Genomic DNA, 57,671 nt, shown 5'->3' on the forward strand with positions numbered 1-57,671 from the left:
AAATATCTGCAATGTGTACAGTATCCGAACTTTCTGCGTAGTAATATATCAGTTTAAAACGCTTTATGATATGTCGAGCTCTGTATAGCTTCTTCCTTTCCATAAGTAATGGCTCAGGGAAACCTGTTTCGGGATATTTGCCAAGATCTTCGTTTAGTTTTGCAACTTTTTTAGCGAAATTGTTAGCTGTGCCTTCTCCAAATTCCAAGAAACCATTGACAAGAAGCTTGTAAAGTTCACGCTCGGCTCGCTTCTGCCACTTTACTTTAGCCATAAGAGTTCTTTCTTAAAACCATTCATCATTTCTTCGAACGACTTGCCTTCGCCTCGATCTATTTCAGCTTCTGTTTCGTCGATACGTGCATTTAATTCTGCCATTGTATATGGTTGTTCGCCATGTGCCAGTTCGTTATAAAATTCTGCATTTGGTTCCTCTGTTCCATAAATATAGCGAATCAGGCAAACCTTGTCTTCATGGCTCAATTTCCTGACCATGTTTAAAAGTTCGCTTTCGCGCAATTCTGCACTCATACCATAGGTAAGAGCTGCAGCGGGTTCGCTGGCAGTTTGGCATTTAGTTTCTATGTCTTTTATGTCTTCACTCATTTTTTTATGCTGTTGAGTTATCTTTCGTGTGCAAATATACGATTAAGTATGCAAACTACAAAATAAATCACGATTTTTTTTAGTTTCTGCCGAAACTAGCACCCCCGCTTTAGGGGGATGGGTAAAGCGGGGGCGATGGTATTGGGTGGGCCATCTTGATGGGGGATGGCTGGGGGTTAGGGCGCTGTGGGGTGAGAAAGCGTCCAGGTATTGGTGCCTGCACCGGTGAGAGTGAGACCAGTACCAGACAGGCCTGTGCCATCCCAATCTTTGCTGGTTACGGTTACCCCAGCAATGCTTACTGCGCCACTGTCATTGTCACTATATCCTTTTCCTATTGGCCAAGCATCAGTGTAGTTTGTTGTAGCCTGAACTTTGGTAATGCCTGATGTGATGGTTACACTGCCGAAGGAGCTATTTTGTCCGCTACCGATGCCAGCACCATCACTACAAGAATTGGCATTAACCGTGCCGCCACTGATGGTGATATTGCCGCATGAGGAGCCATTGAAACCGCTGCCGATGCCGGCACCTGCATCACCAGAACTGGCAATAACCGTGCCGCCACTGATGGTGATGTTTTTGCATGAGGAATTTTTGTAACCGCTGCCGATGCCGGCACCATATCGGGTATTGGCATTAACCGTGCCGCCACTGATGGTGATAGCGCCGCATGAGGAGCAATCGCACCCGCTGCCGATGCCAGCACCATCACTACTAGAACTGGCATTAACCGTGCCGCCACTGATGGTGATATTGCCGCATGAGGAATTAGCATAACCGCTGCCAATGCCAGCACCATATTGCGCAGAACTGGCATTAACCGTGCCGCCACTGATGGTGATAGCGCCGCATGAAGAGCCTTTGAAACCGCTGCCGATGCTGGCACCATTCATACTAGAACTGGCATTAACCGTGCCGCCACTGATGGTGATATGGCCACATGAGGCGCCATCGTAACCGCTGCCGATACCGGCTGCAAAATCGCCACCGGTGGCAGTGAGAGTGCCTGTGCCATTAATGGTGAGTGTGGTGCCTGTTTTGCCTGCCTGGATGCCTGGATATTTATAGTAGAATTCCTTAACAGTGTTGGTGCCTGAGATGGTGATGGTGGCATTGCCATCGCAGGTAAGGCCTGCCCATTTGGTGCTGGAGTTGTTACCGCCATTGATGGTGACATCCTTTAGCTCTACGTTGGCGTTTTCGGCAATGGTTATCTTGTAATTGCCGGCGAGGGTGCCTGTGAGGATATAATTATCTTTAGCGGTGAAATCGGATGTAAGCGTTGATAGATCTATGGTTCGATATACCTTTAGCGTGTATTCTACTGTCTTTTTTTCGTATGCGTAATCGTCGGTATCGGCGGTAGTGGCGGTAATGATTGCTGTACCACCATCGATGATGCTTACATTACCATTGGCATCAACAGTTGCCACATCAGTATTACTTGATGAATATATAACCGTTCCATCGCCTACGATGGTGAGTGGGTTGGTAAAGGCGTCATCACCAAAACTCTTTATAACGTTGCTGGTGGCAAAGCTGATACTACCATCCTTCTTAGTCACTGTAACCTCCACCGTGGTGGTGTTTTCGCTGAAGATTTCGGTGCGGTAGTAGTCGTCCTCGCCCTGGGCCTTGATGGTGATGCGGGCGGTGCCGGGGCTGACGGCGGTGATGAGGCCGGTGGCGTCGACGGTGGCCACTGCGGGGTTATCGGATGAGTAGAGCAACACTACATGAGCCTGTGTAGAAGCCTGTATGGGCTTGCTCTCACCTACTTTCAGCGTTAACTGGGCTCTTAATACCTGCAAGGCAGGGGTAATGGGATTGTCGAGCATGTCGAACAGCTCGCCACAACTGGTCATCACAAGGGGCAACGAAAGCATCAGGCTCCACCCCAAAATCTGTCGGATAATACGTTTCATGTTGAAATTTAGTAATATCTTAATAAGTTAATTAATTTTGCCTGCAAATTTACGAAATAGTTGATAATCAGCCAAATAAAATCGGGAAAAATTTGGTAGTCTGGCAATTTTTTTGTATCTTTGCAATGGTAATAATACCACAAAACACATTTAATAAAAACACACAATTATGGCAACAAACGAAATTAAGTTGGGCATCAACTTGCGCCAGAACAAGAATGCCCGCAACTCGGGGTACGGTAAGTACTATCCCGAAATCGACACGCAGACCACTCTCTCGCTGCGAGGCTTTGCCAAGCACATGAGTGATCATGGTTCAATCTATTCGCTCGACATCATCGAGGGCGTGTTGAAGAAAATCACCCAGTGCCTGCCCGAACTCATCAGTCAGGGCGTGCCAGTACGCATGGAGCCCCTGGGCACATTCCTGCCCACCTGCGATGTTGAAAAGCCCATCCTGAACATCGCGGCCATGGAGAATGCCGATCCTAACGAGGTGGTAAAGGGTGTGCACATCCGATTCCTGCCCTACGGCGTGGAAGACGACAACATCACCTCGCGCCGTTTCAAGCAGGAGTTCTGTTCGCTCGAGTTCCGCAACATTGTGGATACGGTTAAGGTTACCGTGGATGGCAAGGAGAAGAAGGTTACCACGCTGAAGCCTATCGCCACGGCCATAGCCGAGTATAAGTCGGGGCACGAGGCCAGCGCGCCATCAACCGGCGGTGGTAGTCAGCCATCAACCGGCGGCGGTAACACCGGCGGCAATACCGGTGGCGGCAGCAGCCATGAGCCTATCGGTGATTAAAAAAAGAAGGCCGGGAGCTTATATAGCTCTCGGCCTTCGGAAATAAATACTTAAACAATTAGAAGAACAGGTAGCGGTTGTCTACCACACCAGCCTTCTGATACAATTCCTGCATGAAGATGCGAGCAGCCTGAGTGGCCTGCATCTGGAGCTGAGCCTCGGTCTGAGCAGCGTCGAACTTAGCGCCGGCGCGGTTGCTCTTCTTAACTACCTTGAACAGGTAAGCACCACCGTTACCCTTAACCACGTGCTTGCTGAACTCGCCAGCCTTAGCAGCTGCAACGGCACCAGCCAGAGCGGGCTCTGAAGCACCTGTGGCCTGTACGAATACAGGAGCCGAGAATGTAATCTGGTTAACTGAGTCGATGCGAGCACCCTTAGCCTTAGCAGCAGCCAGGTCGTTAACACCGGCCAGCTTAGCCTTGATCTGCTCGAACTTCTTATCGCGGATAACCTCGGCCTTAAGAACCTCCTTCAGGCTGCTCATGTCGCGGTAGCCTACAGGGTTGATCTTAGTGAGGGCTACAACCAGCAGGTGATCGTTGTTACCGCACTCGTACAGTGGGCTAACCTCGCCTGGCTTAGCGTCGAAGATCCACTTCATAGTCTCACGGGTAGAACGCAGGTTGGCTACGTTGTGCTCGTAGTTGAACAGATCCTGACGTGGAGTAACCTTGAAGCCGAACTTAGCAGCGTTCTTCTCCATATCCTCGATAGTCTTGTTCTCGCTTACAAACTGGCTGAACTTGTTGTAAGCCTCAGAGTATGTCTGCTTAGAGAAATCGATAGTGTGCTTGATAACAGCTGCATCGTACTTGTCAACCATAGCCTTGCGAGCGGTAACCTGCAGGATGATGTTGCCCTGAGTAAACTCGAGGTTCTTAACATCGTTTACAGCCAGGTTGTTGATAGCTGCGAGGTAGGTCTTCGACTCCTCGTCGATAGAGCTGCTGTTCTCGTACATAGCTGATGTGAGCCACTGCTTGGTGCCTGGCTGACCGTACTTCTGAGCCAGCTGCTCGAAATCAGCACCAGCCTTCAGAGCTGTGTAGATGCTGTCGGCAGTCTTCTTAGCGGCCTCTACGGTAGCACCGCCAACCTGAATCTGGCGATACTCGATAGAGTCAGGAGCCTGAGTCTTGGCAATCAGCTTAACAACGTTGAGAGTGTTATCGAAAGCGGTCTCGAATACAGCTGAAGTCTGACCTACAGCCATTGAATCGAGCTTAGCAGCGATGTCAGAAGGATAAGCGCGCTTGGTAGCAGCCATGCCAGTGTAGGCAAACTGCGACTGGGCCTTGCGAGCCACCTCGGCAGCGTTAGCACCGCTCTGCAGCTTCTGGGCTGCGTCGGTCATAGTCTTCATCAGCTCCTTGCGGTCGGCTGCTGAAGCTACTACCTGGAAATCAACATACTTAATATCGCGGCTCTCAACGTCCTGCTTAAACATCTCCTTCTCCTCGTCGTACTTAGCCTTCAGATCCTTGTCGTCAACCTTTACATCGTTGTCGTTGATTGAAGAGTAAGCGATAGAAGCCAGCTGGATGTCGCTCTCGGTGTTCTGACCCTCGAAAGCCATCTTAGCTGAGATGGGGTTAGAGAGCAAGCAGTTGCTGAGCAGAGCCTGGTACTTCTGAGCCAGGGTGTTGGTGCGCAGCTGCTTCTCGATGAACTGCCAGTACTTGTAGATGGTCTGGTAGCTCTCAGCCAGCTGAGGATTTGAGCCTGCCTTCTTGTAATCGTCCAGGAACTTGGTGAGCATGGTAACGTCGAAACGACCAGTCTGCTGGTTTACGAATGGGCTCTGCATCAACATGGGGTTTGTACCCTCCTTCATGATGTTCTGCAGCTCCTCGTCGGTAACTGTCAAACCAAGCTTCTCTGCCTCGTTGGCAATGATCTGCTCGTTAACGTACTGACTCCAAACCTGATCCTTAATCTGGTTCAGCTCCTCCTCAGAGAAGTTCTCGCGGTTCTGAGTAATCTTCAGAACGTCCTGATACTCATCAACCAGGGCCTGGAAGTCCTGAACATTGATTTTGTTTCCTAACACTTCGCCAATCTGCTGTCGCTGCTGGTTCTTGGTTGCTTCGCAAGAACGGAAAGCTTCCTCAGCAATGAAGGCGAAAAGGCCTAAGCCGATAATGCAAACGAGGGCTACGCCTCTTTTACGGATTTTTCCTAATGCTGCCATAATGTATTTAAATTTTTAATTATTATTCATAAAACGGGTGCAAAATTAATAAATTTGTTCGAAACGACCTAATTTTTTCGTATAAATTTTGGCTATTCGGTAATGTTTAATCGCACCAATTCGATTTTTGTTGCCGTATTCTTGATGATTTTAAACTCGTAGCGGCCCATTTTTACTACCTCGTTCAGTTTTGGGAACGACTGATACTCGTGCAGAATCAGGCCTCCAAGGGTCATGTATTCATCGCTTTCGGGCAGGTCGAGATCAAACATCTCGTTAATCTTGGCTATCTCCAGTCGGGCTGATAGCATGTATTCGTGGTCGCTCAGTTGTTTGGCCACGTGGTTAGTATTGTCGTGCTCGTCTTCAATCTCGCCTGTAATCTCCTCCATGATATCCTCGAGCGATACCAGTCCGCTGGTGCCGCCAAACTCATCTACCACCACGGCCAGCGAGCGTTTCTGCTGCATCAGCTGGGTCATCAGCTTCGATGCCAGCATGGTCTCGGGTACGAAAGAAATCTCACGTACCAATTGGCAATTTACAATGGACGATTGATATTTGTTTTTGTCCAGTCGGAACATGTCGCTGGAGTGTACATAACCGATGATATGGTCGATATCCTCGTGATACACCAGAATCTTTGAGTGGCCGCTCTCGATAAACACCTGTCGCAGCTGTTCGATGGTGTCGGTATCCTCTACCGCATCAATCTCGGTACGGGGCACCATACAGTCGCGAATCTTGGTCTCCGAGAAGTCGAGCGCATTCTGGAAAATCTTTACTTCTTCCTCGATTTCATCGTCGTTATCGGCGTTATCGATACTGGTCTGAACCAGGTAGTCGAGGTCTACTTTCGTAAACTCCTTTTCCTCGCCGGCACTCTTCATGCGGATGCCTATCAGGCGCAACAGTCCCTTCGACAGCAGCGTGGCAAAGCGCGATATGGGGTAAAGCACCACATAGCATATCCACGCAGGCACGGCAAACACCGTGAGCAATGTGTTAGGATTGTTCTTAAAGATAGATTTGGGCAGGAACTCGCCTGTAAACAGCACTACCAGTGTGGATAGCAGCGTATCGGCCGTAACCCTCACCCCGTCGCTTAGTGGCGCAAACAGTGTGGCGTCGAACAGCTGGGCAAACAGGATACCGTAGATTACCAGTGCGATGTTGTTGCCCACCAGCATGGTTGACACAAAGTTGTTTGGATGCTGGTAGAACACATGGATGATGCGCTGCGAAAAACGGTTTTTTTCGCGATCCATCTCGGCACGCAGGCGGTTGGACGAAATAAAGGCTATCTCCATACCCGAAAAGAAGGCCGAGAACAGCATCGAAACCAGTAGCCAGATAATCGTTGTAGTCATATCATCCGTTCTTTCTATGTTTCTGCAGCTGTGGGCGCAGCGATGGCTGTACCTGTGCGGTATCGGGCTGAGCGCCTGGTTTCTGCGTGGTGGTATCGTTCTGCTCGCCGGTCATATCCTCGCGCTGGAACGATCCCTTCGAGTTGCTGACGGTATAGTGCGTCATATGCTCGTCCGACAGGAAATAGGTGCCCTCCATGCTGCGTTCGGGGGTGGTAACCTTCGAGTATACGTTCGAGTACAGTTCGTGGCGCATACCGTCCCAAAACAGCTCCTCGCTCTCGAACAGCAGGCCGTTAATGTTACGTATGCGTACGCGACCGCGCAGATGCCACAGCTTCTTCTGATCGTAATACTTGGCTGAGTCGGCCTGGATATAGGCTTCTACGTGGAATTTCTCGTCGAACTGCTCGAAGAAAACACCCTTTTCGAACAGCCAGTACGAGGGATTCTTAACCACGTTCACATCCCAGCGCTCGGTTACAATCTTGTATTTGATCACGCCGCTGTCGCTAATCAGCGTATTAACGCCATACGACGTCATCACCGACACCGAATCGCGGTCGTGTATAGCAGCTGCCGTGTGCTCGTGCACCTCGGTACAACCGCCTAATATCATTGCTGCAAACGCGGCTACGGCTATTATTCTACCTTCCACTTTGCAAACCATCTCTCGTTGAATGTCAGACCGATGTTCAGGCGGAACATCGTTTCCTTAATCATATTATCAGCCGAACGGTTTACAACCTGTCCGCTGATATTCAGATACGAACGGCCATTGTAACCATTCATGATGGGGATACCGAAACCAATGCTGGCCGAGAGCTCTTTGGGGCCCTCTTTACCGTTAATATAATAATAAGGTGTGGCCATACCTACACCCGCACGATAGCGCACGCGCTGCAGGAACTTACGACCCATGGGGCGTGGTGTCCACTCGGCACCCAGGTTAAAGCGATAGCTGTCTTTCAGCAGGCCCGACTTCATGGTATAGGTCTTTGCCTGTGAGTCGAACGAAGGATAATCTACGCTACCCCACTTCTGCATGGTAAAGTCGGCACCCATACGGAACTGCTGTCCGTGGTTGTAAGCCAAACCAAAACCAAAGCTGGTAGGAATGCTCAGTGCATCGGCAAGCTTATAGGCAGTGGTATCGGCCTTGCTGATAGTAGAGTTGCTGTTGATGACCGAGCACTTGGCATCGGCCTTCAGTGAGTGGCCTGGTGTCCAGGTAGCACCCAGGGTGATGTTATCCAGCTTGCTCAGGGGCAGTTCCAGCTGCATACCAAAGTCGAGCTTGTAGCTGCTGATATCTGATGTGTACAGCATCTGCAGGGCGCTTACGTTGCTGGCACTGCTACTGCTGGTAATGCTGCGGTTGTAGTCGCCCCAAAGGTACGACAGGTTGGCACCGATGCTCAGGGGCTTGAACAGGCGGATACCGGTACCGATAAACAGCTGGTGCATACCGCCATCACCCTTGTTGGTGGTAGTCATCTTGGTGATGCTGGCATCGTTCAGATATTCGCTCTGTGAGTAGTTATAGCCGATGTTAGAGTAAGGCAGTACGCCGAAGGTAACACCCACGCCCTTAAAGGCACGGAACTGACCTACCACGTAGTCGAAACCGCCACTCTTACCATTCATTTTCTTGCCGTTTTCCTTATAGTTGGTAATCTGACCCGACAATCCGGCATCGAACAGCATGGTAAGTGAGTCGACAGCCGAATACGAAGCGGGGTTCATGGTGTTAACCTCGTTACCGCGACGCATGGCCAGGCCCACGCCGTTCATACCTTTATTAAAACCTACACTCTGATCAGTCAGATCACCTAAGCCGAACTGGCTATAGGGAGAATTAGTGTTGCTCTGGGCAAAAGCCGATGTCGTCATGGTTGCTAAGACGAAACTGGCGAGAATTTTATTCATATTTAATCTTTTAATTCAGTTGAAAATCTTTTCAGCGTGCAAAATTATCAAAAAAAAACGAAGAAATGGCTTTTTCTTCGAAAATATAAGTTATTTTTGCATCGTGAAACATTTAAAAATGAAAATTAAGAGCCTGCTAACCGCAGCTATCCTGCTGAGTGTCAGCTATATAACGCCAATTTATGCGCAATCGGCACCAAATGCCGAAAATGGCGCTTTTGTGGCCGTTGAGTCGAATATCGACCCGATGGACTCGGTTGAAGTGAGTTTACTGACCTGTTCGCCCCACGAAGAGATTTACAGTTTGTATGGTCATGCAGCCATCCGTTGGCATCAGGGCGACACCGATCTGGTGTTTAACTGGGGTATGTTCAGTTTCAGTAAGCCATACTTTGCCCTGCGCTTTGTGTTCGGACTAACCGATTACGAGCTGGCCGCCTACCCCTTTGAGCGTTTCTGGCCCTACTACCAGCAATGGGGCAGCAGCATTACCGAGCAGGTGCTGAACCTGACCAACGACGAGAAGCGTACCCTGCAGCGCCTGCTGGGCGAAAACCTGCAGGAAGAGAACCGCGTGTATCGCTATAATTTCTTCTACAACAACTGTTCAACCAAACCTAGAGATGTAATCGAGAAAAGTATTGAGGGACAGGTGGTTTACGAAGAGCGAAGTGACTATCAGCCAACCTTCCGCGAGATGGTGCGCGAGTGCAATCGCAACCACCTGTGGTCGAAGTTTGGAAACGATATGCTGCTGGGTGTAAAAGCCGACCTGGCTACCACCCGCGAGGAGCAGGAATTCCTGCCTATGAATCTGATGACCGACTTTGCGCATGCGCAGATATATAAGGATGGCGAATACCGCCCCTTGGTAAAGCAGCAGCGCCTGCTGGTAGCACCGGGCGTACAGGTGATCGAACAGGACTTTTTCCTCACACCCACCGAAATAGCCGTACTGCTGCTCATCATATCCGTATGTATTGCCCTCTACGAGTGGAAAAGTAGTCGCGTCGTGAAATGGTGGGATGTAGCGCTGATGACCGTTCAGGGACTTGTTGGTATCGTGCTTACGGTGATGATATTCTCGCAGCACCCCACTACATCGCTTAATCTGAACCTGCTGCTGTTCAATCCTCTGGCGCTGGTGTTTATACCCGCCGTTATCAAAGGCAAGCGCAACCTGTGGACCAAACTGCTGCTGGTAATGCTGATACTGTACGGACTGGGTGGCATACTGCAGAGCTATTCGGAGGGTATGTGGATTGTGGCACTATGTTTGCTGATACGTTGTAAGAAATGAAGAATAGATATCTATACGTCACGCTGCTTACGATGCTGGCACTCAGCTCGCAAGCGCAGCAACAGAAGGGAGCAAGCCCCCGGCTGGTGGTAAATATTACCATCGACCAGCTGCTTACCGACTATCCCGCTCTGTTCGACGATGGATTAATCTATGAGCAAGGTTTCTATCCCTACAGTCAAGTTGACCTGTCGTCTGCCATTTCGTCAGTCGTAACAGGCACATCGCCATTCTATCACACCATTACGGCCGATAGATGGCTCGACCGTCAGTCGTTGCAAACCGTAGCGGCTACCCCCGATGAAATCGCCGTTTCTACCCTGGCCGATGAGCTGAAGATAGCTACCAAGGGTGCCGGTAAGGTATGCGCCGTGGCTGCAAAAAAAGAGACAGCAGCGCTGCTTGCAGGGCATAACGTGGACCGCCTGGCATGGAACGATGACAAGCGTAGAAAACAGGATGCTACCAGTCTGACGGTTAAGGCTTTACAACTGGTTGTTGAAGAAAGGCTTGGGCAAGATTCTATCCCCGATCTGCTATTCCTGCAGTACGAGAAAGAAGATTACCAATCGGCCCTGCAAAAGCTGGCGGTTGAGATACAGCGCATGGTGGGCAAGCAGCACGCCCTGTTTGTGCTCACCTCTACCGGCTATCGCGATCTGAATACCGATGAATACGCCAAATATCACATCCCCACGGGTGTATATTATACCAACCGCACTGCCAACCTGCTGAACATGTACCTGGGTGCCCTGTGGGGCCAAGGCAAGTACGTTGAGGGCAGCTACCGTAACCAGCTGTACCTGAACCATCAGCTGTTGGAACAGAAGCGCATCGCCCTGTCCGACGCCACACAGAAGGCTAAGGAGTTCCTGCTGCAGATGGCAGGCGTAAAGCGTGTAAACATCCATCTGTACGAGGCCCACATGGGCGATCTGCAGGTAGAGTTGGCACCTGGCTGGCAGATGCAGAACGACGACACTCACGAGCAACTTAAAACCAAGCAGCCACTGGCCTGCTTCCCCATTATATTCTATGGTGCTGATATACCCGCACAGAAGGTGCAGGCACCCGTTAGCATAGAGCGTATTGCCCCCACAATTTCGAAGGCAATCCGCATTCGTGCCCCCAATGCATGTATGGCTACACCTCTTTTTTAATAAAAAGGCTTGGTGGTTAAAAATTTTTTTTGTAATTTTGCCGCCGTTTTATAACGACATACATCAACAATAAGTAAAAAATAAAAATTAAATATGAATTTCAACAAGTTATTGAAGTCGCTGTTTGGTGACAAATCCAGCCGCGACATGAAGCTTATCCAGCCACTCGTTGAGCAGGTAAAGGCTGTTTACCCCGAGGTACAGAAGCTGGATAACGACGCACTGCGCCAGCGCACTAAGACACTGCAGCTGCAAGTACAGAACTCTGCCCAGGAGCAGAAAGCCCGTATCGAAGAACTGAAGGCTACAATCGAAAACACCCCTATCGATGAGCGTGCCGATATCTTCGCTCAGATCGATAAGATCGAGAAGGAAGTATTGGAGATTTACGAGCAGGCCCTGAACGAGGTAATGCCCGAGGTATTCGCTATCGTAAAGGAAACCGCACGCCGCTTTGCCGAGAACGAGGAGGTGGTTGTTACAGCTACCGATTTCGACCGCGAGCTGGCTGGCGATCCTAAGAAGGACTTTATTACCATCGATGGCGACAAGGCTATCTACCACAACCACTGGACTGCTGGTGGTAACGACCTGAAGTGGGAAATGGTACACTACGACGTACAGTTGTTTGGTGGTGTTGTACTGCATCAGGGAAAGATTGCCGAGATGGCTACTGGTGAGGGTAAGACCCTGGTGGCTACCCTGCCTGTATTCCTGAACGCACTCACCGGTAACGGTGTACACGTAGTAACCGTGAACGACTATCTGGCTAAGCGTGACTCAGAGTGGATGGGTCCTCTCTATATGTTCCATGGCTTGAGCGTGGATTGTATCGATAAGCATCAGCCTAACTCTGAGGCCCGTCGTAAGGCTTATCAGGCTGATATCACCTTCGGTACCAACAACGAGTTCGGTTTCGACTATCTGCGTGATAACATGGCCGTATCGCCTGCCGATCTGGTACAGCGCGCACATAACTACGCCATCGTCGATGAGGTCGACTCAGTATTGATCGACGATGCCCGTACACCTCTGATTATCTCTGGTCCTATCCCCAAGGGCGACGATCAGATGTTCGAGGAATATCAGCCACTGGTTGAGAAGCTGGTAGGTGTTCAGCGCCAGTTGGCCACCCAGTATCTGGCCGACGCCAAGACCCTGATTACCGAGGGTAACAAGCTGATGGAGGCTGGTAACAAGAAAGAGGCACAGGAGAAGCTGGATGCCGGTTTCCTGTCGCTCTACCGTTCGCACAAGGCCATGCCTAAGAACAAGCCGCTGATTAAGTTCCTCTCGGAGGAAGGTATCAAGGCTGGTATGCAGAATACCGAGAATATCTACATGGAGAACAATAACCGCCGCATGCCTGAGTGTGTTGAGCCTCTGTACTTCGTAGTAGATGAGAAGATGAATAGCTGCGACCTGACCGATAAGGGTACTGCCTGGCTGGCTAAGCAGGTAAACGATAACGAGCTGTTTGTGCTGCCCGATATCACTACCGAGCTGTCGGCTCTCGAGGCTGAGACCGGACTTACCGATCAGGAGCGTCTGGATAAGAAAGATGAGCTGATGAGCCACTACGCTGTACAGAGTGAGCGTGTGCACACCCTGCAGCAGCTGCTGAAGGCTTACTGCATGTTTAATAAGGACGACGAGTATGTGGTTATCGACGGCGAGGTGAAGATCGTTGACGAGCAGACTGGTCGTATCATGGAGGGTCGTCGCTGGAGCGACGGACTGCACCAGGCTGTTGAGGCCAAGGAGCACGTAAAGGTAGAGGCTGCCACACAGACTTTCGCTACCATCACCCTGCAGAACTACTTCCGTATGTATCACAAGCTCTCAGGTATGACCGGTACCGCTTCTACCGAGGCTGGTGAGTTCTGGGATATCTACAAGCTGGATGTGGTTGAGATTCCTACCAACCGCCCAGTAATCCGTAACGACCAGGACGACCGCGTTTACAAGACCGCTCGCGAGAAGTACAAGGCTGTAATCGAGGAAGTAGTAAAGATGAGAAATCAGGGCCGTCCAACACTGATTGGTACCACATCGGTGGAGATTTCAGAGTTGCTGAGCCGTATGCTTGATATGTATGTGAACCCTGAGACCGGTAAGCGCGAGGGTATCCCCCATCAGGTGCTGAATGCTAAGCTGCACCAGAAGGAGGCCGACATCGTAGCATTGGCCGGACAGAGCACTAACGGTAAGGGTGCCGTTACCATTGCCACCAACATGGCCGGTCGTGGTACCGATATTAAGCTTTCGCCTGAGGTAAAGGCAGCCGGTGGTCTGGCTATCATCGGTACCGAGCGCCACGAGAGCCGTCGTGTTGACCGTCAGCTGCGTGGTCGTGCCGGACGTCAGGGCGACCCAGGTTCATCTGTATTCTATGTATCACTCGAGGATAAGCTGATGCGACTGTTCGCCTCTGAGCGTATCGCATCGGTCATGGACCGTCTGGGATTCAAGGATGGCGAGATGATCGAGAGTCCGATGATCTCTAAGAGCATCGAGCGCGCCCAGAAGAAGGTTGAGGAGAACAACTTCGGTATCCGTAAGCGTCTGATCGAGTACGATGACGTGATGAACAAGCAGCGTACCGTGATCTACGAGAAGCGTCGCCACGCCCTGATGGGTGAGCGTATCGGTATGGATATCGCCAACATCATCTGGGACCGCGTAGTAAATATCATCGAGAACTCTACCGATTACCAGAGCTGTAAGGAGGAATTCCTGCACATCCTCTCGATGGAGGTGCCCTTCAGCAGCGACGAGTATCTGAACCAGCCACGCGAGGTACTTACCGAGAATGCCTTCCAGGCTGCCATCGGTAACTTCAACCGCAAAACCGAGCGTATCCAGACTGTTGCCCAGCCTATCATCAAGCAGGTGTACGAGGCTCAGGGACAGATCTACGAGCGTATCATGGTGCCCATCACCGACGGTCGTAAGATGTACAACATCCCTTGCAACCTGAAGGAGGCTTACGAGAGCGACTGCAAGAGCATTGTGAAGGAGTTTGAGAAGAGCATCCTGCTGCATATCATCGACGATAGCTGGAAGGAGAACCTGCGCCAGCTGGATGAGCTGAAGCACTCTGTACAGAATGCCAGCTACGAGCAGAAGGATCCACTGCTGATCTTCAAGCTTGAGAGTGCCAAGGTCTGGGACGAGATGATTAACGATATGTACAACCGTATCTGCTCGATCCTTACACGCAGCGGTATCCCCGAGATGCAGCAGCAGGAAGTACAGGAGGCAGCCCCCGAGCAGCCCGCCCAGCGCCAGCAGTACGTAGAGACCAAGCAGGAAGTTGAGCAGTTGGTTGACCGCAACCAGCAGGCCGCTGCACAGCACGACACACGTGCCCAGCAGAGCCACGAGCCCATCGTAAAGGATAAGCTGCCCGGACGCAACGATCCATGTCCCTGTGGTTCAGGTAAGAAATTCAAGAATTGTCACGGTAAAGGAATAGTATAATACGATTATGATTACAATCAACCATTTGAAGAAGGCGTTTGGCAACACAGTTGCCTGCGACATTGAAAAGTTCAAAATCAACGACCGCGAGATTCTCGGCCTCGTAGGTAACAATGGTGCAGGTAAGACCACGCTCTTCCGCATGCTGTTAGACCTGCTGAAACCCGATGAGGGTGATGTAGCACTCTTCGGCATCAACCCCGCCCAGAGCGAGGAATGGAAGGCCGTTACAGGCTCGTACATCGACGAGGGCTTCCTTATCGATTTCCTCACACCCGAGGAGTACTTCGCATTTATCGGTAAGATTACTGATAAAACGCAGGAAGAGGTTGACGAGCGACTGAAGGACTTCGAGAAGTTCGCTGCCGGTGAGATTTTCGGACAGAAAAAACTGATTCGTAACCTCTCGGCTGGTAACAAACAGAAGGTAGGTATCATCTCTGCCCTGTTTAACAACCCCAAACTGGTGATTCTCGACGAGCCATTCAACTTCCTCGATCCATCGAGCCAGAACACGCTCAAGCATGTGCTTACCGAGTACAACAGGCGTACTGGCGCTACTATTCTGGTTTCGAGTCATAACCTGGCACACACCATCGACATCTCTACACGCATTGCGCTGCTGGAGAAGGGGCACATCGTTCGCGATCTGGCCAATGCCGACGGAAGTGCACGTGCCGAACTCGAAAATTACTTTGAGACAGAATAACCTATCATCATTTTTAGGTATTTTATAAAAACTTGCGACCTTTGCAATCGGGTTGCAAGTTTTTTTTCGTACCTTTGCACTCAAAATAAATAAGTTATGAAACTGTCGGAACTGAAAACAGGCGAAAAAGGTATAATAGTTAAGGTGCTGGGACACGGCGGATTCCGTAAGCGCATCATCGAAATGGGTTTTATTCGTGGTCAGGAGGTTGAGGTATTGCTTAACGCCCCGCTACAGGATCCCGTGAAGTACAAGCTGATGGGTTACGAGGTGAGTCTGCGTCACCAGGAGGCTGATAACATCGAGGTGGTGTCGGCCGATACCCCATTCGAGGCTACTACCTTTAATCTGGCTACCGACAGTAATCGCCATGAGGATGATTATATCCGTCATGAGGCTATGAAGGAGCGCCGTACCATCAACGTAGCGCTGGTGGGTAATCCTAACTGTGGTAAGACCTCGCTGTTCAACTATGCATCGGGTGCCCACGGCCATGTGGGTAACTATAGCGGTGTAACAGTGGATGCCACCGAGGCACATGCATCGATGTTCGGTTACGAGTTTAACCTCACCGACCTGCCTGGCACTTACTCGCTGTCGTGCTACTCGCCCGAGGAACTCTATGTACGCGAGCATCTGACCGAGAAAATGCCTGATGTGGTGATTAACGTCATCGACTCGTCGAACCTGGAGCGTAACCTGTATCTTACCACCCAGCTGGTGGACATGAACATACGCATGGTGTGCGCGCTGAATATGTACGACGAGTTTGAACGCCGTGGCGACCAGATTAACCTCGACACGCTGAGTACGCTGTTTGGTATGCCAATGATTCCTACATCGTTTAAGAGCGGACAGGGCGTAAAAGATCTGTTCCGTGCCGTCATCCAGGTGTACGAGGGTACCAGTAAGTTCTCGCGACACCTGCACATCAACTACGGTCATGAGATCGAGGACGGTATCTCGCATATCCAGAAGTACCTGAAGGCCGACGAACATATCACCCAGCACTACTCTACCCGATACCTCTCACTGAAGCTCCTGGAGCACGATAGTCAGGTGTTGGAGTATCTGGGCAACCACATGGCTGGTGAGCAGCGTATACAGGATTTCCGTAACCTGACAACCGAGCGCGATAAGGCATCGGCCCGTGTAAAGGAAGAGACAGGCAGCGACAGCGAGACAGCGATTATGGACGCCAAGTACGGTTTTATTAACGGTGCACTGAAAGAGGCTGGCTATAAGACAGGACATAAGAAAGATACCTATAAAGCTACACATAGAATTGATGGGCTGCTGTCGCATAAGTATCTGGGATTCCCCATCTTCTTCTTCCTGCTTTATATCATGTTCCAGACTACCTTTACACTCGGTCAGTACCCCATGGACTGGATTGAGGAAGGCGTACAGTGGTTAGGCGAAAAGATTAGCGAAGGCATGACCGACGGACCACTGAAGGCCATGCTGGTAGATGGTGTTATCGGTGGTGTGGGTTCGGTTATCGTGTTCCTGCCACAGATTCTGATACTCTACTTCTTCATCTCGTTGATGGAGGATTCGGGCTATATGGCGCGTGCTGCCTTTATCATGGATAAGCTGATGCACAAGATGGGACTGCACGGCAAATCGTTTATCCCCCTTATTATGGGCTTTGGCTGTAACGTACCTGCCGTGATGGCTACACGTACCATCGAGAGTCGCCGCTCGCGTATCATCACCATGATGATTCTGCCGTTTATGAGCTGTTCGGCCCGTCTGCCTATCTATATCATGATAGCCGGAACGTTCTTCTCGTTGCAGTACCGCTCATGGGTTTTGCTGTCGCTCTATGCCATCGGTATCGTTGTGTCGGTAGTTGTCAGCAAAATCTTCTCATCGCTTGTTATCAAGGGCGAGGACACACCATTTGTGATGGAGCTGCCACCTTATCGCTGGCCAACACCAAAGGCCATCTGGCGCCATACCTGGGAGAAAGGTAAGGAATACCTGAAGAAGATGGGAGGCATTATCCTGGTGGCCAGCATCATTGTATGGGCATTGGGCTACTTCCCACATAACGAGGACCTGCCACGCGAACAGCAGCAGGAGCAGAGCTATATCGGACGCATGGGTAAGACCATCGAGCCCATCTTCACCCCACAGGGCTTTAACTGGAAACTGGACGTATCGCTGTTGGCTGGCGTTGGTGCCAAGGAGATTGTGGCTTCTACCATCGGCGTACTGTATAGTGGCGACGACAGCTTTGGCGACGACGACAGCTTTAGCGACGACACCGAGAAGTACACCCGTCTGCGCCAGATGATGCTGAACGAGGGTATCACCCCACTGGCAGGCTATGCCTACCTGATATTTATTCTGCTGTACTTCCCCTGTATAGCTACCATTGCCGCCATCAAGCACGAAACAGGCTCGTGGCGCTGGGCCAGCTTTGCAGCCGTTTACACCACTGTGGTGGCCTGGATAGCCAGTATGCTGGTGTTCCAGATTGGCAGTTTGCTGATATAAGTAGAATAAATTTGGTACTTTCGATATTTCTTTGTATCTTTGTCGCCGTTAAAACAATTTTACTAACGATGATGAAAAGATTACAATGGTTATTGGCAGCACTCTTGCTGGGCACGCCAAGCATCGGCTATGCCCAGAAAGGAAATCTGCAGAAAGGTGACTATGGATTCCTGTATTGTCACATGAACGATCATGGGCGCGCATGGACAGCATATGCCTTGAGTCGCGATGGTTTTCATTATAAGGACCTGCTGAACGGCGACTCTATCTTCAGCGATGCTGAGCATGCCCGTATCGAAGGCGCCACACGCGATGCTTACATCTGTCGTAAGCACGATGGTAAAGGTTATCTGATGGTGTGCACCGATATGAACGTAGGTGCCCGCGACCGCTTGGGTAAGGTAGAGACTTGGGATAACTACGGTATCGACCTGTTGCGTAGCGACGACCTGATTCACTGGAAGTCGGTTACGTTCGACTATCGTAAGGGTACACAGATATTCTCGGATCCCAACGCTCCCAGCGTATATAAGGACTGGAGTACCATCAACCGCGTATGGGCACCACAGATAGTATGGGACGAGGATTATGTATGGCCTAACGGTAAGAAGGGCGGCTATATGGTTTACTACTCGATGCGTAACCGTGGCGAGGACCATTACGACCGCATGTACTACTCGTATGCCGACGAGACCTTTACTACTCTTACCCAGCCTAAGCTGCTGTTCGATTGGGGCTATGCCACCATCGATGCCGATATCAACTGGGTTGAGGCCGACCAGAAGTGGCACATGATGATTAAGAAAGAAGGTGGTAAGGCCGGTTTGTTTACCGCTACAGCACCTAAGCTTACAGGCCCCTGGAGCGAGCCGGTAGAGGACGATTACGTGAACTTTGAGGGCAACAAGGCTTGTGAGGGTGTGAGCGCCTTCCAGCTGCCAGGACAGAAGACTTGGGTGATTGCCTACATCGAGTACTCGTCGAACCCACGTAACTACCGTCTGTGCCTGGCCGACGAGTACATGCGCAACTTCCACTCACCCCGTAATATCGAGGGTGTGAAAGCGCCACAGCACGGATCGTTTATGCGCCTGACTAAGAAGGAGTACAAACGACTGGAGAAACTGTTGAAGTAATCGTTGTTATCCGAATACAAAACGCAACGAGGCGTACAGCTGGATAGCAAAGATATAGATGATAATCAGGGAAGAGCCCTGACGTAAACCATAGGAGAGGATGTCGAGTACATCTTCTCCTTTTTGTTTGTTGCCCGAGATAATGCCATACACCACCGAGAACAGTGTAATGCCAAAGCAGATGATAGGCACCAGACCACGACTGAATGCCGATGGGAACAGATGGCCGCTGAACGACAGAAGTATGGCATGGGGCATCAGGGTAAGCATGGAGATAACCAAGGCGTAGAGCGCCACAAAAACGATGGCTACACGCAGTGCCAGACGGTTACGGAACGATGCCTCGCCCCTGGCGGTGAAATGCCGCAACACCCCACTCTGCTTTAAGCTACCGCCAGCAATGAGTGCTAACAGTAGCCAAGCCAGCAGTGGATTGGCAATGATGTTGGAGAACCCGCCAAAGAACCAGCGTATGCCCTCGGATGAGAGCATAGAGCGTACACCCTCGATACGGGCTGCGGAGAGCAACCACGACACGATGACCAGCACACACTCGGCCACCAACAACCCCATGCATACACGACTACTCTTCATCGGCTTCGAGATTATCGATATCCAGAATACGCAGCTCTAAAGCACGTACCACCAAACGGGTGGCGTTGATACCGCTGGCACCCTCGGGGAACAGCTTCTGAATCAACTCGTTCTGACGCTTTTCCAGGCTCTTCACGCCAAAAGGCATGCCGCGCAGGTTGGTAATCTGCTCCTTGGTAAAACCTAAGGCAAGATGGCGCAGGAATCGCTCGTCGTACTCGTCTATCTCGTAGTTTACCAGGGCCTCCTGCTTAACCAGTTCGCCACTAACAGCACGCTTAAAGCGCTCTACAATCTTTTCGAGGATAGGCTCGTTGAACACCAGCTGTTTGCCATCCATCACGGCCGATACATCGCGACGTGTGAGCAGCTCGCCTGTCTTCAGGATGATACCATCGGCACCAGCATCGAGCACATCAACCCACAGCTTCTCGTTCAGTATCTCACCAGTAAAAATCAGCACCTTTACATCGGGATGTACCTCCTTGGTGTGGCGGCAGATTTCTACACCTACGGTAGTAGAACCACCCAGACCCAAATCGAGCAGCACCAGGTCGGGCTTCTGCTGCTTGATGAGGCGCCAGTAGGCCTGCTCGTTCTCGGCTGTTCCAATCACTTCGGCCTCGGGAATATCACTCTTCACGATGCCAAGGGTGCCCTTAAGCTCCAGGGGCACATCTTCTACTATTATTACTTTGAAGTTTTCCATACGCTTGGTAATGTTATAATCATATTTGTTGTATTGTCTTGTATAGTGGCATAGATACCGCAGCCACGGCGGTTGGTGGCCTCACCAAGGTCGCGTACTATCTGGCGGCACAGCAGGTAAGGCAGATGATCCTTCGAGGGCGTGAACAGATCGGCAGCCTGACTCTCGGTAAGCTTGAGTTGAGGCATGGGCACACGCACCTCGATATAACCGCCATCGCGTGGCGTATATTCGGGCTGCAGCTTGGCACCGGCCTGTTTGCGCAGGATATCAAAGAGATAGCGCACCAAAGTTTCGTCGCCCAGGATACTATGATGCAACGGCTTGAGATGCAAGCGGGTGCGCTCAGTTTGGCGTAAGGCCTGCTGCGACAGAACACCGTAAAGCTCACGGTAATAGGTGGTTACCTCGCCTAACGATTCCATGTCGCCCGTATCAAGCAACTGCTGGATGCGCGAGGGATAGTACATGGTTTCGTGCTTAAGAGCCGACAAGCAGTTGTCGAGTACGGCATTCGATACATGCAGGTTGCTATCGTCAAGCTCGGCACGGCGCAACTCATCGTCGAGCAGTTCCAGATCGGTAATACGCTGCTGCTCGCGTAAGAACCTGTCATACAGGCGGTGACGGTAATACAGCAGGTAATAAGCGGGCACGATGGATATCATCAGCAGTATCAGCAGGATGATAGCTATCGTTTTGTTGGTTTGCGACTGCTGCATGTTTCTACAGTAATCGCCCAATGTATTATCGGCCGACATCTCCTTAAACAGCTGCGTATAGATGCGGTTGTTGTAGCTGTAAAGTTGCCACTCGTGCAGTGCCAGGGCTGCCACAGCACTCTCGTTACGAATATCGAGAATAATATGATAGTTGGTTTTCACACTATCATGGAACCACTTGATTTCGGGGGGCATCAGCGATGGATTACCCATCCGTCGCATCAGGTATCTACCGCGTGGTACTTGCTGACGGTAATGCAGGTTCAGGTAGTATCTACAGGTATCGGCAAAGCGCAGTGTACGTTCGTAATTGCCGTTGATATTGCTGAAGTAAGCCGAATCGGAATAGATACTGGCCATACCTAAGGCGTCAATCTCAGGCTGCTGGGCCAGCATCTGCATGGGCAGCATCGACAGCAGCACAATAATCAGTCGGGCTATGCCGCGTGGCAGTCTGAAGAACAGTCGTGAGCCCTTGCCCAAACTGCTGGTAGCACCAATTTGGCACACAGAGAATATCTGACTGATCTTACGGTACTTCTCGATGATACCCTTACAGTTAAGCAATCCAAAGCCATGACCTTCGACTATTTTATGATCGAAGAGATGATCAAGCTGCTCCTGAGTCATACCCATACCGGTATCCTCAACAGCTATCTCAACATAATCATTGGTTTGCGTGGCTGATACATTCACCCTACCCTCACGGTCGGTAAACTTACGGGCGTTATCGGCCAGGGTGTTCAGCATAAACAGTGTCAGCACGCGGTCGGCCTTCACAACGGCCTCTGTGGACTCTACGTTCAGTTCTACGCCCTTCATCTGGAACGAGGTGCGTCCCTTAAGCAGCACATCAAACAAAGGCTGTAACGGGAAACTCTCGATGTGCAGACTGAGTTCGCCCTGGCGTAGCTGTATCCAGTACGTCAGCACATCGTTGTAAGAGTTAATCTGATTGATGAGCTCACGGATATAAGTTAATCGTTCCTCGAGGTTAGAACTATCAGTTTCCAGCTTAGAAACCTCGTGGATGATGCGATCGATGAATGGTGTGGTATTGCATACCAACGACACCTTAGCGCGCTGCTCCAGGTTGCGGCGCTCGTTGTTCTCAACCTGCAACAGCTGGGCGGCCAGTTGCTCGTTCTTTTGCTCAAACAGGTTATCGGGCTCATCAGGCTGCGATTTCTTCTTGTTCAGGTAGTTAAACAGCCACAACGAGAATAACAGCAGGATAATGGCAGCTACAACGAGTATGAGCATCAGGTTAAGCTGGGTAAGCTGTCGTTCGTACTGGTAGGCACGGGCCTCAAGCTGACGGTCCTGACGGGTAGTCTCCTGCAGGTCGAGGTACAAATTGCGGTTCTCGTCGCTCTGCTGCTTATCATCAATGGCAGCGTAAGCCACACTGAGTTGTTCGCGGATAGATGCCACCAGATCAGGAGCCTGATTGATGATGGAATCCGACAGAGCCTGCTCCAGATTAAAAAGTGCCGAACGGTAGTCGCCTATCTGTCGGAAACACGATGCCAGCGTACGGTAGGCACCGGCTATCTGGTACACATCGCCATAGCGCTCAAAGATATTCAAGGCATTCTCGGCCAGGAAGCCTGGCAGTACCTCCTCTTCTACCCCTAAGGGATTGATAAACTTGAAAGCAGGCAGGTTATCGTCGATCAGTTGACGACGATATGTGGGATCCATCAGATGCTCTGAAAGGGCCTCAAGGGCATTGGCGGCAAAATATGGGTAATCGCCTTTACGTGCCGTGAGGAAGCAGCGCATCAGCTTATCGAACTCCTCTTGGTTAATCTCCTGTTGGGTTCCCTGTGTGATAATACCACCGGCACCGATGTTATACAGATAGTTGAGGTATTGTGCTGTATCGCGCTGTACTTCTTCGGGATTGATGGCATTAAGCGCATCAATCGACTGCTGCTCGAGTCCTACATAATAATAGTAGGTAGAGTTAACGATGGCATATTCGGTTTCGGCATACAGCAGCAGACGTTCGTCGCGCTCGGTAAGCTGGTTGCGCTCTTCGTTGATACGCTGCATGGTACGGTCGGCCATCTCACGGAACTCGTGGAAAGCACGGTTATTAGAGCGGCGCTGACAAAGGCGCATCTGCTGAACGTAAGCTATCAGGTGCTGCAGCTGGTTATCGGTTGTTTCGATAACATCGTTTAATTGCTGTTCGGCATCATTGTAACGCATACGAACAATGTTGACGAAAGCCATATTGTTGAGAGCCTCTGCACGACCAGCTGGATAGTTGGCTGCCAGTTCGTACGAACGGCGTGCAATGGCTTCGGTAGAGTCGAGATTACGATAGTGATAGGCATAGGATTGAGAATTCAGCTTGTCGACCGCTTGCCTATCAGGGCGTGCACAAGCTGAGATCAAGATGGTTGATAATATGAATAGCCAGAATTTCATGTTAGTTAAAAAACGAATCCCCCTCGCTCACTTTTTCGGAGCGAGAGGGATGATATTGTATTAAGCACGGGCCTTAGCGATGTAACCGAGTGCCTCTTTGCACTTATCGGTAACATACTGCCAATCGCCGGCCTTAACCTTATCGCTTGGGAAGAGCTTTGAGCCCATACCAACGCAGTAAACACCTGCCTTGAACCACTTAGTGAGGTTCTCCTCCTCAGGAGCAACACCACCAGTAACCATGATCTTCGACCAAGGCATTGGAGCCTTCAGACCCTTAACCATGTTAGGACCTACTACATCGCCAGGGAATACCTTGGTGAGGTCGCAACCCAACTCCTGAGCCTTACCAATCTCGCTAACGGTCATACAGCCTGGGCAGTATGGAACCAGACGACGATTACATACAGGCGCAATCTCGGGGTTGAACAGAGGACCTACAACGAAGCAGGCACCCAGCTGCAGGTACATAGCTGCTGTGGGGGCATCAACAACTGAACCGATACCCAGAGCCAGCTCAGGGCACTCCTTATCGGCCCACTTTACCAGCTCGCCAAATACCTCCTGAGCAAAGTCGCCACGGTTAGTGAACTCGAAAGCACGAACACCACCCTCGTAGCAAGCCTTTACTACATTCTTACAAACTTCGACGTCCTTGTTATAGAAAACAGGAACCATAGGTGCTGCGGCAATCTTTGCCATCACCTGCAATTTATCAAACTTTGCCATAATTGTCAATCTTCAATTTTCAATTTACAATTAACGCTGTACACGTCCATTGGCATTACCACCAGCCAAACTCTCAACCTCGTCAACTGATACCAGATTGAAGTCGCCATTGATAGTGTGCTTCAGAGCCGAAGCAGCAACAGCAAACTCGAGAGCCTCGCCCTGAGTAGCCTTGGTGAGCAGACCATGAATCAAACCACCTGAGAAAGAGTCGCCACCACCAACACGGTCGATGATTGGATTAATCTCGTAGCGCTTGCTCTGGTAGAACTCCTTACCATTATAGATAAGAGCCTTCCAACCATTGAAGGTTGCGCTGTAGCTCTCGCGGAGTGTAGAAACAACATACTTGAAACCAAACTCCTGCATCATCTGCTTGAAGATGCCCTCGTAACCGGCTGCATCGGTCTGACCACCCTCTACATCAGCATCGGGCTTGAATCCGAGACAAAGCTCAGCATCCTCTTCGTTACCAATACAAACATCAACATATTTCATCAATGGACGCATGATTGAAATGGCCTTCTCGCTGGTCCACAGCTTCTTACGGAAGTTCAGGTCAACTGATACTGTTACACCATGGCGCTTTGCAGCCTCACAAGCCAGTTTGGTGAGCTCGGCAGCCTTATCGCTGATAGCTGGGGTGATACCACTCCAGTGGAACCAGGCAGCACCCTCCATGATAGCGTCGAAATCGAAATCTGAAGGATCGGCCTCAGCAATTGATGAATGAGCACGGTCGTAAATAACCTTTGATGGACGCATTGAAGCACCTGTCTCAGCATAGTACAAACCTACACGGTCGCCACCACGAGCAACGAACTGGGTGTTTACACCATAACGACGAAGTGCGTTAACTGCAATCTGTCCGATTTCGTGCTTAGGCAACTTAGATACGAAGTAAGCCTCGTGACCGTAGTTGGCCACCGAAATTGCTACGTTAGCCTCACCACCACCAGGGATGATGCGGAATGACTCACTCTGAATGAAACGGTCGTTGCCCTGAGGCGAGAGGCGAAGCATAATTTCGCCCAAAGTTACAATTTTTGCCATTGCTTTGTTTGATTTTTTTGATATATTTTCAACTTATTTTGTTCGTTTGTGAGGCAAAGATAGGAAGTTTTTTTGAGCCACGCAAATTTTTAGCAGGTTTTGTGCTAAAAAACTTACGGAAACGATTTCGAAGCAAATAAATGACTAAGAAATTTGGAAAATCAGAAATTATTTGTACCTTTGCACAAAAATCTGAGATTATGGCAAAGGAGAATATTACGATTAAGGATATTGCTGCACGCGCAGGAGTGTCGACGGGTACCGTTGACCGTGTGCTTCACAATCGTCCTAATGTGTCTAAAGCAGCATTGGAAAAGGTAAACAAAGCCCTGGAGGAAATGGACTACCGTCCCAATATGTATGCCTCGGCTTTGGCATATAATAAGGAATATACCTTCTATTGTGTGTTACCCAAGCACGAGCAGGAAGCTTACTGGGATGAGATCGAAGAAGGTGCAATGGCTTGTACCGAATTCCGTCGCGACTTTGGTATCAAGCTCAAGTTCATTTATTATGAGCGATTCAATCCACCTGCATTCACCAAGATGGTTCGCGAATTATTTACCGCCAAGATTGATGGCGTGATTATCGTACCAGCCACATTGGAGCAGACTGCCCGTTTTACCGAAAAACTAATCGAAAGAAATATCCCCTATGTGCTGCTCGACTCGTATATGCCTGATTTGAAACCATTGTCATTCTTTGGTCAGGATTCGTTTGCCAGTGGCTATTTCGCAGCTAAGATGCTGATGCTGATTGCCAATAAGGAAAAGGAGATTGCCCTGATGAAGCAGACACGCGATGGTATCGTGGGTTCTAAGCAGCAGGCTAACCGTGAGACAGGGTTCCGCCATTATATGGTCGATCACTTCCCTAAGATTAAGATTACCGAAGTGGATCTGCCTCTGGATGAGGATCACAAGGATTACGATGGTATTCTGGAGAAGTTCTTCTCTACCCACCCTCACGTACATCATTGTATCACCTTTAACTCGAAGGCTCACATCGTTGGTGAGTTCCTGCAGAAGAGTAATCGTCGTAATGTGCAGATTATGGGATACGATATGGTGGCTAAGAACGAGGAGTGTGTACGTAAAGGCAGCATTTCGTTCCTGATAGCCCAGCATGCTTACCAGCAGGGATATGCTAGTGTTGATGCACTGTTTAACGCTATCGTGATGAAGCGTGCCGTGAATCCCGTGAATTACATGCCTATCGAGATCCTGACCAAGGAAAACGTAGATTTCTATCGTAGAACAGCAATATAAACTAAAACAAAACAGTAAATAAAAGAATGGAACAAGCTACATTTTTAAAGATTAACCCTGCCGATTCGGTAGTGGTTTGTTTGCAGCCCAAAAAGAAAGGAGAGATTATTGAAGTAGATGGTAAGCAGATTACCGTGAATCAGGATACACCAGCAGGCCATAAGGTACTGATAAAGGACGTGGCAGCTGGTGCCGACATTATCAAATATGGCTATCCCATCGGTCACGCTATGCAGGATCTGAAGGCTGGCGACTGGGTGAACGAGAATAATCTGAAGACCAATCTGGCTGGTACTCTCGAGTATACATATAATCCTGTAAACGAGCAGCTTAATATCAAAAACGACAACCGTAGCTTTAAGGGCTATGTACGTAAGAATGGCGACGTGGGTATCCGTAATGAGATTTGGATTGTGCCCACCGTTGGTTGTGTGAATGGTATTGCCGAACGTCTGGTTAAGGAGTTGAAGAAAGAAACCAACGAGCAGGGTGTGGATGCTATCTATGCCTGGCATCATAACTATGGTTGTTCGCAGTTGTCGGAGGATCATGAGAACACTCGTAAGGTGCTGCGTGATATCTGCTTGCACCCCAATGCTGGTGCCGTATTGGTGCTGAGCTTAGGTTGTGAGAACAATCAGCCCGAGGACTTCATGAAGATGCTGGGCGATTATGATAAGGATCGTATCAAGCTGCTGGTAACCCAGCGTGTCGACGATGAGATGGAGGCTGGTATGGAAATGCTGCGCGAACTGTATCAGCTGGCCAGCAAGGATGTGCGTACCGAAGTGCCTGTTAGCAAACTGCGTGTAGGTTTGAAGTGTGGTGGTTCCGACGGATTCTCTGGTATCACCGCTAATCCACTGGTTGGCGAATTCTCTGACTGGCTGGTAGCTCAGGGTGGTACATCGGTATTGACCGAGGTGCCCGAGATGTTTGGTGCCGAGACTATCCTGATGAATCGTTGTACAACCGAAGAACTGTTTAACCAGACAGTTTCGATGATTAATAACTTCAAGAACTATTTCCTGTCGCATGGTGAACCTGTTGGTGAGAACCCAAGTCCTGGTAACAAGGCTGGTGGTATCTCAACCCTCGAGGATAAGGCGCTGGGATGCACACAGAAGTGTGGTAAAGCCCCTGTAAGCGGTGTGATGGAATATGGCGACAGACTGCAGAACCCAGGCTTGAACTTGCTTTCGGCTCCTGGTAATGATTTGGTAGCAGCTACTGCTCTCGCCTCTTGTGGTTGTCATCTGGTATTGTTTACTACTGGTCGCGGTACGCCATTCGGCACATTTGTACCAACCATGAAGATTGCCACCAATCCTGATCTGGCTTCGCGTAAGAAGAACTGGATTGACTTCTCGGCAGGTCAGCTCATCGAGGGTCGTACCATGCAGGAGCTGGTACCTGAGTTTATCGACAAGGTATTGGCTGTGGCAAGTGGCGAGAAAGCCAAGAACGAAGAGAACGATTATCGTGAAATATCAATCTTTAAAAACGGTGTAACACTGTGAAGAAAGGAATCATCGCATTATCACCCATCGTGGTGTTTATCTTATTCTACTTAGTCACCAGCATCATTGCTGGTGACTTTTACAAGATTCCCATTACTGTAGCCTTTATGGTTTCGAGCATCTACGCCATTACTGTATTTACCGGTAGGCCACTGATGCACAGAATTGACAGCTATAGCCGTGGAGCCGCCACCGAACAGATGATGCTGATGATTTGGATATTTGTGTTAGCAGGTGCCTTTGCGCATTCTGCCAAGCAGATGGGTAGTATCGATGCTACCGTTAATCTGGCATTAAGTCTGCTACCACCACAGATGATATTTGCGGGTATGTTTCTGGCAGCCTGCTTTATCTCGCTTTCTATCGGAACAAGCGTGGGTACTATCGCAGCCCTGACGCCCATTGCCGTAGGTCTGGCCCAGGAAACAGGGGCCGACTTGGCTATGATGACCGCTATTATTGTGGGTGGTTCGTTCTTTGGCGATAATTTGTCGTTTATCTCCGATACCACTATTATGGCCACCCAAACGCAAGGATGCCGGTTGAGCGATAAGTTCAGGGTAAATGCCTTTATTGTGATGCCTGCTGCTTTGGTGATACTGGTTGTATATTATTTCCTTGGTCAGGATACCATTGCTCCACAGCAGATTCCGGCTGTTGAATGGGTAAAGGTAATACCTTACTTAACGGTGCTTGTAACGGCTGTATGCGGCATGAACGTGATGGCTGTATTAACTATAGGTATCGTGCTGTGTGGTATCATTGGCATGTTTACAGGTTCTTTCGATATCTATGGATGGTTTGGCGCCATGGGCGACGGTATCATGTCGATGGGCGAGCTGATTATTGTAACGATGATGGCAGGCGGTATGCTTGAGCTGATTAAACAGCAAGGCGGTATCGACTTTATCATTAATATGCTTACACGTCGTGTTATCAGTAAGCGCGGTGCTGAACTGAGTATTGCCACACTGGTATCGCTGGTAGATGTTTGTACTGCTAATAACACGGTTGCCATCTTGACTGTAGGTGATATCGCCAAACAAATTGGCGATCGCTATGGTGTAGATAATAAGAAGTGTGCCTCGATATTAGACACATTCTCATGTACGGTTCAGGGGTTGATACCTTATGGTGCTCAGTTGCTGATTGCAGCTGGTTTGGCATCGGTTAATCCTGTTGCCATCCTACCCTATCTTTACTACCCATTTGCACTGGGTATTGTAGCCATTCTATCTATCTTACTGCGTTATCCCAAAAGATACTCATGAATATTATTCAGCGAAACTTTTTCAGACTACTTCGATGTGGTGCTTTCCAAACAACTGAGGTGCTGGAGCCGATGTCGGTACATAAATGGAACAAACTGTATCAGCTTGCCACTGTGCATAGTGTTCAGTCGTATGTATATCAAGGTCTTAAGAGCTGTCAGGATCAGTTCACTCTTCATTTAACCGATGCGCAGTGGAAACAATGGCTTACGGCTAAAGAGAACGATGAGGATAACGACGAAGATGAACTGTTGCGCCCCGATAAGTTGACTAATCCTTTGCTGAACCGACAGCTGCAGAATATTCTCGACGATGAACAGTCGGATATTAATACGCGTAGAATGTTAATCCGTATTATCAGTATAGCACGAAGAATCTTGAACGAGGGTCTGCCTTTGAAACTGCTGATTGAATTAGGTTTGACGCTTCGTGCAAACAATAGCAAAGCGGATTACGAGGTGTTGGGTAGCTGGCTGAAGAAATTGCATTTTGAGCAGATGGCACAGCTTGAGGCTACACTGCTGATGGATTTGTTTGGTTTGGAAGCAAAGGATATTCCTTTTGCCGAAAGTGATGCCGACCGCAAAACAATTGTTGTAGCAAAGGAACTGGCCGAATATACTAATATCCGTCAGGACTTTTATTTCTCACAAGGCTCGGATAGTATTTTTGTACACACCAGCAACGGCGGTGCCTTGATTAATCATATCAAGCGCTCTGCCCGTTATATGCGTTTCATACCTTCAGAGGCATTTACCAATTTCTTTGCATCATTTGCCCATTCGCTTACGCATATCGAAGAATGATACATTCTTCCCTACATGGCGTATGTGATTGAACCTGATTTCGCGCAATCCATGATTGCCCATGAATCGGCTTTTATCCACGCTTCCACGGATACCTACAATGCGTCCATGACTGGTGTATTGCCACATGGTGATATCGCGTCCGTCGGCCAATACGGGCTCTTCTTCGGTGTACATCGCAATCATCAGCTTGTAATCATTAATCTTGCCTACAAGATGCTTATTGTAGAAGTTACGGAACGTATATATCAGTGGTTGCTGATGATAGGCTTCTTCGATTAAATCCAGAAAAGCATACAGCGAATCGCAGAATTCCTCAGATGATAGTCCGCCTGTGGTCTCAACATCAATCATCGGTATCAGGTCCTGTTCGCCTGGTCGGCATTGTGTCATAAAGTTTTCAAGCTGAGTCAATACAGGCGTTTTAGGACGGAAGAAGTGATAGGAACCAACTTTCAGTCCGTGGCGGTGGGCTAAGTCGATATTGCGCTCGTATTGGGCATCTATGCGGTCGCCTCCCTCGGTAGCTTTCAGATACACATAAGCCATCTTGGTGTTCTCGCCTACTGTCTCCCAGAATACTTCGCCCTGGTAATGCGACAGGTCGATACCATGCACATGGCTGCACGTATCCTCGCATTGTAAGAATGGATCGTAATTAGGATCGGTAAGCAAACGTGGATCAGGACGGTATTGGGCTACCGCACGTTTCTTTGTTTTCTTACCTTTTTTATGCTTGCTCACCACTCTCTGTGTTCTGTGCTTAGAGTGGTGTTTGTTGTATCTTGAACGTTGAGCAAATCCGTCGTTGGCGCCGAGCATTAACATGCATAATGTCAGCAATATATATAGTTTCTTCATTATAATCCTTGTTTTGCGATGCAAAGATACTAAAAAAACAAATAAAAATGTAGGATATTACATATTTCTTTGTAACTTTGCCGCAAAATTTGATTTTATGCATAAGATTATTATAGGACTTTTAGGGATAGCGTTACTATGCTCGTGTAATAAAAAAGACGATCCGGAACCTACACCTGAACCAACGGTTTACGACCGAACTGTACTTGTATATATGTCAGGCGAGAACGACCTGACAACAAGCGGCTTTATGGCTGATGATTTGCTGGAGATGGACGAGGGTTCGTATCTGTTGAACGATAACCAGCATCTGATTGTATTTATCGATTCGGTAGGAACAACCAATCCGCCACATATTATTGAGATTGCAAAAGGTAAAAGAAAGGTGCTGTATCAATATAACAGCGAATTTGCTGCCAGCGATCCCAGTAAATTCCGTGAAGTTATACAATGGACGATAGATAACTATCCGTCGAAGGATTATGGCCTGGTACTCTGGGGCCATGCTACAGGATGGGCAGTAGATGCCGATTCTGTTGCCAATGTTCAGCGAACCAGAGCCTATGGTTACGATTACGGATATGATTCGTATATCGGTAGAAAGGCCATGAATATTACGCAGATGGCTAAAGCGCTCGAGGATATGCCAAAGTTTAAGTATATCTTTGCCGACTGCTGTTGCTTTATGTGTGTAGAGAGTGCCTACGAACTCCGTAATGCAGCTGATTATCTGATTGGTTCGCCTGCCGAGATTCCTGGCGCTGGTGCACCATATGATAGGATCATGTCGTCGCTTTTCTCTAACTCAAACACTTTCTATCAGAATATCTGCGATATATATTACGATTTCTATCTTGATGCTTATAATTCAAGTACTTATGATTACTTGAACTTAGATGGATACAGTGTACCTATGTCGGCAGTAAAACTCTCAGAGATGGAATCATTGGCTCAGGCCACAAATCAGATCTTGGCTACCATTTCTTCGGAAATAACCAGTCCTGCGGTATTAGACCTCTCTAAGTTGCCATTCTACTTTGCAAGTACTACTTACACCGATATGAAGGTGATGTACGATATGTCGTCGGTATTCTACAAATATGCTTCAGTAAGTGATTATACCCAATGGTTGACGACATATAATAAGGCTGTGCCCTACTCTCTCGTATCAACCAAATGGCAAACAGTTTATAATACTCTTTATAATAGCTTTGATAGTTTTCCTGATAACAACGCTATGTGGGGAGGTCTGAGCATGTACTTTCCTCAGCAGGGATACGATAATTTTAACTACAAATTCAATACACGCATAAAAAACTACCAGTGGTATTATAGCGTGAACTGGAGCAAATACGGCTGGTAGAAAGATTGCTAAAATAGATGTTTTTGCAAAGTACCTAGAGAATTTTTGCGCTTTAGGTACTTTGCATATGAAAAGTACTTAGGAAATATTCTCATGGATTACAACTTTAATCTTCGAAATACGATGACCATCTAACTCCGTAACCTCGAAGGTAAAGTTCTTGTAGTCCAAACGCTCGTGCAGTTCGGGGAAATCACCCTTTATCTCAAGCAGCAGTCCTGCCAGCGAATCTGCATCACCCTCAACATCTTCGAATGTCTCGTCATCGATGTCCAGAATCTTGTAGAAATCGCTTAGCAAGGTCTTTCCCTCGAATATATAGGTGTTGGCATTAATACGTGTGTACGACTTCTCTTCCTCGTCGTACTCGTCATTAATTTCGCCTACAATTTCCTCCAGGATATCCTCGAGCGTAATAATACCGCTAGTACCGCCAAACTCATCTACCACAATGGCAATGTGTACCTTGTTCTCCTGGAAATCGCGCAGCAAATCGTCGATTTTCTTTGTCTCTGGTACAAAATATGGTGGACGTATCAATGACTGCCAACGGAAAGTGGCAGGCTTTGACAGGTGTGGCAGCAAATCCTTGATATAAAGGATACCGCGGATATTATCGATGGTATCCTGATAAACAGGAATACGCGAATAATTATTCTCGATAATACATTTCAATACTTCGGGGAAAGGCAGACTAAAGTCGAGGTCAACCACATCCTGACGACTGGTCATTACCTCTTTGGCAGTTTCATCGCCAAAGCGCACAATACCCTCAAGCATATTCTTTTCGTCCTTCAACTCCTCTTTATCGGTAAGTTCCAGAGCCTGCTCCAGGTCATCTACGCTCAGTGCACGATTCTCCTTCTGTACCACCTTCTCGGCGATGATACCCGAGCGGATGAGTACCGATGATAATGGATAGAACAACTTGCGCAGCACCATGATGCTACCTGCTACCCTACGGCAGAAAGATAAGGCACGCTGACCTGCATAAACCTTTGGCATAATTTCGCCAAACAGCAACAGCAGGAATGTGAGCAATACAGTAATGACTACAAACTGCAGCCAATAGGCACCGCCAAAATCCACTACATGTGCAAAGAAATAGTTGCAGAGCATGATAATGGTTACGTTTACCAGATTGTTAGTAATCAGTATCGTAGCCAGTGTACGCTCCGAATCCTCGCGTAATTGAAGAATATTCTTATCCGAATCGTTCTTCTCGTCGTTCAGCTCATTCAAATCGTTAGGCGACAGTGAGAAGAATGCAATTTCAGAGCCAGAGGCAAAACCGGAAAACAAAAGAAGTAAACCTGCTATTATAATAGCTATCACAGCACCCATGGTTGGTGCTGTGACAGTTACTTCACTCAGGATTTGTTGAAGATAGTCCATTGTCTGATTTTGGTGAAAGCATTTCCATATTATCCGCCCATATCTCGGTGGCATAACGACGCTGACCTTGTTTGTCATCGTACGTAGTATAGCGGATGCGGCCCTCTATATAAAGCTTATCTCCCTTATGTACGTATTTCTCTACAATCTCAGCCAGTCGACGCCAAAGAATTACATTATGCCAATCAGTATGATCGGGCACCTGTGTGCCATTCTGCAGCGTATAACCACGTTCGGTTGTTGCTAATCTGATACGAGCAACTGCTACACCTTGGTCAACATATCTTACTTCGGGGTCTTGGCCAACATTGCCAATAAGCATTACCTTATTCATAATAGGAGCGTTTATATAGATTGATTACTTAGCTTTGCCGAGAAAACGGAACTTAAAGTTCTTACCCTTAGGTGATGGGAACTGACTACGCGAGTCAACACGGTCGCGCAGATAGTCGATCATGCGCTCATAGCACTCCATACCCGAGAATGCCTTTACACGAGCAGCAAACTGGGTGTCGCGATACTGGAACTTACCAGTACCAGGTACTAAAAGAACGCGCTTAAAGTCTAAATATCCTTCGTACCATCCTTCGTTAATCTCATTCAGTCGCATCAAGGTAGGTGTTACCTTCGAAGGTTGTTCGTTCGACTCTGCCGAATGAACAGCTTTCTTATCTTTGAAGTCCTGCATGGTAGCAGCTTCGGTCTTTATAATGATAAAATAAACACGAGGATGAACTTTATATCTTTTGGGATAGAAAACGTCGCTTGATGCATACTCACGAATATCTGCTTCAAGAAGCGGATTCATCTCAATCTCGTCTATCGAACTTAAAAATTCTATAGCCTCGTCTACGGTTGGTACGAGAGTTTCTCGATCAAAATATCTTAAGTATAAATTCATGTTTGTTTTGAAAAAGATGTTGTTTTCCTATAAAGAAGAGCGGAAAACGGGACTCGGACCCGCGACCCCAACCTTGGCAAGGTTGTGCTCTACCAACTGAGCTATTTCCGCAAGAATGTCAATTTAAAAATGGTGAAGAGGAGGAGACTCGAACTCCCACGTCGCAATTGACACTACCCCCTCAAAGTAGCGCGTCTACCAATTCCGCCACCTCTCCAACATACGCTGAATAAAAAAGAGTGCCCAGAACAGGACTCGAACCTGCACGCCTTGCGGCACACGCACCTGAAACGTGCGCGTCTACCAATTCCGCCACCTGGGCATTTTGTCATTAAGGCCATTCCTTAACGTCTCTTTTTTGTTCAACAAGTGAGCGGAAAACGGGACTCGGACCCGCGACCCCAACCTTGGCAAGGTTGTGCTCTACCAACTGAGCTATTTCCGCGTTGTTCTCTTTATCAGAGGCATCTCTCTTGATTGCGGGTGCAAAGGTAATGCTTTTTTTTGAACTGACAAACTTTTCAGCGATTTTTTTTCGAAAAAAGTGCCATTTTATCGATTTGTTTACAAAAACAGCACTAATCCATGCGATTTCGGTAGTCTTCGTACCCAAAACTGCGTAAAATCTCTAATTTGCCATTTGCATGCAACATACCTATAGCTGGATGTGAAATTCCGTTAAAAGTGCAAGTTTTTACGGTTGTGTAGTGAATCATATCCTCGAAAATAATTTCTTCGCCAACTTTTAATTCGTGATCAAAAAGCCACGAACCCATAAAATCGCCACTCAAACAACTGTTACCTCCCAAACGGTAAGTCATAGGTTCGGTAGCTTTTTCCATCTCTACTATCTCGGCACCTCGTACTTCGGGCATGTATGGCATCTCCAAACAGTCGGGCATGTGGCAGGTAAAGCTTACATCAAGAATGGCAGTTTTAATACCTTTGTCTTCTACGATATCTACTACGTGCGATACCAAAGGTCCGGTTTGCCATGCAAAAGCACTACCTGGTTCCAGAATAATCTTCAACCATGGATAGCGTTTCTTAAAGTCGTGTATGATTTTAATAAGCAGTTCTACATCGTAATCTTTGCGAGTCATCAGATGACCGCCACCAAAATTAATCCATTTGAGTTGTGGAAACCACTTGGCAAATTTCTCCTCGATGTGTACCAGTGTGCGCTGGAATACATCTGGTCCGCTTTCGCAGAGTGTGTGACAGTGGAAGCCTTCGATGTCGGCAGGTAACTGCTCGGGTAATTTGTCGGCAGTAATACCAAAACGGGTACCAGGTGCGCATGGATTATATAATAAGGTACTAACCTCGGAGTATTCGGGATTAACACGCAAACCTAATGATGCCGATTTGGCTTGCTCGTGGAATCGCTCATATTGCGAAAGCGAGTTGAATGTGATATGCGATGAACATTTCACAATCTCGGGGAACTCCTCTTCGGTATAGGCTGGCGAGTATGTATGGGCGGGTGCCTTAAACTCCTCGAATGCCAAACGGGCCTCCGACAGCGAACTTGCTGTGGTGCTGTTAATGTACTCACGGAAAATGGGGAATGTCTTCCAAAGGGCAAAAGCCTTGAAAGCAAGTATAACCTCAATATCGGCTTTCGCCGCAACTTCAGCAATCAAACTGAGGTTACGGCGAAGCTTTGTTTCTTCTATAATATAAATAGGTGTATTCATTATTTCTTTAGTGGAACAGTAAAACTAAAAGTACTACCTTGACCTTCGATAGATTCTACATAACAATCACCGCCATTCTTACGGGCAAAGTCCTGACAGAGTTGGAGTCCAAGTCCCGAACCTTCTTCGCCGCCGGTTCCGTAGGTGGTGTCGCCCTTGCGGAAAATAGAGCCGATACGATCGGCTGCGATACCCACACCATGGTCGGTTACGCTGATCTTTGCGAAATCACCTTCGGCAACCATGCTGATCTCGATGGTAGAATTCTCTGGTGAGAACTTGATGGCATTCGACAGAAAGTTACGCATCACTGTTTTAAGCATATCGTTATCAGCAGTTACAATCAGATTGCTTGCTGATGGCTGAAGAACTAACTTGATGTGCTTGGTTTGTGCAATCATCTCGAATATCTCAACCACACCAGGAATGATATCGTTCAAATCCAGATCCTGAACTACCACGCTCAAACGACCAGTCTGACTCTTGGTCCATTTCAGCAGATTGTCCAGCAGGTCGTGAACATCTTCTGATTCACGATTGGCTTTATCAAGCAGTTCGTAAAGTTCGGCGCCTACGGTTTCGGGCGAAGTTGATGCAACTACCAGATTCAATACCATTCGGATGCTGGCCATTGGCGAACGAAGATCGTGAGCAATTACCGAGTACATCTTATCGCGGTTCGAAAGTGTGGCACGCAGGTCGCGGTTCTGCTGTTCGATGATACGCTTGGCGGCTACCAGCGAAATCTGCTGCATCACACGCATAACCAGTTCTTCCTTATTAAAAGGCTTGGTCAGGAAGTCATTCGCACCAACCTGGAATCCATGTACCAGATCCTGAGGTGTATTCAATGCCGTGAGGAAGATAATGGGAATATCCTTTGTCTCTTCGTCTTTCTTCAGGATTACTGCTGTATCAAAACCGCTGATATCGGGCATCATTACATCAAGCAGAATCAGGTCGGGATGTTCCTTCTTGGCCTGCTCAATACATGTGGTGCCGTTATTGGCGGTACATACCTGAAATTTCTCGTTAGTCAGCAATATCTTCAAAAGTAAGACATTACTAACAACGTCGTCTACAATAAGTACTTTGTACTCACTGCGGTTTATTTTGGATTCAAGTGTATCTGCTACGTCCATGCCTGTAGGGTCAGTAATTGTTGATATTAACTTTGCAAAAATAGTGCAATAATTTGAAATAACCAAATTATTACACCATTTTTTTGCGTTTTAGGGCGAATATAGGCCTTTTAGGCCCCTATTCTACCTATATTCTGACCAAGATTTGATACCAATTTCGTTCAGTTTAATGCTACAGAATGCATGGATAAATGCACTTGCCAGTCGACTGTTGGTAATCAGTGGCACGTTCAGATCAATGGCTGCACGACGAATCTTGTAGCCGTTGGTAAGCTCATGGGTAGTAAGATTCTTAGGAATGTTCACTACCATGTCGATCTTGTGCTCATGCAGCAGATCGAGTGCCTGTGGCTGGGCGTTGTCAGATGGCCAGTGTACCAGTGTGTTGGCAATGCCGTTGTCGGTAAGGTACTTTGAGGTACCGCCTGTTGCATACAGCTCGTAGCCGTTTTCAACCAGCTGTCGGGCGGCATCCAGCATCTCTGCCTTCTGCTTGGCCGAACCTGTTGAGAGCAGAACTGTCTTCTTTGGAATGCGATGACCAACGCTGAGCATAGCCTTGAGCAGTGCAGTGTTGGTGTTATCACCGATACAGCCTACCTCACCGGTAGATGCCATATCTACACCCAGTACGGGGTCGGCCTTCTGCAGACGGTTAAAGCTGAACTGCGAAGCCTTGATACCTACATAGTCGAGGTCGAACAGGTTTTTCTTGGGCTTCTCTACAGGCAGACCGAGCATAACCTTGGTGGCCAGATCGATGAGGTTCAGCTTAAGCACCTTGCTTACGAATGGGAAACTACGCGATGCGCGCAGGTTACACTCAATAACCAGGATGTCGTTCTCGCGAGCCATATACTGGATGTTGAACGGACCATTGATGTGCAGGGCCTTGGCAATCTGGCGTGAGATACGCTTGATACGGCGAACGGTCTCAACATACAGTTTCTGTGGTGGGAACTGGATGGTAGCGTCGCCTGAGTGTACACCGGCAAACTCGATATGTTCGCTGATGGCGTAGGCCATAATCTCACCGTCCTTAGCCACGGCATCCATCTCGATTTCCTTGGCGTTCTCGATGAATTTCGAAACCACTACAGGGTGATCCTCTGATACGTTGGCTGCCAGCTGCAGGAACTTCTCAAGCTCCTCCTTGTTTGAACAAACGTTCATGGCAGCACCCGAGAGTACGTATGATGGACGAACCAGTACAGGGAATCCTACACGGTCAACAAAGTTGTCGATATCCTCCATCGATGTGAGTGCGCTCCACTCTGGCTGGTTTACACCAATCTCGTTCAGCATCTGCGAGAACTTGGCGCGGTCCTCGGCGCCATCGATATCAACGGCCTGTGTACCGAGAATGTTCACGTGCTGCTCATCCAGATATACTGCCAGGTTGTTAGGAATCTGACCACCGGTAGATACAATCACACCGTGAGGCTGTTCCATATCGATGATATCCAATACACGCTCGAATGTAAGCTCGTCGAAGTACAGACGATCACACATGTCGTAGTCGGTAGATACCGTCTCGGGGTTGTAGTTAATCATCACGCTGCGCCAGCCTTCCTTGCGGATAGTGTTCAGAGCCTGAACACCGCACCAGTCGAACTCTACCGACGAACCGATGCGATAAGCACCTGAACCAAGTACGATGATACTCTTTTTGTCGTTCTCAAACTGTATGTCGCTGGCTACACCGCTGTAGGTTACATACAGATAGTTAGTTTGCGCGGGGTATTCGGCAGCCAAAGTGTCGATCTGCTTTACTACAGGCAGAATACCGAACTGCTTACGACGGTTGCGAACCAGCAACGAGGCATCGTGCATGTTGCGGCTCTCGCCTTCCAGACCAATAGCGCGGGCAATCTGGAAATCGGTAAATCCGTAAACTTTAGCCTGGCGCAGCAGGTCCTTCTCAATGGTGTTGATATTCTGTTTCTTCAGCTGCTCGTCGATGTCGATAATGTGCTTCAGTTTCTGCAGGAACCACTTGTCAATCTTGGTCAGCTCGTGAATACGATCGATATCGTACTGCTTGTCGTGCATGGCCTTTGAGATGACGAAGATACGCTTATCGGTTGGCTCGCGCAGGGCAGCATCGATATCGTTAATCTTCAGTTCCTTGTTCTCTACAAATCCGTGCATGCCCTGACCAATCATACGCAAGCCCTTCTGGATAGCCTCCTCAAAGTTGCGACCGATGGCCATTACCTCGCCTACCGACTTCATCGATGAACCGAGCTCCTTATCTACACCATGGAACTTTGAGAGGTCCCAACGTGGAATCTTACAAACCACGTAGTCGAGAGCAGGCTCGAAGAAAGCACTTGTTGTCTTGGTAACCGAGTTCTTCAGCTCGAACAGTCCGTAGCCCATACCTAATTTGGCAGCTACGAAAGCCAAGGGATAACCAGTGGCCTTTGATGCCAGTGCTGATGAACGGCTCAAGCGGGCATTTACCTCAATTACACGATAGTCTTCCGACTGTGGGTCGAAAGCATATTGTACGTTACACTCACCTACGATACCGATGTGACGGATAATCTTGATGGCCAGTGCACGCAGCTTATGATATTCTGAGTTGGTCAGAGTCTGTGAAGGAGCGATAACGATCGACTCACCTGTGTGGATTCCCAGGGGGTCGAAGTTCTCCATGTTACATACGGTGATACAGTTATCGTATTTATCGCGTACTACTTCGTACTCAATTTCCTTCCATCCCTTCAGCGATTTCTCAACCAGCACCTGTGGCGAGAAGGCAAAGGCTTTCTCGGCCAGCTTGTTGAGCTCCTCTTCGTTGTCGCAGAAACCAGAACCCAGACCGCCGAGTGCGTATGCTGCACGCAGGATAACTGGATAGCCCAGTGCCTTAGCGGCCTTACGTGCGCTCTCGATATCAGAGCAAGCCTCGCTCTTGATGGTCTTTACGCCAATCTCGTCGAGCTTCTTTACAAACAGCTCGCGGTCCTCGGTATCCATGATAGCCTGTACAGGTGTACCCAGTACCTTTACGCCATACTTCTCCAGTACGCCGCTCTGGTAAAGCTCAACACCGCAGTTCAGAGCAGTCTGACCACCGAATGCCAGCAGGATGCCATCGGGGCGTTCCTTCTCGATTACTCGCTCTACGAAATAAGGCTGAACAGGCAGGAAGTAAATCTCGTCGGCTACACCCTCTGATGTCTGCACGGTGGCGATGTTAGGGTTAATCAAAACTGTTTTTACACCCTCTTCGCGCAGTGCTTTCAGAGCCTGCGAACCACTATAGTCAAACTCTCCGGCCTCGCCTATCTTCAATGCGCCGCTACCCAGCAACAGCACTTTCTTTATACTATTATCTTTCATAATGTCTCAATAAAACGGTCAAACATAAATTCTGTGTCAACGGGGCCTGAGCAAGCCTCGGGGTGGAACTGGCTCGAGAACCAGGGCAATGAGAGATGACGGATACCCTCGTTCGAACCGTCGTTCATGTTTACAAACAGCTCGCGCCAGTCGTTACCCAGTGTGGCAGCATCTACAGCGTAGCCGTGGTTCTGTGATGTAACGTAGCAGCGGTTGGTGCCTACCTCGCGAACAGGCTGGTTGTGCGAACGGTGTCCGTACTTCAGCTTGTAGATGGTTGCGCCGCCGGCCTTAGCCAGCAACTGGTTACCCATACAGATACCGCAGATAGGCTTGCGCGATGCCGACATCTGTTTTTTCAGAATCTCTACAGCGTCCACGCACATGTCGGGATCGCCAGGACCGTTAGCCAGGAACAGTCCGTCGAACTCCATGTTGGTGTAGTCGTAGTTCCAGGGCACGCGGATTACCTCAACGCCGCGGTTAACCAGGCAGCGGATAATATTGTTCTTTACACCGCAGTCAACCAGCACTACCTTGCGGCCAGCGCCTTCGTTGTAGCGGATAATGTCTTTGCAGCTTACTTTGTCTACCCAGTTGATGCCCTCGTACTCGGCTGTAGGGATGTTGTCGGGCTCGTCGTCAAAAATAATCTGTCCCATCATCACACCGTGTTCGCGCAGTACTTTGGTAAGTTCGCGTGTGTCGATGCCTGTAATGCCGGGTACACCCTCGCGCTTCAGCCAGTCGGCCAAGCTCTCGGTGGCATTCCAGTGTGAGTACTGCTCGCTGTAGTCGCTCACGATGATGGCCGAAGCATAAATCTTGTCGCTCTCCATAAAGGTTGCCAGTCCATTATTTTCAATGCTGAATGGTGGCACTCCGTAGTTACCTACCAGCGGATAGGTAAGTGTCATCAACTGTCCGGCATAGCTGGGGTCGGTAAGGCTCTCGGGATAACCCATCATAGCCGTATTAAATACCACCTCACCAGCTACGGGTTTCTCGCTACCGAAACTCTTGCCGTGAAATTTAGTTCCGTCCGAAAGGACCAGTGTTACATCTCTCATATTCTTTCCTTATAATCTAAATATATTCTTTATAAAAAAGGCGAAACGTTTAAAAACGAATCGCCTCAAATATCATTCAACTGTCACCGATTTTGCTAAGTTTCTTGGCTGGTCAACGTTCTTACCTTTGCAAACGGCAACGTGATAAGCCAACAGCTGCAGAGGAATCGTTGCAACCAGCGGTTCCAAACACTCAAGCACGTCGGGAAGTTCAATCACCTCGTCGGCAATTTTCGCAATGGTGTCGTCGCCCTTCGATACGAGCGCAATCACCCTACCCTGACGGGCTTTTATCTCCTGAATGTTCGACAGCACCTTCTCGTACATCGCGTTATGGGTGGCGATAACCACTACAGGCATGTCGGAGTCGATCAGGGCGATAGGTCCGTGTTTCATCTCGGCTGCGGGATAACCCTCAGCGTGGATGTACGAAATTTCTTTCAGTTTCAAGGCGCCTTCGAGTGCTACCGGATACGAGAATCCGCGACCCAGATACAGGAAGTTGTGTGCATAGGTAAACGTGCGGGCCAGGTCGGCTACCTTATCGTTTGTCTGTAGCACCTCGCGAATCTTCATAGGTATCTCGCTCAGACCTTTTACTATCTTCAGATATTCATCGCGCTTAACGGTTCCCTTTGCCTCCGAGAGTGCCAGGGCAATCATCGTGAGCACGGTTACCTGTCCGGTAAATGCCTTGGTTGATGCCACGCCAATCTCAGGACCTACGTGGATGTAAGTACCTGTATCGGTAGCACGGGGGATTGACGAACCGATGGCGTTACATACACCATATATAAATGCGCCTTTTTCTTTTGCTAACTGTACGGCTGCCAGTGTATCGGCGGTCTCACCGCTCTGACTGATGGCGATTACTACGTCGCCTTTGCCTACTACTGGGTTGCGATAGCGGAACTCAGAAGCGTATTCTACTTCTACAGGAATACGGCACAGACTCTCGATAATCTGCTTACCAATCAAACCGGCGTGCCATGAAGTACCGCAAGCTACGATTACTACGCGCTTGGCGTCGAGCAGCTGGCGGCGGTAGTCGATCAGTGCCGAAAGAGTTACATGGTCGGCCTCTACGTTTACACGTCCGCGCATGCAGTTGGTCAGGCACTCAGGCTGCTCAAAAATCTCCTTCAGCATGAAGTGTGGGTAACCACCCTTCTCAATCTGGCCCAGGTCGATGTCTACGGTCTTAACGGCCAGCTCCTGATCTTCACCCTGGATATTTACCACGTGCAAATCCTGACCGCGACGGATAACGGCGATGTTACCATCCTCCAGATAAACCACCTTATCGGTATATTCTACGATAGGACTGGCATCTGAACCAAGGAAGAATTCGTCTTCGCCGATACCTACAACCAGCGGACTCTGCTTGCGGGCGCAGATAATCTGGTCGGCATCACGCTTGTCAAGTACGGCGATGGCATAAGCACCAATCACCTGGTACAAGGCTACCTGTACTGCTGTGAGCAGGTCGAGATTCTTATGTTCCTTAATATATTCTATGAGCTGAACCAGCACCTCGGTGTCGGTATCCGATACAAAGTGTACACCCTTCTGCTGCAGTTTCTCCTTCAGCTCGGCGTAGTTCTCGATAATACCGTTGTGGATGATGGCTAAGTTCTTACTTTCTGAATAATGTGGGTGTGCGTTACGCGATGATGGTTCACCATGAGTGGCCCAACGCGTGTGCGCTATACCTATAGTACCGCTTATATTCTTGTCGTTGCAGTATTCACAAAGATTGTCAACTTTTCCTTTCGACTTGTAAACATTCAAGTCGCCATTGTCATTAATCAAAGCTACGCCAGCGCTATCGTAACCACGATATTCCAGACGGCGCAAGCCTTTAATTAGTATGGGATAAGCTTCCTTATTCCCGATGTATCCTACGATTCCACACATATACTGTTTTGTCGTTTTGTCGTCTTTGATTCAAATTCGGCTGCAAAATTACAACAAAAATCTGAATCTACAAACGTTTTGCCCAAAAATATTTCTAAAAACTTACACAAGATAATATAAAACAAAAATCCACCAAGATTCACATCTTGATGGACCTCTGCGGTGCGTACGAGATTCGAACTCGTGACCTCCTGCGTGACAGGCAGGCATTCTAACCTACTGAACTAACGCACCATTACTATGGAACGAATGAAAAAAAACTTTTTAGCGGTGCGTACGAGATTCGAACTCGTGACCTCCTGCGTGACAGGCAGGCATTCTAACCTACTGAACTAACGCACCAAAGAACGCTTTTTCTTATTTGCGGGTGCAAAGGTAGTGATATTTTTGGAACTACCAAAACTTTTTGGCGATTTTTTTGCGATTTAATCGCATTTTTTCTGAAATACGTACTGAATTAGCACAGAATCGCGATATTTTGCTCCATCGAACAGCCAATCGCCTATTTTTGCGCATACTTTGTAACCGGCTTTTTCGAATAGGCAAAGTGATGCTTTATTCTCACAATCCACGTAGGCATAAAGCTGATGAAGATGCAAAATGCGCTGGGCGTATTCGGCCAAAGCCTGCAGCATGGCAGTACCATATCCCTGTCGGCGATAGCTGTTAAGTACTATCAGTCCCACCTCGGCGCGACAGTTGGCAGGGTCGAAATTCACCAGATCGGCCACACCTACTACCTCGCCTGCCTGGTTTTCAACCATCATACGAACCTGGCGGTCGGTATAGATGTCGTTTTTGCAGTTAGCTACATAATCGTGCAGCAGGTAACGTGAGTATGGTACATTGGTGTTACCCACGTTCCAAAGCTCTACGTCGTTTTCTATACGGTATAGCAGATCGAGATCTTCGGGTTCGATAGCGCGCAGTGTAATCTGTTTCATCCTAAATGCAGTTTTTTACGTACGATATCAACTAATGCCAGCGAGGCGCGGAAGTAGATGGCCACTTTAACTGGCAGCGAAAAAAAGAAACTGAGGTGACTGTAGTGCTTGTGGAAGAATATCAGCATGGCCTGATAGAACACATGCACATAGCGGAAATCTGATTTGCTGGTCGACAGGCCTTTGTAATGTACAATATCGTAAGGCAGATACCAGTTCTGCCATCCGCCTTGAAGCAGACGATACGACAGGTCGATATCTTCGCCATACATAAAAAAGTCCTCGTCCAGCATGCCTACCTCGTAGATGGCCTTGTGTCGCAGCAGCATAAAGGCGCCGCTCACCACTTCGATCTGTGCAGGCGCATCCCACGACAGGTAGCTCATATAGTAGCGCTTGGTGAAGCCTAACATCTTACGGGCAGCGACAAAAGGTGTGGGAATAGCACGTCTACTTTCGGGTGCCAGGGTGCCATCGGCGTTGTGCATTCTTACGCCTGCCCCACCCGCCTTGGGATGCTGGTCCATAAAGTCGATAACACCTTTCAGTGTCTCCTCAGCCACCACGGTGTCGGGGTTCAGCAACAGAATGTACTCACCTTGTGCCTGACGGATAGCTATGTTGTTGGCCTTCGAGAAACCTAAGTTCTCTCTATTATTAATAAGGTGTACCCACGAGTAGTCGCGACTGATTACCTCTACACTATCGTCGTCGCTATGGTTATCTACCACAAACACCTCGCTCTCGATACCCTCGAGAGCGCGCTGTACGCTGTCAAGACATGCCGTAAGGTACGGGCGTACGTTGTAGTTTACGATAATAACCGATAGCTTCATATTTTTCTTTTGGCGGTGATATTATTTATCGTCTTCAACCTCGGCCTCGCAACGGCTCATGGTTGGAAACACAAATGGTAGGCACAGCAAACCGATGATGGCCATATAACCAAAAGTGGTGTTCATATATAAATAATATAAATATGTATTAGCAACCATGGGTGCCAGTATCATTACCAGGCGCAGGGTGCCCCACTTGCTTAAGGCATTATGCTTTTTGCTTACCAGTTCGGCGTGCACCTTATTAAACTTAAACAGGCGTAAGCCCAGGAACACGCAACCCAGTGTGAGCAGTTCCATAAAGGCGGTCCAGAAAAACTCCGATTGTGTTTCGCCTGTATACAAACCTGCAGTCATGGTATCGGTCTCAAACAGAACTACAATGCCCAGTGCAAACACTACGGCAAAAACCAGAATGGTCATCAAATGATTTCTTGTTTCTTTCATATCTCCCTATTTTTCTTCAAACAATGTTCGGTTAGTAATCGATCGGCCCAGCGTAACCTCGTCGGCATACTCCAGTTCGTTGCCCACGGCTATGCCTCGGGCTATCACGCTTACTTTTATGCCAGTAGGCGCCAGTTTTCGGTAGATGTAGAAGTTGGTGGTGTCGCCTTCCATAGTTGGACTCAGGGCTAATATCACCTCCTGTACCGTGCCCTCGCCTATGCGCTGTATCAGTGAGTCGATCTCGATGTCGGCAGGACCCATGCCGTCCATGGGCGATATCACACCACCTAATACGTGGTACAGACCATTGAACTGTTGGGTGTTCTCGATGGCCATCACATCCTGTATGTTCTCAACCACGCACACCGTTGTTTGGTCGCGGCGCTGGTCGGCACAGATGGGACAGATGTCGGTATCGCTGATATTGTGGCACACTTTACAGTACTTTACGCCGCACTTCAGCTCGTTTACTGCCGCAGTAAACTGTGTTACGTCGCTATCGTCCTGACGCAGCATCCAGAGTACCAGGCGCAGGGCGGTTTTCCTGCCGATGCCCGGTAGCTTCGAAAACTCCTGTACAGCCTTTTCGAGCAGTTGCGATGGGTATTGTTGTTGTATCATATTTCTGATAGTTCCAGCCAGCGCATGCTCTTCTCGTCGAGTTCGTCGTTAAGCACGGGCAGACGCTTGCTCATTGTTGTTATTTCCTCAACCGATGTGGTGCCACCACAAAGGGCTTCTTCTATCTGTTTCTTCTCAACCTCGAGTGCCTCGATGTCCTTTTCCAACTGCTCCAACTCGCGCTTTTCCTTAAACGTAAGTTTGCGTTTCTGCTGCGGATTGTTGGCGGGCTGTTTTGTGGCCTTTTCGGCTTTTTGCTCTTTGGCTTCTTTAGGCTCATCGGGCTGCAGTTTCTCCCATTCGCGATACTGTGTGTAGTTGCCTGGGAAATCCTTGATGTCGCCCATGCCTTTAAATACCAGCAGATGGTCAACCACCTTATCCATAAAGTAGCGGTCGTGACTTACTACAATCACGCAGCCTGGGAAGTCCTGCAGGTATTCTTCCAGAATCTGTAAGGTTACGATGTCCAGGTCGTTCGTAGGCTCGTCGAGCACCAGGAAGTTGGGGTTCTTCATCAGCACTGTACATAGGTACAACTTACGGCGCTCGCCACCGCTCAGCTTGTACACATAGTTGTGCTGCTGTTCGGGTGTGAACATGAAATGCTGCAGAAACTGCGAGGCAGTTAAGTGCTTGCCGCCACCCATGTCGATATACTCAGCTATATCCTTTACTACATCGATAACCTTCTGTGTATCATCAAAATGCAGACCTTCTTGCGAGAAATAGCCGAAGCGTACGGTGTCGCCGATATCAAACTTTCCGCTATCGGGTGCCACCTGGCCTAACAGCATTTTTATGAAGGTAGATTTGCCTGTACCGTTATTGCCCACGATACCCATCTTCTCAAAGCGTGAGAAGTTATAATAAAAGTCCTTGAGTATTGTCAACGGTTCGGCTTCTGGGCGCTCAAAGGCCTTCGATACATATTGGCACTCAAAGATTTTTGAGCCAATATATACGTTGCGGGATTTCAATCGTACTTGGCGTTCCTCTATGCGCTGCTTGGCTATCTTCTCTAGTTCGTAGAAAGCTTCTTCGCGGTAACGGGCTTTGTGACCACGGGCCTGAGGCATGCGACGCATCCACTCCAACTCGGTGCGATATAGGTTGTTGGCGCGTGCTATTTCGGCACGGCGGTTGTCGATACGTTCCTGGCGTTTCTCTAAGTAGTAGCTGTAGTTGCCACGATAGGTATAAACAGTCTGATCGTCCAGCTCCAGGATTACCGAGCACACACGGTCCAGGAAAAATCGGTCGTGTGTTACCATCAGCAGTGTTTTGTTGCCACGGTTCAGGTAGCCCTCCAGCCATTCAATCATCTCCAAGTCCAGATGGTTGGTTGGCTCGTCGAGTATCAGAAGATCGGGATCGGTAATCAGCACGTTGGCCAGTGCCACGCGCTTCTGCTGTCCTCCGCTCAGCTGGCGCATAGGCTGTTCCAGGTCGCGTATCTTCAGCTGTGTCAGCACCTGCTTGGCTTTCAGTACCTTCTCAGGGTCGCCTTGATGATTAAAGCATGCATCCAGCACACTCTCGTTAGGGTCGAATGCGGGACTCTGCTCCAGCATGCCCACGCGCAGGTCGCGACGGAAGATAATCTCGCCCTCGTCGTAACCTTCCTTACCGCTCAGGATAGATAGCAGCGTACTTTTACCGGTGCCGTTCTTGGCTATCAGTCCTACCTTTTGTCCTTCGGCTATCGAAAAGCTTAAATCGCGAAACAGCACCAACGATCCAAACGACTTCGTTAAGTGCTGCACGTCTAAGTATGGATTTTCTTTAGCCATTATTCCTTCAATCCTTTATTAATTTGTTCAATGTAATCCAGTACCTCGTCGCGGCCCTGTTTCTTTTCCGATGAGGTAACAAAAATCGGGGGCAGCTCCTCCCATGTTTCGCTCAGCACCTTCTTGTAAGCATTCAGGTTCTGAAGCACCTTGCTGGCGCTCAACTTATCGGCCTTGGTAAAAATAATGGCAAATGGCACGCTACTGGTTCCCATCCACTCCATAAACTCCAGATCTATCTTCTGGGCCTCCAAGCGTATGTCAATCAGCAGAAACACGTTTACCAGCTGCTCGCGCTGCAGTATATAGCCGTTAATCATCTGCTCCAGCTTCTGCACCTCTTTTTTCGAGCGCTTGGCAAAACCATAGCCGGGCAAATCTACCAGGTACCACTCGTTATTAATAATAAAGTGGTTAATGAGCAGTGTTTTACCGGGTGTGGCACTGGTCTTAGCCAGATTTTTCTTGCCGGTAAGCATGTTTATCAGGCTCGACTTACCCACGTTCGAACGACCAATAAAGGCGTATTCGGGTTTGGTATCCTTCGGGCACATCGACTCCATCGGAGCGCTTAATGTAAATTCGGCTTTCTTAATTTCCATAAGTTATATCAATTTTGGGTGCAAAGATACGAAAAGTCGAGAGCAAAACAAAAGAATTAATTCTTTTTTTTGCCGAGACGGAGTATCTTCGCGGTTTTTAGCGCAAAGATACGAAATTTTTCCGAAAAAGTTTGGTGGTTCGCAAAAATATGCGTACCTTTGCAACGATTTTTCTAATCAGTGCTTCCGTTCGCGAAGCATTTCCACAAAATCTTTTCAGAATCATAAATGTAATTTAAGTACATATTGTATGTATACAAAAGAAGAATTAGAATCTATGGACATACCCCAGCTTGTGGGTATTGCCGACGAGCTTGGTATTAAGGTTTCGCCCGACGACCAGCTTACTGACGTGGTGTATGCCATACTCGACAAGGCTGCCGAACAGAGCGCCACAGCCGAGGATTCACCTAAACGCAAGCGTACACGTATTGCAAAGAAAGATACCAGCAAGGTTTATACAGTAAATGGCGAGGACGGTGAGAATCTCGACTCGAAGAGCAACCGTACCCGCAAAAAGGCCGAGCAGCCACAGCTGTTTGCCGATATGCCTGCTGCTCCCGCTGCCCCTGCCGAGGCTGAACCCGAAGAAGCACCTAAACCTAAGAAGCGCGGACGTAAGAGCAAGGCCGAGAAAGAGGCCGAAGAGGCTGCTGCACGTGCTGCCATCGAGGCTGCTGCTGCCAAAGCCGCTGCCGAGGCCGAGGAGTTTGTTGTGCCCGAGGCTGCCCAGTTTGCTGTTGGTGCCGATGATGCCGACGATGAGGTAGCATCTAACGCTATCGAGCAGCTGCGCGAAAAAATGGCTGCTACAAAGGTTGCTGCCCCCGAGCCAGAGTATGAGCCCGAGGAAGAGCCTGAGCAGGCACCTGAAGCCCAGGAGGTTGCACCCGACCCAATGACCGACGAGGTTGATGAGAATGGTGTATGGATGGGCGACCCAGGCGATGGTACCGATTTTATTACCATTCTGGATATCCCCATCGAGGACCAGAGCGCTATACCTACACTCGATATGTTCGACCGTCCGGTAGCACCCGTTGCCACTCCCGAGCAGCCCGTTCTTAATCGCAATGCCGTGCCCAGCTCGCAGCCACGCTACGACTTTGCCGACCTGATTGATGCTAACGGCGTATTGGAGATTCTTACCGATGGCTATGGTTTCCTGCGTTCGAGTGATTACAACTATCTGTCGTCACCCGACGATGTATATGTAGCTCCTCAGCAGATTAAGCGCTACGGTTTGAAGACTGGTGACGTGGTAGAGTGCACCGTTCGTCCACCACACGAGGGCGAGAAGTTCTTTGCTATGACCGATGTTCGTAGCATCAATGGTCGTCACCCTGATGAGGTTCGTAACCGTGTAGCCTTCGAGCACCTTACACCACTGTTCCCCGAGGAGAAGTTCACCCTCTGCGGCGATCGCGCCACTACCAACCCATCGGTTCGTATTGTCGATCTCTTCTCGCCAATCGGTAAAGGTCAGCGTGCCCTGATTGTGGCCCAGCCTAAGACCGGTAAAACCGTGCTCATGAAGGATATCGCCAACGCTATTGCCGCCAATCATCCTGAGGCTTATATCATGATGCTGCTGATCGATGAGCGTCCTGAGGAGGTTACCGATATGGCCCGCACCGTAAATGCCGAGGTGATTGCATCAACCTTTGATGAGCCTGCCGAGCGCCACGTAAAGATTGCCGGTATCGTGCTCGAAAAGGCTAAGCGTATGGTAGAGTGTGGTCACGATGTAGTTATCTTCCTCGATTCAATCACCCGTCTGGCTCGTGCTTATAACACCGTAGCACCTACCTCTGGTAAGATTCTTACCGGTGGTGTGGATAGCAACGCCCTGCAGAAGCCAAAGCGTTTCTTCGGAGCTGCTCGTAACATCGAGGGTGGCGGTTCGCTCACCATCATTGCAACAGCTCTGGTTGATACTGGTTCTAAGATGGACGAGGTTATCTTCGAGGAGTTCAAGGGTACAGGTAACTCTGAAATCCAGCTTAACCGCTCGCTGGCCAACAAGCGCATCTTCCCAGCTATCGATATCGTGCTGTCTTCAACACGCCGCGACGATCTGCTGCTTGATGATACCACACTTAACCGCATGTGGATTATGCGTAAGTTCATTGCCGATATGAATCCTATCGAGGCCATGAGCACCGTTCGCGATCGTCTGGTAACCACCCGCACAAACGAGGAGTTCCTCCTGTCGATGAACGGATAAATGATGAAGAAGATTCTTTTCGTTTGTCACGGTAATATCTGCCGCAGTCCGATGGCAGAGTACGTGATGAAATACTTAGTAGAACAGGCGCAGCTGACCGATCAGTACATGATCGCGTCAGCTGCAACTTCTACCGAGGAGATTGGCAATCCCGTATATCCACCCGCACGCCGCAAGCTGGCCGAGCACGGCATCAGCTGCAATGGCCACGCCGCCCGTCAGATGACCCGCGCTGACTACAGCCGTTACGACCTGTTGATAGGTATGGATTCTGCCAATCTTCGTAATATGACCCGTATAGCCGGTGGCGACCCCGAGGGAAAAATCCGCCCCCTGCTTTACGATAAAGATGTTGCCGACCCATGGTACACCGGCAACTTCGAAGCTACCTGGCAGGATGTCCTCCGCGGCTGCCAAGCGTTACTCGAAGAACAAATTCAGTGTATTTGATGATCAAATTCAGTGAATTTGTTGACCAAATACACTGAATTTGTTTTTAAAGATATTAATTCTTTTAGTCTTTCTTCAGAAAGTCTAAAGGATTTATTTCCTCAAGTTTCTTTTTGATGAGTTGGCGGGCTTGATCCTCGTCGAGGGTGTACACGTGGTTAAACACACCTACGGATACCATGATAAACTCGCCATCGTAATCTACAAAGCCAAGGCTGTAGAAGCGGTGGTCGCGAACCAGGAAGTTGGTGTTCAGGAACTGATCAACGGCTGTGGTGGCGGCTACCGAGGCTATCGAGCCAAGCGGACCATCGATGTTGTTTTCGCGCAATTCGGCACTTACAGCGCCTTTCATGACCGATTTAATGGTATCAACATGCTGCTGACGATCGGGCGTGGTGACCATCAAACCTAATGCAATGGCGCCTATAATCACCAAAAAGATAACTAACTTTTTCATAACCTATCTAAAAAGTAACTGTTATTCGCAATACGTTTGTGGTTTCTTTGCTTACACAGAAACGGTTATCTGTGCGGCGACCGATTAGCCACATAATGGCGCCTGTGGCATCGGTTACTACCTCCTGGTGGCGCTTATCCAAGATACTTACCTTCTGGTCGGTAAGATAGTCGCTCACCAGTTTGCTGCCTTTCATACCAAAAGGTACGAATCTGTCGCCCTGCTCTACAAGGCGCACCGTGAGCGGGAACTGCACCTTATCGGCATCGAGCGTAGCCACATAGGGCTCACGTGATACGGTGGTATCGGTGGTTATCTCGAACTTAAAGGCCGTTTGGTCTTCGTCACGATAGGTACCTGTCTCGGGTATTTTAAGCGGTTTAATCGGATCTGTAATAGGCTCAACCTCAAAGAATTCACGATCAACCACTAACCTATGTGTGGCCGAAAGAAATTCACGCCCAGTCTCGTTCATGCAATCAAGTATCTGCTCGGTTTGCGTAGAGTTAAAACCAAAAGGCGACAGCCACTCGTGAAGTATCGACGGCATCGACGGTGTTATGTCTGAATCTTTGTAGAATTTATTATCAGATATGAAGTTATCTTTATAATCTTCGATTTTCTTATTATATACCTCCTCGGCCTCGCGCAGGTAATTGGCGGTTTTATAGATGTTGGCCATAGCGCCAGGGGCGATTTCTTCGAGAAGCGGCAACACCATAAGACGCAGTTTGTTACGCAGCACGTCGGCCTCGAGATTGCTTGAATCAGTAACATAAGGCTGACCGATGGAATCGAGATATTCTAGGATCTCCTGTCGATTAATACACAACAATGGACGTCGCACGATATCGTTCTTAGGACGGATGCCTGTAAGTCCGTGTATGCCAGCACCACGTGACAGGTTCATCATCAGCGTCTCAACAGCATCGTCGCGATGATGGGCGATACACACATCTGTGGCTCCGATATCCTGACAAAGCTGACGGAAATAGCCGTAGCGCAAATCGCGTGCAGCCATCTCAATACTTACTTTATGTAGTGCAGCATATTCTTTTGTGTCGAAATGAATTACATGAAGCGGAATATCGTGCTGCTTGCAAAGGTTACGTACAAACTGCTCGTCGCGATCGCTCTCTTCGCCACGTAAACGAAAATTACAATGTGCAGCCTCGATTCTATAGCCCAAATCCTTTAAAATCAAGAGCAAGGCTACTGAGTCGGCTCCACCGCTCAGGCCTACCAAATGCAGATCGGAGCGATAAAGAAGCTTCTCGCGCTCAATAAACTTTCTAACCTTATTCAACATACAGCACCAGTCCTTTCAGATACTCGCCCTCGGGGTGATAGATGTTAATAGGATGGTCGGCTGGCTGGTGCAGCTGGTGCAGAATGCGAACCTTGCGGCCTGCCTGGGCTGCAGCTGTGAATACGGCGTTGCGGAAGTGATCCTTGGTAACTACCTGCGAACAGCTGAACGTAAAGAGTATGCCGCCTGGCTGAATCTTCTGGAACGCCTTGTTGTTCAGGCGGGTGTAACCCTTCAATGCATTATGCAGGGCACCACGGTGCTTGGCAAATGCAGGAGGGTCGAGAATAATCAAATCGTAATTGTTGCCTGCCTGCTCAAGGTACTTGAAGGCGTCTTCGCAGAAGGCCTCGTGGCGGTTGTCGCCCTCAAAGTTCAGGGCTATATTGCGGTTGGTAAGCTCGATGGCCTTAGCGCTGCTATCTACCGAGTGTACCAGTTTGGCGCCGCCGCGCATGGCGTAAACCGAGAATCCACCGGTGTAACAGAACATGTTAAGCACGCTCTTGCCGGCCGAATAACGCTCGAGCAGCGAACGGTTGTCGCGCTGATCCACAAAGAATCCGGTTTTCTGTCCGCGCAGCCAGTCTACGTAGAACTTCAAGCCGTTCTCGAGTGCCACGTTGTCCTCGCTGCCGCCATATACAAAGCCGTTCTCCATATCGTCCATAAACGGCAGTGTGGTTTCGCTCTTGTAATATACATTATCAATACGGCTGCCCATTACCTTTACCAGCTGCTCGGCTATCTGCTTGCGCTGCAGGTGCATACCAATACTATGAGCCTGCATAACGGCGGTGCGGTCGTAAACGTCGATAATCAGTCCGGGCAGGTTATCGCCCTCGCCGTGTACCAGACGGTAGGTGTTGTTCTTGGGATTGTCGGCAATGCCGATGGATTGGCGCACTTTGAGTGCCGAGGCCAGTCGAGATGCCCAGAAATCGGCATCGATATCAACATCGCGGAATGAGAGGATACGTACGGCGATAGATCCCATCTGGAAGTGACCAACAGCGATGAAATCGCCATGATTGGTTAATACGCGCACCAGGTCGCCATCCTTCAAATCGTCGTCGGCCTGTGCAATGGCACCCGAGAATACCCATGGATGGAAACGCAATAAACTCTCTTCTTTACCTCGCTTAAGATATAGTTTCTTCATTATTCTTAGTTGTTATTTCTGGTACGATAACCAGTTGATAATCATTATTTTCAATCATTCTTTTAAACTCATTATAAAGCTGTACACAGGCCCACGCATCGGTGGCTGCATAGCGCTTCTGATGGTCGTCGAGTACGTCGCGCTCCCAGTTGGTTAGCTGCTCGCGTTTGCTGATGCGTTCGCCAAACACGTTGGCGTAGAGCTTAGCCAGACTCTGATCCTCGATACCTATCTTGCGGGCCATATCCTGCAAATCTACAAACTCGCCCATCTCAAAATCGCCTAACTGGTGCAAGCCTAATGCATCGTTTCGCCATGCCAGGCCCACCTTGGTTACGGTGTTGTCGGCCAACAAGCGCTTAACGGCAGGGCAAAGACCAATGTGATTCAAACGGAACAGGAAGCAGCAGTTCTCGGTGGATACCTGCAACAACGAGCACTTGTGGTGTACGCCCTTTTTAAAGCTGGGGCGCGTTTCGGTATCGAACCCAAGCACGGGTTGAGCCAGCAGGTAATCAACTGCTCGCTCGGCTTCGGCTTGCGACACCACTACCACAATCTTTCCGTCGAAAGTGGCACGTGGAAATTGCGAAATTGCCTTCTTATCTACCTTGTTTTGTATTAACTTTTTCATTTCTGCGTGCAAAATTATAAAAAAAATCCCGATTTATGATGAAATATGAGCGATTTTAGCTACTTTTGCACGAAAATATCATAAACTATATGAAGAAAGGAAAGAAAAAGAACTCAAACAACGAAAATAAAGAGCGCTTGAGCTTTATACTCGGTGCCATCATATTTGGTATTTCTATCTACCTGTGTTTCGCATTCGTGTCATACTTTACAACGGGTGCGGCCGACCAAACCCTGATAGAGGAACCGCGTGCCGGTGAGGTGATGAACGAACATCATGAGTTTGCCAACACCTGTGGCTCGTTGGGTGCCTATGCATCGTGGTTCTTTATTAAGCACTGCTTTGGCTTGCCGGCATTCCTGATTCCGGTACTGCTGTTCGTGGTTGCTATACACCTGATGAAGGCCTATCGTGTAAACCTGCTTAAGTGGGCACTCGCTTCGATGCTGCTCATGATTTGGGCATCGGTTGCACTGGCCACATTCCTGGAGCCATTGTTTGCCAACGCTAGCTACAATCCTGGTGGCGATCACGGTTTGTATATCAGCAGCTTTATTGGCAACTTGGTGGGTGCACCTGGTCTCACAGCCTTGCTTATTCTGGTGGCTGTGGCTTTCCTCACCTACTTCAGTGCCGCTACAGTTATCTTTATCCGCAAATTGCTTAACCCCGCCATCTATTATAATAAGGTAAAGTTTACCGTTAACAAGGGCGGTGAGCAGACGGATACTAATGAGTATGAGGACGAGGAAGCCGAGACACTGGTGTTCGACGATCCTGCCAAGCAGGAGGTTATTTTCGACGATAATGGCGGTGCTGTGGTTATCGACGAGGGCTACCAGAACGAGGATATCAACATTAAGGAAGGTCCGATGCCTAAGCCTGTCAAGCCCGAGCCTAAGCAGCCCGAAGCTGCTGGCGAGATTGAGATGGTGGTTGAAGAGGCTAAGGGCGATACCGAGGCTGCTAATGCCAAGACCGTGGCCGATGCTGTTGAGAGCAACGAACCTTACGATCCCAAGCGCGATCTGGAGCACTATAAGTACCCCACCCTCGACCTGCTGAAGAAATACGACAACGATGGCAAACCCTATATCGATATGGCCGAGCAGAATGCTAATAAGAACCGTATCGTGGATGTGCTACGCACCTTTGGTGTTGAAATCAGCAGCATTAAGGCTACCGTTGGTCCTACCATCACACTTTACGAGATTACATTGGCACAAGGCGTACGTATCCAGAAGGTGAAGAACCTTGAGGATGATATCGCCCTGAGTCTGGCTGCACTCGGCATCCGTATCATCGCTCCTATGCCTGGTAAGGGTACGGTGGGTATCGAGGTACCAAATGCCAAGCCTTCAACTGTATCGATGGAGTCGATCCTGAACTCTAAGAAGTTCCAGGAGTCGAAGATGGAGCTGCCTTGTGCTATTGGTAAAACGATTACCAACGAGGTGTTTATGTTCGATTTGGCCAAGGCACCACACTTGCTGGTGGCTGGTGCTACCGGTCAGGGTAAATCGGTTGGTTTGAACGCCATCATTACCTCTTTATTATATAAGAAGCACCCAGCCGAGCTGAAGATTGTGCTGGTTGACCCGAAGAAGGTGGAGTTCAGCTTCTACGAGCCTATCTGCAATCACTTCCTGGCACAGGTGCCCGACGAAGAGGCCGATCCTATTATTACCGACGTAACCAAGGTGGTACGTACCTTGAACTCGCTGTGTAAGGAGATGGATACACGTTATGACCTGCTGAAGGTGGCCCGTGCACATAACATCAAGGAGTACAACCAGAAGTTTACAGCCCGTCAGCTGAATCCTAACAACGGTCACCGTTTCCTGCCATACATTGTGGTGGTGATCGATGAGTTCGGTGATCTGATTATGACTGCCGGTAAGGAGGTTGAGTTGCCTATCGCACGTATCGCCCAGCTGGCACGTGCCGTGGGTATCCACATGATTATCGCTACCCAGCGTCCAACAACCAATATCATTACCGGTACCATCAAGGCCAACTTCCCAAGCCGTATCGCCTTTAAGGTTTCGGCAGGTATCGACTCAAAGACCATTCTCGACCGTACAGGTGCTCAGCAGCTGATTGGTCGTGGTGATATGCTGGCGCTGGTAGGCGGCTCAGAGCCCGAGCGTGTACAGTGTGCCTTTGTGGATACTCCCGAGGTTGAACGTATCAATGAGTACATCAGTGAGCAGCAGAGCTACGGTGCACCATTTGAGTTGCCCG

Annotated in this window: 46 protein-coding genes and 6 tRNA genes (2 of these 52 cut by a window edge); 15 read left to right on the top strand and 37 right to left on the bottom strand. The window is 48.9% G+C overall.

The genetic code is table 11. From position 1 onward, the window contains the following. The 3 genes from T499_RS0109880 to T499_RS0109890 form a co-directional block, all read right to left on the bottom strand. A protein-coding gene (locus T499_RS0109880; RefSeq protein ID WP_033150851.1) for a type II toxin-antitoxin system RelE/ParE family toxin crosses the window boundary here: on the bottom strand, window positions 1–274 show its 5' portion. It extends 47 nt beyond the left edge of the window; 274 of the gene's 321 nt are visible here — the first part of the coding sequence; its start codon is at window positions 272–274; its stop codon lies beyond the left edge, outside the window. Continuing rightward, window positions 262–606, bottom strand: a complete 345-nt coding sequence (locus tag T499_RS0109885) for a hypothetical protein (RefSeq protein ID WP_033150852.1) — start codon at window positions 604–606, stop codon at window positions 262–264. The genes T499_RS0109880 and T499_RS0109885 overlap by 13 nt, the downstream gene beginning before the upstream one ends. 176 nt (window positions 607–782) lie before the next feature. Continuing rightward, window positions 783–2,534 (bottom strand): Ig-like domain-containing protein, encoded by a 1,752-nt coding sequence (locus T499_RS0109890; protein ID WP_084163081.1) that lies wholly within the window; start codon window positions 2,532–2,534, stop codon window positions 783–785. 169 nt (window positions 2,535–2,703) lie between these two features. On the opposite strand from T499_RS0109890, the gene T499_RS0109895 reads away from it, so the two are divergent. Then, window positions 2,704–3,342 (top strand): HU family DNA-binding protein, encoded by a 639-nt coding sequence (locus T499_RS0109895; protein ID WP_013063318.1) that lies wholly within the window; start codon window positions 2,704–2,706, stop codon window positions 3,340–3,342. A gap of 58 nt (window positions 3,343–3,400) precedes the next feature. On the opposite strand, the gene T499_RS0109900 is transcribed toward T499_RS0109895, so the two are convergent. From T499_RS0109900 to T499_RS0109915, 4 genes are all read right to left on the bottom strand, one after another. Then, window positions 3,401–5,536 carry a peptidylprolyl isomerase gene (locus T499_RS0109900; protein WP_033150854.1) on the bottom strand — a complete coding sequence of 712 codons (2,136 nt, stop codon included), beginning with the start codon at window positions 5,534–5,536 and terminating at the stop codon, window positions 3,401–3,403. Window positions 5,537–5,628: 92 nt separating this feature from the next. Next, complete coding sequence (locus T499_RS0109905; protein ID WP_033150855.1) at window positions 5,629–6,906, bottom strand: hemolysin family protein; 1,278 nt, start codon at window positions 6,904–6,906, stop codon at window positions 5,629–5,631. Between the two features lies 1 nt (window position 6,907). Further along, entirely contained in the window at window positions 6,908–7,525 is a 618-nt protein-coding gene (gene lptC, locus T499_RS0109910; RefSeq protein ID WP_013065676.1) for an LPS export ABC transporter periplasmic protein LptC, read from the bottom strand. A 23-nt stretch (window positions 7,526–7,548) separates the two neighbouring features. Continuing rightward, on the bottom strand, window positions 7,549–8,835 hold the full coding sequence (locus T499_RS0109915) for a hypothetical protein (RefSeq protein ID WP_033150856.1): 1,287 nt from the start codon (window positions 8,833–8,835) through the stop codon (window positions 7,549–7,551). Between the two features lie 118 nt (window positions 8,836–8,953). Between T499_RS0109915 and T499_RS0109920 the strand changes: the two genes are divergently transcribed. The 6 genes from T499_RS0109920 (at window position 8,954) to T499_RS0109945 (ending at window position 19,128) form a co-directional block, all read left to right on the top strand. After that, window positions 8,954–10,135, top strand: coding sequence for an Lnb N-terminal periplasmic domain-containing protein (locus T499_RS0109920; RefSeq protein ID WP_198021284.1), 1,182 nt, complete (start codon window positions 8,954–8,956; stop codon window positions 10,133–10,135). Continuing rightward, the gene (locus tag T499_RS0109925; RefSeq protein WP_033150857.1) at window positions 10,132–11,295 is read left to right on the top strand and encodes an alkaline phosphatase family protein; all 1,164 of its coding nucleotides are present in this window, start codon (window positions 10,132–10,134) and stop codon (window positions 11,293–11,295) included. The genes T499_RS0109920 and T499_RS0109925 overlap by 4 nt, the downstream gene beginning before the upstream one ends. 93 nt (window positions 11,296–11,388) lie before the next feature. After that, window positions 11,389–14,778: a preprotein translocase subunit SecA gene (gene secA, locus T499_RS0109930; RefSeq protein ID WP_013064519.1), complete on the top strand. Its 3,390-nt coding sequence runs from the start codon at window positions 11,389–11,391 to the stop codon at window positions 14,776–14,778. A 7-nt stretch (window positions 14,779–14,785) separates the two neighbouring features. After that, on the top strand, window positions 14,786–15,487 hold the full coding sequence (locus tag T499_RS0109935; RefSeq protein ID WP_033150858.1) for an ABC transporter ATP-binding protein: 702 nt from the start codon (window positions 14,786–14,788) through the stop codon (window positions 15,485–15,487). 96 nt (window positions 15,488–15,583) lie between these two features. Then, window positions 15,584–17,992, top strand: a complete 2,409-nt coding sequence (gene feoB, locus T499_RS0109940) for a ferrous iron transport protein B (protein WP_033150859.1) — start codon at window positions 15,584–15,586, stop codon at window positions 17,990–17,992. 68 nt (window positions 17,993–18,060) lie between these two features. Then, window positions 18,061–19,128, top strand: a complete 1,068-nt coding sequence (locus T499_RS0109945; RefSeq protein WP_369793392.1) for a glycoside hydrolase family 43 protein — start codon at window positions 18,061–18,063, stop codon at window positions 19,126–19,128. Window positions 19,129–19,134: 6 nt separating this feature from the next. Here T499_RS0109945 and T499_RS0109950 read toward each other — a convergent pair whose 3' ends face one another. The 5 genes from T499_RS0109950 to T499_RS0109970 are packed head-to-tail and all read right to left on the bottom strand — an operon-like array spanning window position 19,135 to window position 25,374. Next, complete coding sequence (locus tag T499_RS0109950; protein WP_033150860.1) at window positions 19,135–19,722, bottom strand: AbgT family transporter; 588 nt, start codon at window positions 19,720–19,722, stop codon at window positions 19,135–19,137. Next, window positions 19,712–20,431, bottom strand: coding sequence for a DUF5932 domain-containing protein (locus T499_RS0109955; RefSeq protein WP_013064325.1), 720 nt, complete (start codon window positions 20,429–20,431; stop codon window positions 19,712–19,714). The genes T499_RS0109950 and T499_RS0109955 overlap by 11 nt, the downstream gene beginning before the upstream one ends. After that, window positions 20,413–23,592, bottom strand: coding sequence for an ATP-binding protein (locus T499_RS0109960; protein WP_033150861.1), 3,180 nt, complete (start codon window positions 23,590–23,592; stop codon window positions 20,413–20,415). The genes T499_RS0109955 and T499_RS0109960 overlap by 19 nt, the downstream gene beginning before the upstream one ends. Before the next feature lie 60 nt (window positions 23,593–23,652). Beyond that, window positions 23,653–24,321, bottom strand: coding sequence for a bifunctional 4-hydroxy-2-oxoglutarate aldolase/2-dehydro-3-deoxy-phosphogluconate aldolase (locus tag T499_RS0109965; RefSeq protein WP_033150862.1), 669 nt, complete (start codon window positions 24,319–24,321; stop codon window positions 23,653–23,655). A 30-nt stretch (window positions 24,322–24,351) separates the two neighbouring features. Then, complete coding sequence (locus T499_RS0109970) at window positions 24,352–25,374, bottom strand: sugar kinase (RefSeq protein WP_013065722.1); 1,023 nt, start codon at window positions 25,372–25,374, stop codon at window positions 24,352–24,354. Between the two features lie 200 nt (window positions 25,375–25,574). Between T499_RS0109970 and T499_RS0109975 the strand changes: the two genes are divergently transcribed. The 4 genes from T499_RS0109975 to T499_RS0109990 are packed head-to-tail and all read left to right on the top strand — an operon-like array spanning window position 25,575 to window position 30,239. After that, window positions 25,575–26,642: a LacI family DNA-binding transcriptional regulator gene (locus tag T499_RS0109975; protein ID WP_033150863.1), complete on the top strand. Its 1,068-nt coding sequence runs from the start codon at window positions 25,575–25,577 to the stop codon at window positions 26,640–26,642. A 26-nt stretch (window positions 26,643–26,668) separates the two neighbouring features. Continuing rightward, a complete protein-coding gene (locus T499_RS0109980; protein ID WP_033150864.1) occupies window positions 26,669–28,162 on the top strand; it encodes a UxaA family hydrolase in 1,494 nt (497 codons plus the stop codon). Further along, a complete protein-coding gene (locus T499_RS0109985; protein WP_033150865.1) occupies window positions 28,159–29,433 on the top strand; it encodes a Na+/H+ antiporter NhaC family protein in 1,275 nt (424 codons plus the stop codon). Before T499_RS0109980 ends, T499_RS0109985 begins: the two co-directional genes overlap by 4 nt. After that, window positions 29,430–30,239, top strand: coding sequence for a hypothetical protein (locus T499_RS0109990; RefSeq protein WP_033150866.1), 810 nt, complete (start codon window positions 29,430–29,432; stop codon window positions 30,237–30,239). The genes T499_RS0109985 and T499_RS0109990 overlap by 4 nt, the downstream gene beginning before the upstream one ends. On the opposite strand, the gene T499_RS0109995 is transcribed toward T499_RS0109990, so the two are convergent. Then, complete coding sequence (locus tag T499_RS0109995; protein ID WP_369793393.1) at window positions 30,204–31,100, bottom strand: glycoside hydrolase family 25 protein; 897 nt, start codon at window positions 31,098–31,100, stop codon at window positions 30,204–30,206. The genes T499_RS0109990 and T499_RS0109995 overlap by 36 nt on opposite strands. 97 nt (window positions 31,101–31,197) lie before the next feature. Here T499_RS0109995 and T499_RS0110000 point away from each other — a divergent pair, with 97 nt between their 5' ends. Next, window positions 31,198–32,463 (top strand): clostripain-related cysteine peptidase, encoded by a 1,266-nt coding sequence (locus T499_RS0110000; RefSeq protein ID WP_198021285.1) that lies wholly within the window; start codon window positions 31,198–31,200, stop codon window positions 32,461–32,463. A 78-nt stretch (window positions 32,464–32,541) separates the two neighbouring features. Here T499_RS0110000 and gldE read toward each other — a convergent pair whose 3' ends face one another. The 20 genes from gldE to yihA all read right to left on the bottom strand — a co-directional run bounded on the left by gldE (window position 32,542) and on the right by yihA (window position 49,185). Beyond that, complete coding sequence (gene gldE, locus T499_RS0110005; protein WP_013063201.1) at window positions 32,542–33,858, bottom strand: gliding motility-associated protein GldE; 1,317 nt, start codon at window positions 33,856–33,858, stop codon at window positions 32,542–32,544. Next, a complete protein-coding gene (locus T499_RS13940; RefSeq protein WP_013063962.1) occupies window positions 33,830–34,192 on the bottom strand; it encodes a single-stranded DNA-binding protein in 363 nt (120 codons plus the stop codon). The genes gldE and T499_RS13940 overlap by 29 nt, the downstream gene beginning before the upstream one ends. A gap of 24 nt (window positions 34,193–34,216) precedes the next feature. Next, window positions 34,217–34,759, bottom strand: coding sequence for a hypothetical protein (locus T499_RS0110015; RefSeq protein ID WP_013064992.1), 543 nt, complete (start codon window positions 34,757–34,759; stop codon window positions 34,217–34,219). Window positions 34,760–34,797: 38 nt separating this feature from the next. Continuing rightward, window positions 34,798–34,870, bottom strand: a tRNA-Gly gene (locus T499_RS0110020). A gap of 19 nt (window positions 34,871–34,889) precedes the next feature. Further along, window positions 34,890–34,976: transfer RNA gene (locus T499_RS0110025), tRNA-Leu, on the bottom strand. Window positions 34,977–34,999: 23 nt separating this feature from the next. Beyond that, window positions 35,000–35,081: transfer RNA gene (locus T499_RS0110030), tRNA-Leu, on the bottom strand. Between the two features lie 50 nt (window positions 35,082–35,131). Further along, window positions 35,132–35,204, bottom strand: a tRNA-Gly gene (locus T499_RS0110035). 133 nt (window positions 35,205–35,337) lie between these two features. Beyond that, window positions 35,338–36,459 (bottom strand): carboxynorspermidine decarboxylase, encoded by a 1,122-nt coding sequence (nspC, locus tag T499_RS0110040; RefSeq protein WP_013065596.1) that lies wholly within the window; start codon window positions 36,457–36,459, stop codon window positions 35,338–35,340. Continuing rightward, window positions 36,459–37,601 carry a hybrid sensor histidine kinase/response regulator gene (locus T499_RS0110045; protein WP_013063382.1) on the bottom strand — a complete coding sequence of 381 codons (1,143 nt, stop codon included), beginning with the start codon at window positions 37,599–37,601 and terminating at the stop codon, window positions 36,459–36,461. The genes nspC and T499_RS0110045 overlap by 1 nt, the downstream gene beginning before the upstream one ends. Before the next feature lie 123 nt (window positions 37,602–37,724). Beyond that, complete coding sequence (gene carB / locus T499_RS0110050) at window positions 37,725–40,952, bottom strand: carbamoyl-phosphate synthase (glutamine-hydrolyzing) large subunit (RefSeq protein WP_033150868.1); 3,228 nt, start codon at window positions 40,950–40,952, stop codon at window positions 37,725–37,727. Further along, entirely contained in the window at window positions 40,949–42,022 is a 1,074-nt protein-coding gene (gene carA / locus T499_RS0110055) for a glutamine-hydrolyzing carbamoyl-phosphate synthase small subunit (RefSeq protein WP_033150869.1), read from the bottom strand. Before carA ends, carB begins: the two co-directional genes overlap by 4 nt. Window positions 42,023–42,094: 72 nt before the next feature. After that, window positions 42,095–43,939 carry a glutamine--fructose-6-phosphate transaminase (isomerizing) gene (glmS, locus tag T499_RS0110060; protein ID WP_033150870.1) on the bottom strand — a complete coding sequence of 615 codons (1,845 nt, stop codon included), beginning with the start codon at window positions 43,937–43,939 and terminating at the stop codon, window positions 42,095–42,097. Window positions 43,940–44,099: 160 nt separating this feature from the next. Continuing rightward, window positions 44,100–44,173: transfer RNA gene (locus T499_RS0110065), tRNA-Asp, on the bottom strand. A 34-nt stretch (window positions 44,174–44,207) separates the two neighbouring features. Next, window positions 44,208–44,281 (bottom strand) — tRNA-Asp (locus T499_RS0110070). Window positions 44,282–44,364: 83 nt separating this feature from the next. Next, window positions 44,365–44,883, bottom strand: coding sequence for a GNAT family N-acetyltransferase (locus tag T499_RS0110075; protein ID WP_033150871.1), 519 nt, complete (start codon window positions 44,881–44,883; stop codon window positions 44,365–44,367). Further along, window positions 44,880–45,719 carry a glycosyltransferase family 2 protein gene (locus T499_RS0110080; protein ID WP_052173618.1) on the bottom strand — a complete coding sequence of 280 codons (840 nt, stop codon included), beginning with the start codon at window positions 45,717–45,719 and terminating at the stop codon, window positions 44,880–44,882. The genes T499_RS0110075 and T499_RS0110080 overlap by 4 nt, the downstream gene beginning before the upstream one ends. Before the next feature lie 21 nt (window positions 45,720–45,740). After that, window positions 45,741–46,166 carry a hypothetical protein gene (locus tag T499_RS0110085; protein ID WP_013065008.1) on the bottom strand — a complete coding sequence of 142 codons (426 nt, stop codon included), beginning with the start codon at window positions 46,164–46,166 and terminating at the stop codon, window positions 45,741–45,743. A 6-nt stretch (window positions 46,167–46,172) separates the two neighbouring features. Next, window positions 46,173–46,790, bottom strand: a complete 618-nt coding sequence (recR, locus tag T499_RS0110090; RefSeq protein WP_033150872.1) for a recombination mediator RecR — start codon at window positions 46,788–46,790, stop codon at window positions 46,173–46,175. After that, the gene (gene abc-f / locus T499_RS0110095) at window positions 46,787–48,583 is read right to left on the bottom strand and encodes a ribosomal protection-like ABC-F family protein (protein WP_033150873.1); all 1,797 of its coding nucleotides are present in this window, start codon (window positions 48,581–48,583) and stop codon (window positions 46,787–46,789) included. The genes recR and abc-f overlap by 4 nt, the downstream gene beginning before the upstream one ends. Continuing rightward, window positions 48,583–49,185, bottom strand: a complete 603-nt coding sequence (gene yihA, locus T499_RS0110100; protein ID WP_013062991.1) for a ribosome biogenesis GTP-binding protein YihA/YsxC — start codon at window positions 49,183–49,185, stop codon at window positions 48,583–48,585. The genes abc-f and yihA overlap by 1 nt, the downstream gene beginning before the upstream one ends. A gap of 250 nt (window positions 49,186–49,435) precedes the next feature. On the opposite strand from yihA, the gene rho reads away from it, so the two are divergent. Both rho and T499_RS0110110 read left to right on the top strand, forming a co-directional pair. Beyond that, complete coding sequence (gene rho, locus T499_RS0110105; RefSeq protein ID WP_033150874.1) at window positions 49,436–51,412, top strand: transcription termination factor Rho; 1,977 nt, start codon at window positions 49,436–49,438, stop codon at window positions 51,410–51,412. Between the two features lie 3 nt (window positions 51,413–51,415). Beyond that, complete coding sequence (locus tag T499_RS0110110; protein WP_033150941.1) at window positions 51,416–51,862, top strand: low molecular weight protein-tyrosine-phosphatase; 447 nt, start codon at window positions 51,416–51,418, stop codon at window positions 51,860–51,862. Window positions 51,863–51,926: 64 nt separating this feature from the next. Here the strand turns inward: T499_RS0110110 and T499_RS0110115 are convergent, their stop codons facing one another. Genes T499_RS0110115 through T499_RS0110130 form a run of 4 tightly spaced genes read right to left on the bottom strand, consistent with a single transcriptional unit; the run spans window position 51,927 to window position 55,427 of the window. Further along, window positions 51,927–52,322, bottom strand: a complete 396-nt coding sequence (locus T499_RS0110115; protein WP_033150875.1) for a hypothetical protein — start codon at window positions 52,320–52,322, stop codon at window positions 51,927–51,929. A gap of 7 nt (window positions 52,323–52,329) precedes the next feature. After that, a complete protein-coding gene (gene tilS, locus T499_RS0110120) occupies window positions 52,330–53,631 on the bottom strand; it encodes a tRNA lysidine(34) synthetase TilS (RefSeq protein ID WP_033150876.1) in 1,302 nt (433 codons plus the stop codon). After that, window positions 53,621–54,796, bottom strand: coding sequence for a class I SAM-dependent rRNA methyltransferase (locus tag T499_RS0110125; protein WP_033150877.1), 1,176 nt, complete (start codon window positions 54,794–54,796; stop codon window positions 53,621–53,623). The genes tilS and T499_RS0110125 overlap by 11 nt, the downstream gene beginning before the upstream one ends. After that, a complete protein-coding gene (locus T499_RS0110130; protein ID WP_033150878.1) occupies window positions 54,774–55,427 on the bottom strand; it encodes a 3'-5' exonuclease in 654 nt (217 codons plus the stop codon). Before T499_RS0110130 ends, T499_RS0110125 begins: the two co-directional genes overlap by 23 nt. Window positions 55,428–55,516: 89 nt before the next feature. Here T499_RS0110130 and T499_RS0110135 point away from each other — a divergent pair, with 89 nt between their 5' ends. Next, window positions 55,517–57,671 carry the 5' portion of an FtsK/SpoIIIE family DNA translocase gene (locus T499_RS0110135; RefSeq protein WP_033150879.1) on the top strand. Its footprint extends 287 nt past the window's final position, so only the first 2,155 of its 2,442 coding nucleotides appear in the window; the start codon lies at window positions 55,517–55,519; its stop codon lies beyond the right edge, outside the window.

Source organism: Prevotella sp. RM4 (genome assembly GCF_000701965.1).
GTDB lineage: Bacteria > Bacteroidota > Bacteroidia > Bacteroidales > Bacteroidaceae > Prevotella > Prevotella ruminicola.

Coding starts and splice junctions, on each gene's coding strand:
- T499_RS0109885 (WP_033150852.1), bottom strand. CDS start 606: ATGAGTGAAGACATAAAAGACATAGAAACTAAATGCCAAACTGCCAGC.
- T499_RS0109890 (WP_084163081.1), bottom strand. CDS start 2,534: ATGAAACGTATTATCCGACAGATTTTGGGGTGGAGCCTGATGCTTTCG.
- T499_RS0109895 (WP_013063318.1), top strand. CDS start 2,704: ATGGCAACAAACGAAATTAAGTTGGGCATCAACTTGCGCCAGAACAAG.
- T499_RS0109900 (WP_033150854.1), bottom strand. CDS start 5,536: ATGGCAGCATTAGGAAAAATCCGTAAAAGAGGCGTAGCCCTCGTTTGC.
- T499_RS0109905 (WP_033150855.1), bottom strand. CDS start 6,906: ATGACTACAACGATTATCTGGCTACTGGTTTCGATGCTGTTCTCGGCC.
- lptC (WP_013065676.1), bottom strand. CDS start 7,525: ATGATATTAGGCGGTTGTACCGAGGTGCACGAGCACACGGCAGCTGCT.
- T499_RS0109915 (WP_033150856.1), bottom strand. CDS start 8,835: ATGAATAAAATTCTCGCCAGTTTCGTCTTAGCAACCATGACGACATCG.
- T499_RS0109920 (WP_198021284.1), top strand. CDS start 8,954: ATGAAAATTAAGAGCCTGCTAACCGCAGCTATCCTGCTGAGTGTCAGC.
- T499_RS0109925 (WP_033150857.1), top strand. CDS start 10,132: ATGAAGAATAGATATCTATACGTCACGCTGCTTACGATGCTGGCACTC.
- secA (WP_013064519.1), top strand. CDS start 11,389: ATGAATTTCAACAAGTTATTGAAGTCGCTGTTTGGTGACAAATCCAGC.
- T499_RS0109935 (WP_033150858.1), top strand. CDS start 14,786: ATGATTACAATCAACCATTTGAAGAAGGCGTTTGGCAACACAGTTGCC.
- feoB (WP_033150859.1), top strand. CDS start 15,584: ATGAAACTGTCGGAACTGAAAACAGGCGAAAAAGGTATAATAGTTAAG.
- T499_RS0109945 (WP_369793392.1), top strand. CDS start 18,061: ATGATGAAAAGATTACAATGGTTATTGGCAGCACTCTTGCTGGGCACG.
- T499_RS0109950 (WP_033150860.1), bottom strand. CDS start 19,722: ATGAAGAGTAGTCGTGTATGCATGGGGTTGTTGGTGGCCGAGTGTGTG.
- T499_RS0109955 (WP_013064325.1), bottom strand. CDS start 20,431: ATGGAAAACTTCAAAGTAATAATAGTAGAAGATGTGCCCCTGGAGCTT.
- T499_RS0109960 (WP_033150861.1), bottom strand. CDS start 23,592: ATGAAATTCTGGCTATTCATATTATCAACCATCTTGATCTCAGCTTGT.
- T499_RS0109965 (WP_033150862.1), bottom strand. CDS start 24,321: ATGGCAAAGTTTGATAAATTGCAGGTGATGGCAAAGATTGCCGCAGCA.
- T499_RS0109970 (WP_013065722.1), bottom strand. CDS start 25,374: ATGGCAAAAATTGTAACTTTGGGCGAAATTATGCTTCGCCTCTCGCCT.
- T499_RS0109975 (WP_033150863.1), top strand. CDS start 25,575: ATGGCAAAGGAGAATATTACGATTAAGGATATTGCTGCACGCGCAGGA.
- T499_RS0109980 (WP_033150864.1), top strand. CDS start 26,669: ATGGAACAAGCTACATTTTTAAAGATTAACCCTGCCGATTCGGTAGTG.
- T499_RS0109990 (WP_033150866.1), top strand. CDS start 29,430: ATGAATATTATTCAGCGAAACTTTTTCAGACTACTTCGATGTGGTGCT.
- T499_RS0109995 (WP_369793393.1), bottom strand. CDS start 31,100: ATGAAGAAACTATATATATTGCTGACATTATGCATGTTAATGCTCGGC.
- T499_RS0110000 (WP_198021285.1), top strand. CDS start 31,198: ATGCATAAGATTATTATAGGACTTTTAGGGATAGCGTTACTATGCTCG.
- gldE (WP_013063201.1), bottom strand. CDS start 33,858: ATGGACTATCTTCAACAAATCCTGAGTGAAGTAACTGTCACAGCACCA.
- T499_RS13940 (WP_013063962.1), bottom strand. CDS start 34,192: ATGAATAAGGTAATGCTTATTGGCAATGTTGGCCAAGACCCCGAAGTA.
- T499_RS0110015 (WP_013064992.1), bottom strand. CDS start 34,759: ATGAATTTATACTTAAGATATTTTGATCGAGAAACTCTCGTACCAACC.
- nspC (WP_013065596.1), bottom strand. CDS start 36,459: ATGAATACACCTATTTATATTATAGAAGAAACAAAGCTTCGCCGTAAC.
- T499_RS0110045 (WP_013063382.1), bottom strand. CDS start 37,601: ATGGACGTAGCAGATACACTTGAATCCAAAATAAACCGCAGTGAGTAC.
- carB (WP_033150868.1), bottom strand. CDS start 40,952: ATGAAAGATAATAGTATAAAGAAAGTGCTGTTGCTGGGTAGCGGCGCA.
- carA (WP_033150869.1), bottom strand. CDS start 42,022: ATGAGAGATGTAACACTGGTCCTTTCGGACGGAACTAAATTTCACGGC.
- glmS (WP_033150870.1), bottom strand. CDS start 43,939: ATGTGTGGAATCGTAGGATACATCGGGAATAAGGAAGCTTATCCCATA.
- T499_RS0110075 (WP_033150871.1), bottom strand. CDS start 44,883: ATGAAACAGATTACACTGCGCGCTATCGAACCCGAAGATCTCGATCTG.
- T499_RS0110080 (WP_052173618.1), bottom strand. CDS start 45,719: ATGAAGCTATCGGTTATTATCGTAAACTACAACGTACGCCCGTACCTT.
- T499_RS0110085 (WP_013065008.1), bottom strand. CDS start 46,166: ATGAAAGAAACAAGAAATCATTTGATGACCATTCTGGTTTTTGCCGTA.
- recR (WP_033150872.1), bottom strand. CDS start 46,790: ATGATACAACAACAATACCCATCGCAACTGCTCGAAAAGGCTGTACAG.
- abc-f (WP_033150873.1), bottom strand. CDS start 48,583: ATGGCTAAAGAAAATCCATACTTAGACGTGCAGCACTTAACGAAGTCG.
- yihA (WP_013062991.1), bottom strand. CDS start 49,185: ATGGAAATTAAGAAAGCCGAATTTACATTAAGCGCTCCGATGGAGTCG.
- rho (WP_033150874.1), top strand. CDS start 49,436: ATGTATACAAAAGAAGAATTAGAATCTATGGACATACCCCAGCTTGTG.
- T499_RS0110110 (WP_033150941.1), top strand. CDS start 51,416: ATGAAGAAGATTCTTTTCGTTTGTCACGGTAATATCTGCCGCAGTCCG.
- T499_RS0110115 (WP_033150875.1), bottom strand. CDS start 52,322: ATGAAAAAGTTAGTTATCTTTTTGGTGATTATAGGCGCCATTGCATTA.
- tilS (WP_033150876.1), bottom strand. CDS start 53,631: ATGTTGAATAAGGTTAGAAAGTTTATTGAGCGCGAGAAGCTTCTTTAT.
- T499_RS0110130 (WP_033150878.1), bottom strand. CDS start 55,427: ATGAAAAAGTTAATACAAAACAAGGTAGATAAGAAGGCAATTTCGCAA.